Source organism: Nocardia sp. NPDC005746 (genome assembly GCF_040630785.1).
Lineage (GTDB): Bacteria > Actinomycetota > Actinomycetes > Mycobacteriales > Mycobacteriaceae > Nocardia.
In genome coordinates, this window is sequence record NZ_JBEXYE010000009.1 from 111,902 (window position 1) to 167,370 (window position 55,469).

Annotated in this window: 57 protein-coding genes (2 of these 57 running past the window's edge); 25 read left to right on the plus strand and 32 right to left on the minus strand. The window is 68.7% G+C overall.

Annotated elements, in window-relative coordinates; all coding sequences use genetic code 11:
- Nucleotides 1-985 carry the 5' portion of a hypothetical protein gene (locus tag ABZ412_RS18805; RefSeq protein WP_357282177.1) on the minus strand. 257 nt of this gene lie to the left of the window's left edge, so only the first 985 of its 1,242 coding nucleotides appear in the window; the start codon lies at nt 983-985; its stop codon lies off the left edge, out of view.
- Nucleotides 986-1,179: 194 nt separating this feature from the next.
- Entirely contained in the window at nt 1,180-2,583 is a 1,404-nt protein-coding gene (locus ABZ412_RS18810; RefSeq protein WP_357282178.1) for an NAD(P)H-quinone dehydrogenase, read from the minus strand.
- Nucleotides 2,584-2,886: 303 nt separating this feature from the next.
- Here ABZ412_RS18810 and ABZ412_RS18815 point away from each other — a divergent pair, with 303 nt between their 5' ends.
- The gene (locus ABZ412_RS18815) at nt 2,887-3,366 is read left to right on the plus strand and encodes a gamma-glutamylcyclotransferase (RefSeq protein ID WP_357282179.1); all 480 of its coding nucleotides are present in this window, start codon (nt 2,887-2,889) and stop codon (nt 3,364-3,366) included.
- 98 nt (nt 3,367-3,464) lie between these two features.
- Nucleotides 3,465-3,878, plus strand: a complete 414-nt coding sequence (locus ABZ412_RS18820; RefSeq protein ID WP_357282180.1) for a PPOX class F420-dependent oxidoreductase — start codon at nt 3,465-3,467, stop codon at nt 3,876-3,878.
- 94 nt (nt 3,879-3,972) lie between these two features.
- Here the strand turns inward: ABZ412_RS18820 and ABZ412_RS18825 are convergent, their stop codons facing one another.
- From ABZ412_RS18825 to ABZ412_RS18835, 3 genes are all read right to left on the minus strand, one after another.
- Nucleotides 3,973-5,091, minus strand: coding sequence for a M20 family metallopeptidase (locus ABZ412_RS18825; protein WP_357282383.1), 1,119 nt, complete (start codon nt 5,089-5,091; stop codon nt 3,973-3,975).
- Between the two features lie 206 nt (nt 5,092-5,297).
- On the minus strand, nt 5,298-6,506 hold the full coding sequence (locus tag ABZ412_RS18830) for a M20 family metallopeptidase (RefSeq protein WP_357282181.1): 1,209 nt from the start codon (nt 6,504-6,506) through the stop codon (nt 5,298-5,300).
- Nucleotides 6,507-6,669: 163 nt separating this feature from the next.
- Nucleotides 6,670-7,374 carry an enoyl-CoA hydratase/isomerase family protein gene (locus ABZ412_RS18835; RefSeq protein ID WP_357282183.1) on the minus strand — a complete coding sequence of 235 codons (705 nt, stop codon included), beginning with the start codon at nt 7,372-7,374 and terminating at the stop codon, nt 6,670-6,672.
- Between the two features lie 148 nt (nt 7,375-7,522).
- Between ABZ412_RS18835 and ABZ412_RS18840 the strand changes: the two genes are divergently transcribed.
- Together ABZ412_RS18840 and ABZ412_RS18845 are read left to right on the plus strand one after the other, a co-directional pair.
- Nucleotides 7,523-8,326 carry a purine-nucleoside phosphorylase gene (locus ABZ412_RS18840; protein WP_357282185.1) on the plus strand — a complete coding sequence of 268 codons (804 nt, stop codon included), beginning with the start codon at nt 7,523-7,525 and terminating at the stop codon, nt 8,324-8,326.
- Nucleotides 8,327-8,336: 10 nt separating this feature from the next.
- Entirely contained in the window at nt 8,337-9,950 is a 1,614-nt protein-coding gene (locus ABZ412_RS18845) for a phospho-sugar mutase (RefSeq protein ID WP_357282186.1), read from the plus strand.
- A 58-nt stretch (nt 9,951-10,008) separates the two neighbouring features.
- Here the strand turns inward: ABZ412_RS18845 and upp are convergent, their stop codons facing one another.
- Nucleotides 10,009-10,632 (minus strand): uracil phosphoribosyltransferase, encoded by a 624-nt coding sequence (gene upp / locus ABZ412_RS18850; RefSeq protein WP_357282187.1) that lies wholly within the window; start codon nt 10,630-10,632, stop codon nt 10,009-10,011.
- A 137-nt stretch (nt 10,633-10,769) separates the two neighbouring features.
- Between upp and ABZ412_RS18855 the strand changes: the two genes are divergently transcribed.
- From ABZ412_RS18855 to ABZ412_RS18875, 5 genes are all read left to right on the plus strand, one after another.
- Entirely contained in the window at nt 10,770-11,087 is a 318-nt protein-coding gene (locus ABZ412_RS18855) for a type VII secretion target (RefSeq protein ID WP_357282188.1), read from the plus strand.
- 394 nt (nt 11,088-11,481) lie between these two features.
- Nucleotides 11,482-12,765 carry an NlpC/P60 family protein gene (locus ABZ412_RS18860; RefSeq protein ID WP_357282189.1) on the plus strand — a complete coding sequence of 428 codons (1,284 nt, stop codon included), beginning with the start codon at nt 11,482-11,484 and terminating at the stop codon, nt 12,763-12,765.
- Nucleotides 12,762-13,115 carry a hypothetical protein gene (locus ABZ412_RS18865; RefSeq protein WP_357282190.1) on the plus strand — a complete coding sequence of 118 codons (354 nt, stop codon included), beginning with the start codon at nt 12,762-12,764 and terminating at the stop codon, nt 13,113-13,115. Before ABZ412_RS18860 ends, ABZ412_RS18865 begins: the two co-directional genes overlap by 4 nt.
- Nucleotides 13,112-13,441, plus strand: a complete 330-nt coding sequence (locus tag ABZ412_RS18870; protein WP_357282191.1) for a YbaB/EbfC family DNA-binding protein — start codon at nt 13,112-13,114, stop codon at nt 13,439-13,441. Before ABZ412_RS18865 ends, ABZ412_RS18870 begins: the two co-directional genes overlap by 4 nt.
- 26 nt (nt 13,442-13,467) lie before the next feature.
- On the plus strand, nt 13,468-14,706 hold the full coding sequence (locus tag ABZ412_RS18875; protein ID WP_357282192.1) for a primosomal protein: 1,239 nt from the start codon (nt 13,468-13,470) through the stop codon (nt 14,704-14,706).
- A gap of 71 nt (nt 14,707-14,777) precedes the next feature.
- Here ABZ412_RS18875 and ABZ412_RS18880 read toward each other — a convergent pair whose 3' ends face one another.
- The 3 genes from ABZ412_RS18880 to ABZ412_RS18890 form a co-directional block, all read right to left on the minus strand.
- Nucleotides 14,778-15,869 (minus strand): adenosine deaminase, encoded by a 1,092-nt coding sequence (locus ABZ412_RS18880; RefSeq protein ID WP_357282193.1) that lies wholly within the window; start codon nt 15,867-15,869, stop codon nt 14,778-14,780.
- Nucleotides 15,870-15,979: 110 nt separating this feature from the next.
- The gene (locus ABZ412_RS18885; RefSeq protein ID WP_357282385.1) at nt 15,980-17,266 is read right to left on the minus strand and encodes a thymidine phosphorylase; all 1,287 of its coding nucleotides are present in this window, start codon (nt 17,264-17,266) and stop codon (nt 15,980-15,982) included.
- 87 nt (nt 17,267-17,353) lie between these two features.
- The gene (locus ABZ412_RS18890; protein ID WP_357282194.1) at nt 17,354-17,755 is read right to left on the minus strand and encodes a cytidine deaminase; all 402 of its coding nucleotides are present in this window, start codon (nt 17,753-17,755) and stop codon (nt 17,354-17,356) included.
- A 302-nt stretch (nt 17,756-18,057) separates the two neighbouring features.
- Between ABZ412_RS18890 and sdhC the strand changes: the two genes are divergently transcribed.
- From sdhC to ABZ412_RS18910, 4 genes are read left to right on the plus strand one after another with little or no spacing between them, the layout of a single operon-like run.
- Entirely contained in the window at nt 18,058-18,450 is a 393-nt protein-coding gene (sdhC, locus tag ABZ412_RS18895; protein ID WP_213557854.1) for a succinate dehydrogenase, cytochrome b556 subunit, read from the plus strand.
- A gap of 8 nt (nt 18,451-18,458) precedes the next feature.
- Entirely contained in the window at nt 18,459-18,890 is a 432-nt protein-coding gene (locus ABZ412_RS18900; RefSeq protein WP_357098390.1) for a succinate dehydrogenase hydrophobic membrane anchor subunit, read from the plus strand.
- Nucleotides 18,891-18,905: 15 nt separating this feature from the next.
- Nucleotides 18,906-20,675, plus strand: a complete 1,770-nt coding sequence (gene sdhA, locus ABZ412_RS18905; RefSeq protein ID WP_357282195.1) for a succinate dehydrogenase flavoprotein subunit — start codon at nt 18,906-18,908, stop codon at nt 20,673-20,675.
- Entirely contained in the window at nt 20,675-21,442 is a 768-nt protein-coding gene (locus ABZ412_RS18910; protein WP_357282196.1) for a succinate dehydrogenase iron-sulfur subunit, read from the plus strand. Before sdhA ends, ABZ412_RS18910 begins: the two co-directional genes overlap by 1 nt.
- A gap of 61 nt (nt 21,443-21,503) precedes the next feature.
- Here the strand turns inward: ABZ412_RS18910 and ABZ412_RS18915 are convergent, their stop codons facing one another.
- Complete coding sequence (locus ABZ412_RS18915; RefSeq protein WP_357282197.1) at nt 21,504-22,127, minus strand: PadR family transcriptional regulator; 624 nt, start codon at nt 22,125-22,127, stop codon at nt 21,504-21,506.
- A 127-nt stretch (nt 22,128-22,254) separates the two neighbouring features.
- On the opposite strand from ABZ412_RS18915, the gene ABZ412_RS18920 reads away from it, so the two are divergent.
- Complete coding sequence (locus ABZ412_RS18920; RefSeq protein ID WP_357282198.1) at nt 22,255-22,716, plus strand: hypothetical protein; 462 nt, start codon at nt 22,255-22,257, stop codon at nt 22,714-22,716.
- A gap of 162 nt (nt 22,717-22,878) precedes the next feature.
- Nucleotides 22,879-23,769: a phenylalanine 4-monooxygenase gene (locus ABZ412_RS18925; protein ID WP_357282199.1), complete on the plus strand. Its 891-nt coding sequence runs from the start codon at nt 22,879-22,881 to the stop codon at nt 23,767-23,769.
- Here ABZ412_RS18925 and ABZ412_RS18930 read toward each other — a convergent pair.
- Nucleotides 23,766-24,386, minus strand: a complete 621-nt coding sequence (locus ABZ412_RS18930) for a TetR family transcriptional regulator (RefSeq protein WP_357282200.1) — start codon at nt 24,384-24,386, stop codon at nt 23,766-23,768. The two genes, ABZ412_RS18925 and ABZ412_RS18930, sit on opposite strands and share 4 nt — an antisense overlap.
- A complete protein-coding gene (locus tag ABZ412_RS18935) occupies nt 24,376-25,890 on the minus strand; it encodes an MFS transporter (protein ID WP_357282201.1) in 1,515 nt (504 codons plus the stop codon). The genes ABZ412_RS18930 and ABZ412_RS18935 overlap by 11 nt, the downstream gene beginning before the upstream one ends.
- Before the next feature lie 240 nt (nt 25,891-26,130).
- On the opposite strand from ABZ412_RS18935, the gene ABZ412_RS18940 reads away from it, so the two are divergent.
- The 3 genes from ABZ412_RS18940 (at nt 26,131) to ABZ412_RS18950 (ending at nt 28,682) form a co-directional block, all read left to right on the plus strand.
- Nucleotides 26,131-26,802 (plus strand): ester cyclase, encoded by a 672-nt coding sequence (locus tag ABZ412_RS18940; RefSeq protein WP_357282202.1) that lies wholly within the window; start codon nt 26,131-26,133, stop codon nt 26,800-26,802.
- A gap of 18 nt (nt 26,803-26,820) precedes the next feature.
- Nucleotides 26,821-28,128 (plus strand): D-alanyl-D-alanine carboxypeptidase family protein, encoded by a 1,308-nt coding sequence (locus tag ABZ412_RS18945; protein ID WP_357282203.1) that lies wholly within the window; start codon nt 26,821-26,823, stop codon nt 28,126-28,128.
- Between the two features lie 98 nt (nt 28,129-28,226).
- A complete protein-coding gene (locus ABZ412_RS18950) occupies nt 28,227-28,682 on the plus strand; it encodes a DUF6294 family protein (protein ID WP_357282204.1) in 456 nt (151 codons plus the stop codon).
- On the opposite strand, the gene yhjD is transcribed toward ABZ412_RS18950, so the two are convergent.
- From yhjD to ABZ412_RS18965, 3 genes are all read right to left on the minus strand, one after another.
- Nucleotides 28,683-29,714 carry an inner membrane protein YhjD gene (gene yhjD, locus ABZ412_RS18955; protein WP_357282205.1) on the minus strand — a complete coding sequence of 344 codons (1,032 nt, stop codon included), beginning with the start codon at nt 29,712-29,714 and terminating at the stop codon, nt 28,683-28,685. It abuts the gene before it with no gap.
- Between the two features lie 30 nt (nt 29,715-29,744).
- Complete coding sequence (trpS, locus tag ABZ412_RS18960; protein WP_357282206.1) at nt 29,745-30,770, minus strand: tryptophan--tRNA ligase; 1,026 nt, start codon at nt 30,768-30,770, stop codon at nt 29,745-29,747.
- A 179-nt stretch (nt 30,771-30,949) separates the two neighbouring features.
- Nucleotides 30,950-31,885 (minus strand): oxygenase MpaB family protein, encoded by a 936-nt coding sequence (locus tag ABZ412_RS18965; protein WP_357282207.1) that lies wholly within the window; start codon nt 31,883-31,885, stop codon nt 30,950-30,952.
- Nucleotides 31,886-31,999: 114 nt separating this feature from the next.
- Between ABZ412_RS18965 and ABZ412_RS18970 the strand changes: the two genes are divergently transcribed.
- Nucleotides 32,000-32,638, plus strand: coding sequence for a TetR/AcrR family transcriptional regulator (locus tag ABZ412_RS18970; protein ID WP_357282208.1), 639 nt, complete (start codon nt 32,000-32,002; stop codon nt 32,636-32,638).
- Here the strand turns inward: ABZ412_RS18970 and ABZ412_RS18975 are convergent, their stop codons facing one another.
- The 4 genes from ABZ412_RS18975 to ABZ412_RS18990 all read right to left on the minus strand — a co-directional run bounded on the left by ABZ412_RS18975 (nt 32,639) and on the right by ABZ412_RS18990 (nt 35,699).
- A complete protein-coding gene (locus ABZ412_RS18975) occupies nt 32,639-33,763 on the minus strand; it encodes a PQQ-binding-like beta-propeller repeat protein (protein WP_357282209.1) in 1,125 nt (374 codons plus the stop codon).
- A 111-nt stretch (nt 33,764-33,874) separates the two neighbouring features.
- Entirely contained in the window at nt 33,875-34,396 is a 522-nt protein-coding gene (locus tag ABZ412_RS18980) for a barstar family protein (protein WP_357282210.1), read from the minus strand.
- Nucleotides 34,396-34,896: a ribonuclease domain-containing protein gene (locus ABZ412_RS18985; RefSeq protein WP_357282211.1), complete on the minus strand. Its 501-nt coding sequence runs from the start codon at nt 34,894-34,896 to the stop codon at nt 34,396-34,398. Before ABZ412_RS18985 ends, ABZ412_RS18980 begins: the two co-directional genes overlap by 1 nt.
- Nucleotides 34,893-35,699 carry an exodeoxyribonuclease III gene (locus ABZ412_RS18990; protein WP_357282212.1) on the minus strand — a complete coding sequence of 269 codons (807 nt, stop codon included), beginning with the start codon at nt 35,697-35,699 and terminating at the stop codon, nt 34,893-34,895. The genes ABZ412_RS18985 and ABZ412_RS18990 overlap by 4 nt, the downstream gene beginning before the upstream one ends.
- A gap of 69 nt (nt 35,700-35,768) precedes the next feature.
- Here ABZ412_RS18990 and ABZ412_RS18995 point away from each other — a divergent pair, with 69 nt between their 5' ends.
- The 3 genes from ABZ412_RS18995 (at nt 35,769) to ABZ412_RS19005 (ending at nt 39,093) form a co-directional block, all read left to right on the plus strand.
- On the plus strand, nt 35,769-36,623 hold the full coding sequence (locus tag ABZ412_RS18995; RefSeq protein ID WP_357282213.1) for an alpha/beta hydrolase: 855 nt from the start codon (nt 35,769-35,771) through the stop codon (nt 36,621-36,623).
- 82 nt (nt 36,624-36,705) lie between these two features.
- Nucleotides 36,706-37,530, plus strand: coding sequence for an SAM-dependent methyltransferase (locus ABZ412_RS19000; RefSeq protein ID WP_357282214.1), 825 nt, complete (start codon nt 36,706-36,708; stop codon nt 37,528-37,530).
- Between the two features lie 183 nt (nt 37,531-37,713).
- Nucleotides 37,714-39,093, plus strand: a complete 1,380-nt coding sequence (locus ABZ412_RS19005) for a family 1 glycosylhydrolase (RefSeq protein ID WP_357282215.1) — start codon at nt 37,714-37,716, stop codon at nt 39,091-39,093.
- A gap of 65 nt (nt 39,094-39,158) precedes the next feature.
- On the opposite strand, the gene ABZ412_RS19010 is transcribed toward ABZ412_RS19005, so the two are convergent.
- The 6 genes from ABZ412_RS19010 to ABZ412_RS19035 all read right to left on the minus strand — a co-directional run bounded on the left by ABZ412_RS19010 (nt 39,159) and on the right by ABZ412_RS19035 (nt 44,687).
- The gene (locus ABZ412_RS19010) at nt 39,159-40,421 is read right to left on the minus strand and encodes an acyl-CoA dehydrogenase family protein (protein ID WP_357282216.1); all 1,263 of its coding nucleotides are present in this window, start codon (nt 40,419-40,421) and stop codon (nt 39,159-39,161) included.
- 18 nt (nt 40,422-40,439) lie between these two features.
- The gene (locus tag ABZ412_RS19015) at nt 40,440-41,318 is read right to left on the minus strand and encodes an SDR family oxidoreductase (RefSeq protein ID WP_357282217.1); all 879 of its coding nucleotides are present in this window, start codon (nt 41,316-41,318) and stop codon (nt 40,440-40,442) included.
- A gap of 21 nt (nt 41,319-41,339) precedes the next feature.
- On the minus strand, nt 41,340-42,203 hold the full coding sequence (locus ABZ412_RS19020) for a MaoC/PaaZ C-terminal domain-containing protein (RefSeq protein WP_357282218.1): 864 nt from the start codon (nt 42,201-42,203) through the stop codon (nt 41,340-41,342).
- Nucleotides 42,204-42,217: 14 nt separating this feature from the next.
- The gene (locus ABZ412_RS19025; RefSeq protein WP_357282219.1) at nt 42,218-42,661 is read right to left on the minus strand and encodes an SRPBCC family protein; all 444 of its coding nucleotides are present in this window, start codon (nt 42,659-42,661) and stop codon (nt 42,218-42,220) included.
- 28 nt (nt 42,662-42,689) lie between these two features.
- A complete protein-coding gene (locus tag ABZ412_RS19030; RefSeq protein ID WP_357282220.1) occupies nt 42,690-43,895 on the minus strand; it encodes a lipid-transfer protein in 1,206 nt (401 codons plus the stop codon).
- A gap of 147 nt (nt 43,896-44,042) precedes the next feature.
- Nucleotides 44,043-44,687: a TetR/AcrR family transcriptional regulator gene (locus tag ABZ412_RS19035; protein WP_357282221.1), complete on the minus strand. Its 645-nt coding sequence runs from the start codon at nt 44,685-44,687 to the stop codon at nt 44,043-44,045.
- A gap of 243 nt (nt 44,688-44,930) precedes the next feature.
- On the opposite strand from ABZ412_RS19035, the gene ABZ412_RS19040 reads away from it, so the two are divergent.
- Nucleotides 44,931-45,428, plus strand: coding sequence for a CrcB family protein (locus ABZ412_RS19040; protein WP_357282222.1), 498 nt, complete (start codon nt 44,931-44,933; stop codon nt 45,426-45,428).
- Complete coding sequence (gene crcB, locus ABZ412_RS19045; RefSeq protein ID WP_357282223.1) at nt 45,425-45,784, plus strand: fluoride efflux transporter CrcB; 360 nt, start codon at nt 45,425-45,427, stop codon at nt 45,782-45,784. Before ABZ412_RS19040 ends, crcB begins: the two co-directional genes overlap by 4 nt.
- A gap of 53 nt (nt 45,785-45,837) precedes the next feature.
- On the opposite strand, the gene ABZ412_RS19050 is transcribed toward crcB, so the two are convergent.
- The 4 genes from ABZ412_RS19050 to ABZ412_RS19065 form a co-directional block, all read right to left on the minus strand.
- The gene (locus ABZ412_RS19050; RefSeq protein ID WP_357282224.1) at nt 45,838-46,074 is read right to left on the minus strand and encodes a hypothetical protein; all 237 of its coding nucleotides are present in this window, start codon (nt 46,072-46,074) and stop codon (nt 45,838-45,840) included.
- 200 nt (nt 46,075-46,274) lie between these two features.
- Nucleotides 46,275-46,766: an ester cyclase gene (locus ABZ412_RS19055; protein ID WP_357282225.1), complete on the minus strand. Its 492-nt coding sequence runs from the start codon at nt 46,764-46,766 to the stop codon at nt 46,275-46,277.
- Nucleotides 46,767-46,822: 56 nt separating this feature from the next.
- On the minus strand, nt 46,823-47,965 hold the full coding sequence (locus ABZ412_RS19060) for an MFS transporter (protein ID WP_357282386.1): 1,143 nt from the start codon (nt 47,963-47,965) through the stop codon (nt 46,823-46,825).
- Between the two features lie 386 nt (nt 47,966-48,351).
- A complete protein-coding gene (locus ABZ412_RS19065; RefSeq protein ID WP_357282226.1) occupies nt 48,352-49,569 on the minus strand; it encodes an NADP-dependent isocitrate dehydrogenase in 1,218 nt (405 codons plus the stop codon).
- 269 nt (nt 49,570-49,838) lie between these two features.
- Here ABZ412_RS19065 and ABZ412_RS19070 point away from each other — a divergent pair, with 269 nt between their 5' ends.
- Complete coding sequence (locus ABZ412_RS19070) at nt 49,839-50,474, plus strand: hemerythrin domain-containing protein (protein WP_357282227.1); 636 nt, start codon at nt 49,839-49,841, stop codon at nt 50,472-50,474.
- A gap of 127 nt (nt 50,475-50,601) precedes the next feature.
- On the opposite strand, the gene ABZ412_RS19075 is transcribed toward ABZ412_RS19070, so the two are convergent.
- The 3 genes from ABZ412_RS19075 to ABZ412_RS19085 all read right to left on the minus strand — a co-directional run.
- Nucleotides 50,602-54,234 carry a BTAD domain-containing putative transcriptional regulator gene (locus ABZ412_RS19075; RefSeq protein WP_357282228.1) on the minus strand — a complete coding sequence of 1,211 codons (3,633 nt, stop codon included), beginning with the start codon at nt 54,232-54,234 and terminating at the stop codon, nt 50,602-50,604.
- A gap of 143 nt (nt 54,235-54,377) precedes the next feature.
- Entirely contained in the window at nt 54,378-55,010 is a 633-nt protein-coding gene (locus tag ABZ412_RS19080) for a hypothetical protein (RefSeq protein ID WP_357282229.1), read from the minus strand.
- A 116-nt stretch (nt 55,011-55,126) separates the two neighbouring features.
- Nucleotides 55,127-55,469, minus strand: the end of a protein-coding gene (locus ABZ412_RS19085; RefSeq protein ID WP_357282230.1) for an MFS transporter. 1,154 nt of this gene lie beyond the right edge of the window; the window shows 343 of its 1,497 coding nt (coding positions 1,155-1,497); its start codon lies beyond the right edge, outside the window — the gene reads right to left on this strand; its stop codon occupies nt 55,127-55,129.

A 55,469-nucleotide genomic window follows, 5' to 3' on the forward strand; every position in this document is an offset into this window, starting at 1 on the left:
TGGTGAAGTCCAACGACATGCCGGCCTCGCCCAGCCCGCCCGGCGTGGTGTAGCCGATGGTGCCGACGTAGCCGTCCAGGTTGCTGAAGTGGTGGGTATTGGCGGCCCAGCCCGGCAGCACCGCGCCGCCGTCGAGGTTGACGCCGAGCTCGGAGTGCGGGCCGGCCATGGCGACCACCGGGGCGGCCGGAGCCGCGTCCACCGCGGGCGACTGCCACTGCGGCTTCGCCTGCGGGGTGACCGTCTGCGGGCCGGTCATGGTGTCGGCGTCCGGGTTCTGCGCCGGGGTGGTGACCGCCGGGTCCGCGCTGCGGTCGTTCGGCTTGACCGGCTGGGTGCCCGGCTGCGCCGGCACGGTGGTGCCCGGCTGGGTCGACGGCGGGGTGGCCGCGTCCTGCTGCGGGGTGACGACCGCGGGCTGGGCCGGGGTCGACTGGCCCGGCACCGGCAGCGGCGCCACGCGCGGCACGGTCACGCCCGGCTGCGACGGGCGCACCGACTTCGGCTGACCCGGGTTGGTGCCCGCGGGCTGCGCGCTCGGATCGTTCTTGGGAGCGTTGGCATCCGGCTTCGGGGCGTTCGCATCCGGCTTGGGCGCGTTGGCGTCCGGCTTCGGGGTGTTGGTGCCGTCGGGCTGGGTCGCGCCCTGCGGCTGACCCGAATCCGGCTTGTCCGCACCGTTGTCCGGCGCGGAGTTGTTCGGCGTGGTGGGTGTGGTGACGCCCGGCTGGCTCTGCTGCGGCTTGGTGGTGCCCGGCTGCGTCTTCTCCGGCTTGGGCGCGGGAACCGACTGTGCCTTCGGGTCCGGGGTGGGAGTGTCGGTGGGCGGCTGGGCGCCGTCGGGCTGCTGCTGGTCGGCAGGTACGGCGCCCGGGTCGGCAGGGGCGGCACTGGCGGGCGCGGACAGCAGCGACACCACCGCGGCCGCACCGGCCAGTGTCAGGGAGGTGCTCGCCTTGATCCGACTCGGCTTGCGGTGCTTCACGTTTCGCTCAATTCCTTCGTCCCTCGGCGGCACGATCAGCCTGGGCATCGAAGAGCACCGAACGGAGGGAAACGATCACCCCCGATACGTAACACTCGCGACCGCCCTGCCGATCGCTTCCGCCGCGAACTTAATCACAAGGGAGACAAGGCAGCAAGACGGGCCGCTGCAAAGGGGTGCGAAACACTGTGCGGCTAGTCCAGATCGTCGTGCCGCATGAGCTGCCGCGCGGCCTCGGTGACCGATCCGGTGAGGGAGGGATACACCGAGAAGGTCTGCGCCAGATCGTTCACCGTGAGGTTGTTCTGCACCGCCAGCGCGATCGGCAGGATCAACTCCGACGCGATCGGCGCGACCACCACGCCGCCGATCACCACACCGGTGGCGGGACGGCAGAAGATCTTCACGAAACCCCGTCGCAGGCCCGACATCTTGGCTCGCGGATTGGTGTTCAGCGGCAGCATGACCGTGCGCGCGGGGACCTCGCCCTCGTCGATGGCGGTCTGCGCGACGCCGACCGTCGCGATCTCCGGGCGCGTGAACACCGCGGAGGCAACGGTCTTCAGGCGAATGGGCTGCACGCCCTCGCCCAGCGCGTGATACATGGCGATGCGGCCCTGCATGGCGGCCACCGAGGCCAGCGGCAGCAGGCCCGTGCAGTCGCCGGCGGCGTACACGCCCGGCGCGGTGGTCCGCGACACCCGGTCCACGCGCAGGAAACCACCCTTGTCGAGTTCGATGCCGAGCCGATCCAGGCCCAGCCCGTTGGTGTTCGGGACCGAACCGACCGTCATGAGCGCGTGGGTGCCGGTGACCGTACGACCGTCGGACAGCTTCACCACGATGCCCTCGGCGGTGCGCTCCACCGCGTCCGCGCGGGCATGCTTGACCAGCTCCACACCGCGCTCGGCGAGCGCCTCCTCCAGCACCAGCGCGGCGTCGGCGTCCTCACCGGGCAGCACGCGGTCGCGGCTGGAGACCACCTTCACCTGTACGCCCATCTCGGTATAGGCGGAGACGAATTCGGCGCCGGTGACACCGGAACCCACGACCACCAGGGTCTCGGGCAGATCCTTGAGGTCGTAGAGCTGACGCCAGTTCAGGATTCGCTCACCGTCGGGCTCCGCGCCGGGCAGCACGCGCGGGCTGGCGCCGGTCGCGATCAGCACCACCTCGGCCTCGATGACCCGCTGCTGACCATCCTCGAGGGTGGCCTTCACCAGGTGGGTGGCCAGCCCGGGGGCCTGATCGATGAGTTCGCCGTAGCCGGACAGCACGGTCACGCCCGCGGTCATCAGCTTGGCGCGGATATCGGAGGACTGCGCCTGCGCGAGCGCCTTCACCCGGGAGTTCACCTCGGCGAGACGCACCTGCGCCTGCGAGGGATGCACGGTGATGCCCAGGTCCCGGGCGCGGCGCAGATCGGTGCGCACGCCGGTGGAGGCGATGAAGGTCTTGGACGGCACGCAATCCCACAGCACGCACGCGCCGCCGATGCCGTCACTGTCGATCAGCGTGACCGGCGCGCCGTGTTGTGCCGCTACCAGTGCCGCCTCATAACCGGCGGGACCGCCACCGATGATCGCAATGCGGGTCATTGTTCCTCCGCTCGAGCTCCGGCCCCGGGATCTCCGATGCCGGTCCTTAACGTTATCCGCCCAGCTCCGTGCCGCTATCACCGCATCTCCAGATGATTTTGTCACTGTGGCGCATCCCATTCGTGAACGTCGGCCGTCATGGCCGGAGAGTCGCGCGAACCCGATGCGGCAGCCCGGTGAATCACGTCCGAACGGCAGTTTTACGCAATCCGGCGATCGCGCGGCAATCGGTCATTCGGGGACGAACCGCCTTGTGATCGGGATCAGGGGAGCCTTAGGGCGAATGTTCGATAGGCTCTTATGGTGCCGATTTACGCCGCCTACGGGTCCAACATGGATCCCGAGCAGATGCTCAAGCGCTGTCCGCACTCCCCTGTGTACGGAACCGGCTGGCTGGAAGGGTGGCGACTCACCTTCGCCGGGGACGACATCGGCTGGGAGGGACCGCTGGCGACGGTGGTCGAAGAGCCCGGGCAACGCGTCTTCGTAGTCCTCTACGACGTGCCCGACGACGACGAGCTCAGCCTCGACCGCTGGGAGGGTTCGGACTTCGGTATCCACAAGAAGATCCGCCTGCGCGTCACCACGAATCAGGGCCCCACGCCCACACCGGTCCTGGCCTGGCTCTACGTCCTGGACGCCTACGAGGGCGGCCTGCCGTCCGCGCGCTACATCGGCGTCATCTCCGACGCCGCGGAGAAGGCGGGCGCGCCAGGCGATTACGTGCACGCGCTACGCACCCGCAACAGCAAGAACGTGGGCCCCGGCACCTTCGGGATGTGAGTGTCCGATCGGGCGCCGCGCGCCGTGCCGGAAGATTCGGCGCGGCAGCGGTGTTGCGGGAACCGGAACGATCTTCGAACCGTCGAAAGAGGAAGCCGATGCCCGCCACGCCCGTCCCCGCCCCGATCGCCGAATTCCTGGCCCGCCCCAACCCGGCCGTCTTCGCCTCCAACCGCCCGGACGGGCAGCCGGTGTCGGTCGCCACCTGGTACCTGTACGAGAACGGCCGAATCCTGGTGAACCTGGCCGACTTCCGCAAGCGCCTGGACTACCTGCGCGAGGACCCGCGGATCACGCTGACCGTGCTGGAAGGCGACAACTGGTACAGCCACGTCAGCATCCAGGGCCGCATCGTCTCCATCGAGAACGACCCGGACTCCTCGGTCATCGACCGCATCGCCGAGCACTACACCGGCGGCCAGTACCCGGTCCGCGATCAGAAGCGCGTCTCGGTCTGGGTCGAGATCGACCGCTGGCACGCCTGGGGCGACATCGCCGCCAAGGCCGCGTAAACCCGGCCGTGCCCGGTCACGGCAGTCTCCGAACATGAAGCCGGGCCGCACTTTTCAGTGCGGCCCGGCTTCAGCGTTTCGGCAACGCCCGAGGTCAGCGGGCGTTCAGCACGATGTTGGTGAACACCCGGACACCCGCCGCGAGCGCGCGCTCGTCGATGTCGAAGGTCGGCTGGTGCAGGTCGAGCTGCTCCCCCGAACCGGACCAGACGCCGAGCCGGGCCATCGCGCCGGGCACCTCCTCCAGGTACCAGGAGAAGTCCTCGCCGCCGCCGGACTGCTGGGTGTCGGCCAGCCCGTCCGGGCCCAGGCCGCGGATCGCGTCCTCGAACATGCGCACGGCCTGCTCGTCGTTCACCACCGGCGGCACGCCGCGCTTGTAGTTGAGCTGGTAGCGCACGCCGGTCGGGGCGAGCAGCCCCTCCACGATCTCGCGGACCATGGGCTCGAGCAGGGACCAGGTGGCGTGATCGCCGGTGCGGACGGTGCCGGTCAGCATGCCGGTCTGCGGAATCGCGTTGGGCGCCTTGCCCGCCGACACCGCGCCCCACACCATGACGGTGCTGGTGCGCGGGTCGATGCGACGCGAGAGCAGGCCGGGCAGGCCGGTGATGACGGTGCCCATGGCGTAGACCAGGTCGCTGGTCAGGTGCGGGCGGGAGGTGTGGCCGCCGGGGGAATCGAGCACCAGCTCGACGGTGTCGGCGGCCGAGGTGATGGCGCCGGTCCGGATGCCGACCCGGCCCACCTCCAGTCGCGGGTCGCAGTGCAGCGCGAACATGCGCGAGACGTCTTCCATGGCGCCCGCGGCGACCATGTCGACGGCGCCGCCGGGCATGACCTCCTCGGCGTGCTGGAACACCAGCCGCACGCCGACCGGTAGGTCCTCGATCTCGGCCAGCGCGAGCGCGGTGCCGAGCAGGATCGTGGTGTGCGCGTCGTGCCCGCAGGCGTGCGAGACGCCCGGCACGGTGGAGGCGAACGGCAGGCCCGTGTACTCCTGCAGCGGCAGCGCGTCCATGTCGGCGCGCAGGCCGATGCGCGGGCCGTCCGGGCCGATGTCACAGATCAGGCCGGTGCCGCTGGGTAGTTTGCGGGGTTCGAGACCGGCCTTGACCAGCCAGGATTCCACGAATTCGGTGGTGGCGAACTCGGTTCGGGACAGTTCCGGGTTGGCGTGGATGTGGCGGCGCCACGCAATCAGGTCGTCCATGTGCTCGGCGAGCCAGGACTCCACCGCCTCGTGCCCGGAAACCGGTTCGCCCGCGCCGCCCGCCGGCGGCTGCGTGGTCACGCACGACGCCGCGAGTGGCCCGTTGACTCGCGCGGCGTACATCGGGGCGCTCGCGGGGCCCTGAGTGGTCGCGCGAGCTGCCGCCTCCGGGCCTGACGCTCCCGCCCGGGACCGGCCGGTTGTGCTCACCGAATGTCCTCCTGTCGCTGAAACTGCCGTTGACCGACTCTCTCCGACAACCTGTCCCTGTGCATTTTGTCGCCTGCGATATGTATCGCCGTGCGGGCCAACGCCGTTGCCCCGTCCAGCACCGCACGGTCGGCCGAGGCGTTGACCGCGGCCGCCGCGAAGGCGGGCTGATGGGTCACCGCGCCTCCGGCATCGATGCCGATGACCGGGTGAATACCGGCGATGACGTTGGTGACGTTGCCCATATCGGTACTGCCCAGCGGCCGTGCCGCCTCGAATTCCGGGGCGATGGGCTCGCGGCCGAGCGCGGTTATCTGCTCGCGATAGGCACACAGTAGTGCGCTATCGGGAGTGAGCTCGGTATATGTCGGCGCGAGCTTCCGGATTTCGTGGGTGCATCCGGTCGCCAGGGCACCTGCCTCGAAACAAGCCGATGCTCGTTGCATCAGATCGTCGAGGGTCGCGGAGTCGACCGCACGTAGGTAATACAGCAGTTCCGCGTGACCGGGCACGATATTGGGGGCGACGCCGCCCGACCCGACTATACCGTGCAGCTGTTGCCCGGGGAGGAGATGCTGGCGCAGCAAACCCAAAGCAACTTGCGCGACGGTGACGGCGTCGAGCGCGTTCCGCCCGTATTGGGGCGCCGCGCTGGCATGCGATTCGCGGCCGCTGTAGACCACCGAGAGGTCGGCGAGGGCCAGCGAATGCGCGCCGGCGATGTCCTCCGGGCCGGGGTGCACCATCATGGCCATGGCCAGGTCGTCGAACACGCCGCGGTCCAGCATGAGCACCTTGCCGCCGCCCGACTCCTCGGCCGGGGTGCCCAGCACCTTCACGGTGATGTCGCAGGCGTCGGCGACGGCGGCCAGCCCGAGCGCCGCGCCCACCGCGGACGCGGCGATGATGTTGTGCCCGCAGGCGTGACCGATTTCGGGCAAAGCGTCATATTCGGCGCAAATACCCACAACGAGTTCGCCGCTGCCGAATTCCGCGGTGAATGCGGTCGGCAGATCCGCCACCCCCGATTCGATGCGGAATCCGCGTTCGCGCAGCGGCTCGATCGTCTTGGCGACACTCCGGAATTCCTCGAACGCCAATTCGGGCTCGGAGTGGATGTCGTGCGAGAGCGCGATCAGCTGATCGCGGTAGCCGGCGATCGCGGCATCGGCCGCGGCCAGCAACGCCGGATCGGCCGATGCCACAGCCGGACGATGCGACGGCGATACGGACGTCTCGGGACGTCCGATCGGTGCGCAGGATCTCCGGTCATCGCCGTTGCGCGATGGTGACATCCCAACAGTCTCGCACTGCCGCGCAACTCTGTCGCAGCAGGTAAGCCGGAAAATCTCCGGTGTAGGCGGTCGGCTACGGGTTGAACGCCAGGTTCTCGGGGGTGGTCTCCACCGCCAGCCCGGCCAGCGCCACCTGATGCAGGGCCTTCTTGATGACCGGCAGGTTCGGCTTGCGGTTGCCCTTGAGCTGGTCCGCGCGGGCGATGGCGGTGGCCAGCAACGACTCAGCGTCCGCCTTGGCGTCCACGATTCCGGCCGCGAGGGCGTCATCCGCGCCATAGCGGCGGCCCGTGGTCATGGCCTCCACCGCGACCTGGTTGATCAGGCGGTTGGTGAGCAGCGCGTTCATCGCGACCGTGAACGGCATGCCCAGATTCACCTCGGGCAGGCACCAGAAACCGCGGTCGGCGCGCATGACGCGGAAGTCGCAGGAGGTGGCGAGCATGGCGCCCGCGCCGAAGGCGTGCCCGTTCACCGCGGCCACGGTCGGCATGCCGAAGGTCAGCAGCCGGGAGTACAGCGAGTGCACGCGGTCCAGATACCAGCAGTTCTTGTCGAAGTTGCCGAACAGCCAGTCGGTGTCGAGGCCGTTGGAGAAGAACTTGCCGTTGGCGGTGACCACCAGCGCGGCCGGGCCCTCGGACGCCTCGACCTCGTCGAGCAGCGCGTGGACCTCGGTGATCCAGTCCGGGTGGAAACGGTTCTCGCTGTCGATGGTCTGACCCTCGGTACCGAGGAACAGCACGAACACATCCCCGTCACGCTTCAAATACGCCATGCGTGCAGCGTAGCGGGGGCTCACGGCGATACCTACCCATGGGTAGCAATAACCGGCGGGACACAAAAAAGCCGGATAAATGGAATGAAAACGGCAGGTCGGCAGCGCGTACGCGCGCGAGAGATCGCCTGGGACTAGGGTGGGCGACATGCTAGCCGAGAAGGCCATGGGCGGGGTTTCCGAACTAGCCGCCGCAGCCATTGCCGAACGAACGGGAGTGCAGCAGCATCGCGTCGCCGTGGTGCTGGGATCGGGCTGGCAGGAGGCTGCCGCCGAGATCGGCGAACCATCCACATCCATCCCCATGGCCGAGGTGCCGGGGTTCGGATCGCCCACAGCGCAGGGACATCAGGGCACCATCCATTCGGTCACCGTCGGCGACTCGCCCGTGCTACTGCTCATGGGCCGCCAGCACCTCTACGAGGGATACGAGCCGAGCAAGGTCGTTCACAATGTGCGCACCGCGCTGGCCGCCGGTGCGCAGACCGTGCTGCTCACCAATGCGGCGGGCGGCATTCGCGACGGGCTGTCGGTCGGCGAACCGGTGCTGATCAGCGACCACATCAATCTCACCGGCCGCACCCCCATCGAGGGCGCGAACTTCGTCGACCTGGTCGACGCCTGGGATCCCGAATTGCGCGCGCTGGCAAAGGAAATCGACCCCAGCCTCACCGAGGGCGTGTACGCGGGGCTGACCGGGCCGCAGTACGAGACCCCCGCCGAGATCCGCATGCTGCGCACCATCGGCGCGGACCTGGTCGGCATGTCCACCGTGCTCGAGGCCATCGCCTGCCGCGAGGGCGGGGCCAAGGTGCTCGGCATCTCGCTGGTCACCAACCTGGCGGCGGGCGTCACCGGACAGCACCTCTCGCACGCCGAAGTCCTGGCCGGAGGCCACGCCGCCGCACCGAGATTGGGCAAGCTGCTGCGCGGCGTGCTGGAACGCCTCTAGGCGCGCGGGCATGCTGCGTTTCGGAACCGCCGGGCTGCGCGGTCCCCTCCAGGACGGCCCGGACGGCATGAACATCGACACCGTCACCCGGGCGTCGGCGGGCATCGTCGCGTGGCTGCGCGACCGCTGTCTCGGCGGCGGGATCGTCATCGTCGGCCGCGACGCCCGGCACGGCTCGGACGAATTCGCCACCGCGGCGGCGGAAGTCTTCGCCGCGGCCGGATTCTCCGTGCTCGCGCTCCCCCACCCGGCGCCGACCCCGGTGGTCGCGTTCGCGGTGCGGGAGCTGAAAGCCGTTGCGGGCGTGCAGATCACCGCCTCGCACAATCCGGCCACCGATAACGGCTACAAGGTCTACCTCGACGGCGGCTCACAAATCGTCCCGCCCGCCGACACCGAGATCGAACGCTGCATCGACGCGATCCACGGCCACATCCCCCGCACCGACCCCGACCCGACCGCCCCGGCCCCCGACCGGCTCGCACTGCCCGAGGGCACCCCGCCGGACGCGATGGGCGCGGAGATTGTCCGCCGGTACCTGGCCCGGGTCACCCGATTGCCCCGCCTCATCGGCGGCGACGCACCACTCAGCATCGAGGACATCGAGGCGACCGCCGACGATCCCGCCGCGGCCGCGCGAGATATCCGGCGGCGCGGCGATATCCGGATCGTGTTGACCCCCATGCACGGCGTGGGCGGGGAGCTGGGCGTCGCCGCGCTGCGGGGCGCCGGGTTCGACGAAGTATTGGTGGTCGCGGAACAGTTCGCGCCGGACCCGGACTTCCCGACCGTGACGTTCCCGAATCCCGAGGAGCCGGGGGCGGCGGATCTGCTGCTCGATCTGGGCGAAAGGCTCGACGCGGACCTCGCCATCGCACTGGACCCGGACGCGGATCGGTGTGCGCTCGGCGTGCGCGGGCCGGATGGCTGGCGGATGCTGCGCGGCGACGAAACCGGGGTGCTGCTGGGCGATTTCGTGCTGCGGACCGCCGCCCCGGACGCCCTGGTCGCCACCACCATCGTGTCCTCACGGCTGCTGAGCAAGATCGCCGCCGCTCGTGGAGCGCGGTACGCCGAGACGCTGACCGGGTTCAAGTGGCTGGCCCGCGCGGGCGAGGGGCTCGTCTACGCCTACGAGGAGGCGATCGGGCACTGCGTCGATCCGTCCGCCGTGCGCGACAAGGACGGCATCTCGGCCGCGGTGCTCGCCGCCGATCTGGTCGCCCAGCTGAAGGCGCAGGGCCGCACCGTGCTCGACGTCCTCGACGAGTACGCGGTCGAGTTCGGTGTCCACGCCGGCGACCAGGTGTCGCTGCGCCTGGCCGATGCGGCGGCCGCCGCGGACGTCGTGGCGCGATTGCGGGAGACACCCCCGAGCGAGATCGCCGGGGAACCCGTGACCTGCACCGACATGGCACAGCTCCGGGGCCGGATGCGTACCGACGCACTGGTTTTCGAGGCGGACTCGTTCCGGGTGGTGGTGCGCCCGTCCGGCACCGAGCCCAAGCTCAAGTGCTACCTGGAAGCGTTCGAACCGGTGGCGGGGCCGGATGCGCTCGACGACGCGAAAGCCGTGGCCGCGCAGCGGCTCGCCGAACTCCGCAAGTACTTCCAGCAGCTCTGAGCCGCGACCACTTCCGGAGCCGCACCCCGGGAGTGGTTCGGCGCGGCCCGGGAGTGGTTCAACGCGGCCCGAACTGGCGGTCCCCCGCATCGCCGAGACCGGGCACGATGTAGGCGTCGGAGTTGAGGCCACGGTCCACCGAGGCGGTGACCAGCAGCACGGCGTGACCCGACTTCTCCAGCGCCTCAATGCCTTCGGGCGCGGCCACCACACACACCACGGTGATGTCGCGAGCCTTGCGGGTGGCCAGCAGATCCAGTGTGTACACCATGGATCCGCCGGTCGCCAGCATCGGATCCAGCACCATCACCGGCGTGGTCGACAGGTCCTCCGGCAGCGACTCCATGTACGGCGTCGGCTGATGCGTCTCCTCGTCCCGGGCCAGCCCCACGAACCCGATCCGCGCGTCCGGAATCAGATTCTCCGCCGTCTCCACCATCCCCAGCCCGGCCCGCAGCACCGGCACCAGCAGCGGCGGCGCGTTCAATCGTGTCCCCTCCGCCGCGGCCACCGGCGTGGCGATGGGAAACCGCTCGACCGGCGCGTCCCGCATCGCCTCGTAGACCAGAATCCCCGTCAAATCCCGTAGCGCCGCCCGGAAGGTCGGATTGGTCGTCCGAGCTTCTCGCATGGTGGTCAGCAACGCGGCCGCCAGCGGATGGTCCACAACGAGTGTGCGCATAGGAAAACCATAGGTCAGCATTCGCCCTGAAGATCCCTCCACCGCGATTCTCCCGACCCGGAACCGTTCGGCCCCCACCCGCGTCCAACCCGATACACCACGTTTCCGCCCGCCGACCGGGCGAGAAGGGGGCTCCCATGCACATCTCGATCCACCCCGAGGGCCTGACCGCCTACGCGACCACCTCCACCGCCCTCGCCACCCGCCTCACCATCGCCGCCACCCACGCCGCCACCGCCGCCCCCACCGCCCTCGCCGACGCCCTGGGCCTCATCGGCGCCGACCTGCTGACCGCCTACGCCGCCGCCCACGCCACCCACACGACCACCCTGACCCACCTCACCACCCTCTTCACCGCCACCAGCGCCGCCACCGACACCGCCGCGACGATCTACACCGACCACGACCACACCCGGGCCGCCGCCCTGCGCGCCACCGCCGAGCTGGACGCATGATCGCGTCACCCCAAAGACGCTGCGCGGCAATCATGCTGATTCACCGTGACCCCGCCGTGCGTGCCGACCACGCGCCTCGCGAAGAGCCGCGATTCGTTCACGGCCGGATGCCGTGCCACCGAGCCGCGCGCCGCTGCGGAGCCGGGCGCAGGTCCACGCCACCTGGGCAGCAGACCCGGCCACGGACCATCACCGTTCTTCGGCGCCCCTGCCGATGCTGCTCGACCCCCGTGGATTTCACCGTCCCCCAAGCACTTTCCCACGGTCGGTGGCCGGATCCTGCGGGCGGCTCGGGGTCCGGCTCGGAAGTCGGCGGACCTCCCCGGTGGAGGCGAGGTCGCGGCACCGACCGAAAGGGGCGACCGGTCGGGGCAATTCGGCCGGGGGTTCGTCGATGAGCGATGACGTGTCGGCGTCGGAGCTGGAGAGACCGATCGTCGAGCTGCTGCGGAGTTTCGGGTCCGGGCGCGGCACCGCCGCGGATGTGCTGCGGGAGACCGCGCGGATCGTCGATGAGGCGCACGCCGAGACCCGGGGCAGCGTCGATCGGATGTACGACGCGTGGCGGGGGCGAGCCGGGGATGCGGCGCTGGACAACGCATTGCGGACGCGGACCACGGCGGCGACGGCGTCCGACCGCGGGCAGGCGATGGCGGAGATCCTGGAGCGCGCGGATACGGAGGTCGCGAACGGGCGGCGGGAGTTGGAGGAGATTCTGCGGGCGTTCCGGGCCGAGTTGGCTGCGCTCGGAGCGAGTGCGGATACGCCGGGCGGGACGACGGCCGCTGTCGAGTCCGCGATCGACCACATCGGCCGAGCCGTGCGGGTGGTCGAACGGGTGCGGGCGGAGTTGGCGAGTGAGACGGCTGCCATGGCGGAATTGAGCGGTCCGATTCCGGCACCGGCGATCGTGACTCCCGGGGGCGATGCGCCGGGCGATGTCGCGGGTGTTCCGGTCGATGAGGACACCGGTCCCGCCGGCGCGAGTCCGCTGCCGGACGGGGCGGGCACTGCTCCGGCGGTGAGCCCGTCACCGGATGCGGTGGAGACCGTCCCGGCATCGGCGGGCACGCACCCCGGCGACCGGTGGCCTCACGTCAGCCCAGTCACCTCGACCGGCGATCCGGTCACGAGTGGCGGTGACACGATCAAGGCTGTCGGGCGCACGTTACTCGGGACCGGGCACTCGCCGGGCGGTGTGCGGACCACCACGGCGTCCGCGTTCACGCCGAAGTCGTCCGGGGTCGGCCATGATTCGCCGGGCGGCGGGACGCACGCGGGCGGGGTGTGGGTGACGTTGCCGGACGGGAGTCGGGTGGAGGCGCCGAACGAGCAGGCGGCGGAGGCGGTTCGGCAGGCGTTGAGTGCGGTGGGGACGCCGTATGTGTGGGGTGGGGTGACGCCCGGGGTGGGGGTGGATTGCAGTGGTCTGACGCAGTGGGCCTATGGCCAGGCGGGGGTTTCGCTGCCGCGGTTGGCGCAAGAGCAGGGCCTCGGACATCCGAGCGTCGGTCCAGGGGGCTTGATGCCCGGTGATCTTGCGGTGTGGGACGGGCACGTGGCGATGGTGATCGGGAACGGGCAGTTGGTGGAGGCGGGCGATCCCGTCCAGATCGGACCGATACGAACGGAGAATTCGGGCATGCGGTTCCTCGGTTTCTACCGGCCGACGGCATGAGCGGGCCGGGGGAATCGGCGCAGGTGCCGCCGGTGACGGTCGCGGCGTCGGGAAATCGGGCGGGCACGGTGACGGTGTCGGCCACCGATCAGGGGATGCCCGTCGAGATCCGGTTCGAGCGCGGTGAATACCGGTACGGCGCACAGGCTCTCGCCGACGAGATCCTCCGATTGACGCGACGGTCCGCGCTGGTGGCGCGGTCGCGGCGGCGCGAACAGCTGGCCGCGGCGGGCGTGCCGGAGACGGTCCTGGACCGGCTCGGCCTGCCCACCCGCCAGGCCGCGGTGGACGAGCTGGATCGGCTCGACGACGCCGACACCGGCCGCACCGGTTGGTTGCGGAACCGATGAGCGCCGAGATGGACGCCCTGGTCCGAGGCGTCAACGACAAGCTGGAAGCCCTCGAAGCGACCCTGCACGACCTGGGCGGAGTGCGCGGCCGCTGCGCCGCCGAGGACGGTTCGGTCACCGCTGAGGTGGACGCCGACGGCGCGCTGACCGGCCTGTGGCTGGCCGAGTCGGTGGCCACCCGGCCCCCGGCCGAGGTCTCCCGGCTGATCCTGTGGGCCGCGCGGCGGGCCGCCGCTGAGGCGACCGCGCAGCGGGCCCGGATCATCGCCGGCCTGAACGACGCGCTGATTTCAAAAAATGTTGGGGGCGACCCGGATAGTGCCTGACGCGACGACTGGATAGGCTTCCGGTCATGGCTTCTGGAGACATCGTCCCGATCGCGCTGGGCCTGACCAAAGGCGATCTTGTCACCCTCTGGGCACCCCGCTGGCGAGACGGTGACGATGAGTGGCAGGCATTCCTCGGTCACGAGGAAGACCTCTACGGTTTCGACTCCGTCGCGGAGCTGGCCGCGTTCATCCGCACCAACTCCGACAACGATCTGGTGGATCATCCGGCCTGGAAGATCATCGCCGGTCTGTCGGCGGCCGAACTGGAGCCGGAGGAGCAGTTCGTCTTCGATCTGGTCGGCGTGCCCGAGCTGGCCGCCGACGACCCGGACCCGGAGGTGGTCTCCGAGCTCGAGGAGACCCTCGAGATGGTCCGCAATATCGGCGACGTGTGCGAACTCGATCCCGTCACCAAGTTCTTCGGCTCGCACCCGGTGCTGGGCGCGCTGGCCGGCGGGGTGAGCGCCTTCCTCGGGCGTGAGGGCGAGGAGCTGTGGGACCAGATCGGCGCGGCCATCGCCAAGGACTGGGAAGCCGTCATCGACGCCATCGACTCGGTGGTGACGGTGCCCGACGTGGACGCCGACGCGGTCTCGGTGGCCGAGGCGGAACTGCTTGCGGCGCAGGAGAACATCGTCGACGCCGAAGACGCGGCCGAGGGTGACGACGAGATCGAGGACGTCGACCTCGACGAGGACGACGAGGAGGGCGAGCCGTCCTTCTGGCACGAGGTCGGCATCGACCCGGTGAAGATCATCTCCTCGGACGGCACCTTCTTCACGCTGCGCTGCTACGTCGACGACGAGCCCATCTTCCTGGGCAAGGACGGCTCGATCACGGTCTTCGGTTCCGAGCGCGCCCTGGCCCGCTACCTGGCCGACGACCACGATCACGACCTGGCCCGGGTGAGCACCTACGGCGAGGTGCAGACCGCCGCCGTGGACGGCTCACTCGAGGTGGAGGTCGACGAGGAGAACGTCTACGTGCTGCCCGGTCTGTCCGAGGACCTGGCCTCCGGCCCGAAGTCCGTGGACACCGATCAGCTCGACCTGGCGGTCGAATTGTTCACCGACGCCGCCGACTACGCCGATGACGACGCGGTCGAGTCGGCGCTGGCGGTCTCCACTCCGCTGGGCTGGTACGTCTCCTACCTGCTGAACCCGGACCCGACCCGGATGGCGCCGAACCCGCCGTTCCAGGCCGAGTCGGAGGCATGGAAGGCGCTGGAGACGGTCTTCGAGGCCCGCCTCCAGAAGGGCTGACCCGGTCTGTCCCCCGACACGATTCGAGCCGCACCCCCACGGGTGCGGCTCGAATTGCTTTCCGGCGGGCGCTATCCCAGCAGCACCGCGTAGCCGGGCTTGATCACCTCGTCGATCAGCCGCAGTCGTTCCGGGAACGGAATGAACGCGGACTTCATGGCATTGATGGTGAACCGTTCCAGATCGCTCCAGCCGTACCCGAAGGTCTCCGACAGCTTGAGCATCTCCTTGCTCATGGTGGTGTCGCTCATGAGCCGGTTGTCGGTGTTCACGGTGACCCGGAACCGCAGCCGCGCGAGCAGGTCGAACGGGTGCTTGTCGAGCGAGGGCACCGCCCCGGTCTGCACGTTCGAGGAGGGGCACAGCTCCAGCGGAATCCGCATGTCCCGCACATAGTTCGCGACCACGCCGAGAACCGGCCCGTCCGGGCCGTCGGTGATGTCGTCGGTGATGCGCACGCCGTGCCCGAGTCGTTCGCAGCCGCAGAACGCGACGGCCTCGTGGATCGACGGCAGTCCGAATGCCTCGCCCGCGTGAATCGTGAAGTGTGCGAGGTTGGCCCGCATGTAGTCGAAGGCGTCGAGGTGGCGGCTGGGCGGGTAGCCGGCCTCCGCGCCCGCGATGTCGAAGCCGCCGACGCCGCGGTCGCGCCAGCGCACGGTGAGTTCGGCGATCTCGCGGGAGCGGGCGGCGTGCCGCATGGCGGTGAGCAGGCAGACCACGGTGATGGGGGTGCCCGCCGCGGCGGCGGCCGCCTCGCCTTCCCGGAATCCGGCGATGGTGTGCTCGACGACCTCGTCGAGGGTGAGTCCGGCCTCGATGTGCTGTTCGGGCGCGAACCGCACCTCGGCGTAGACGACGCCGTCGGCGGCGAGGTCCTCGGCGCATTCACGGGCGACCCGGCGCAGACCTTCGGGGGTCTGCATGACGGCGACGGTGTGGGCGAAGGTCTCCAGGTAGCGCTCGAGCGAGCCACTGTCGGCCGCGTCACGGAACCAGGCGCCGAGGGATTCGGCGTCGCTTGCCGGTAGCTGGTCGTATCCGGCGGCGCGGGCGAGTTCCAGCACCGTCGCGGGTCGCAGCCCGCCGTCGAGGTGATCGTGCAGGACCGCCTTGGGAGCCTGGCGGATCGAGGCGAGAGTGAGGGGCGTCGGTCCAGTCATGTAGCAACGTTAGCCGCATTCCCGTTCCGCGGCAGGACTGTTGGCCCGACTCACCGACAGTTCGACATGTCGTTGCCCTCACGTTGCTGACCGGCGCGAATCCTTCATCTTCAGGCGGTGATGCGGTCCAGGATCAAGGGTTGCAGCGGCAACTGGACGGTGCCATCGATGGTGAACGCGCCGCGCAGCAGCTCCAGCGCCGCCGGGAAGGCCTCGGGGGTGTCGGTGTGCAGGGTGAGCAGCGGCTGCCCCTCGGTGATGGAATCGCCTGGCTTGGCGTGCATTTCGACGCCCGCCCCGGCCTGCACCGGGTCGCCCTGCCGGGCCCGGCCCGCGCCGAGCCGCCAGGCGGCGAGTCCGACGTCGAGGGCGTCGAGGCGGATCAGGGTGCCCGCGGCGGGTGCGCGCAGGGTTTCGGTGTGGCGGGCCTGCGGCAGCGGGGCGTCCGGATCGCCGCCCTGGGCGCGCACCATGGCCCGCCAATGGTCCATGGCGCGGCCGTCGGCGAGCGCGTCGGCCGGGTCGACATCGGTGATCCCGGCCTGCGCCAGCATCTCCCGGGCCAGGGCGAGGGTGAGGTCGACGACGTCGGCGGGGCCGCCGCCGGCCAGCACGTCGAGGGATTCGCAGACTTCCAGGGCGTTTCCGGCGGTGTGGCCGAGCGGGGTGTCCATGGCGGTGAGCAGGGCCACGGTCCGCACCCCGGCGTCGGTGCCGAGTTCGACCATGGCGGTGGCCAGTTCGCGCGCCTGCGCCTCCTCGCGCAGGAACGCCCCTCGGCCGACCTTCACGTCCAGGACCAGCGCCCCGGTGCCCTCGGCGATCTTCTTGCTCATGATGGAGCTGGCGATCAGGGGGATGGATTCCACGGTCCCGGTGACGTCACGCAGCGCGTAGAGCCGTTTGTCGGCGGGGGCCAGATCGGCTCCGGCGGCGCAGACGACGGCGCCGACGGCGGGATCGGACAGGAGATCCCGCATGCGCGCGACCGGAAGGTCGGCCTGCCAGCCGGGGATCGCCTCGAGCTTGTCGAGTGTGCCTCCGGTGTGCCCCAATCCGCGTCCGGAGAGCTGGGGCACGGCGGCCCCGCAGGCCGCGACCAGGGGCGACAGCGGCAGGGTGATCTTGTCGCCGACCCCGCCGGTGGAGTGTTTGTCGACGGTGGGGCGGCCCAGATCGGTGAAGTCCAAACGCTTCCCGGAGTCGATCATGGCGTGGGTCCAGCGGGCGGTCTCGCGGCGGGTCATGCCGCGCCAGACGATGGCCATGGCCAGCGCCGACATCTGTTCGTCGGCGACCTCGCCGCGGGTGAACGCGTCCACCACCCAATCGATCTGCGCGTCGCTGAGCTGTCCGCCGTCGCGCTTGGCCCGAATCACGTCCACCGCCGAGTGCACCGTCACGCCCTCCACCCTGGCACGGGCTCGGCCGCCTTTCCACGGATTCCCCCGCGCGCCACGATGATCAGCTGTTATAGCGGAGTTCTACCGCTGGCCGGCGGCGAGGTCGTCGGGCCCGAAGGAGTCCGGCAGCAGCGCGTTCAGGGTGACGGGCCCGTCGCGGTGATCGACGAGCAAATCGCCGCCGCCGTGCTCGAGCAGAATCTGGCGGCAGCGTCCACAGGGCATGAGCACCGCGCCCCGCGAATCGCAGATCGAGACCGCCCGGAGTCGCCCGCCGCCGCCCGAAATCAAGTTACCGACCAGTACACATTCGGCGCAGAGGCCCAAACCGTATGAGACATTTTCCACATTGCAGCCGCTCACCACGCGGTCGTCGGCGGTGAGAGCCGCGGCCCCGACGGGGAATCCGGAATAGGGGGCATACGCCTCTTGCATAACTTCAAAAGCCTTGTAACGCAGGGATTTCCAGTCAATTTCGGACATTTCGGACCATCCTCCTATGGACGTGACAGCACGCCCGTGTTACGCGTTCTGCCTGGTCGCGAAAATCAGGAAAGGCAAACCTAACTCACAACAATTTGAGCCAACGAGCGGCACGCCGAATTAGTTCCCCTCCAAAGCTGGGTTTAGAGTTCAGGACAGATCGGTTCAGGTTCCCGACAACGGGCCTGCAGCACTGCCACCGGATGTTGATTCCGCTCGTGAGCAGGTGGTTTCGACAGTCCGAAGGCTCCGCGGCCGGATTCTGACCGGGTCCATCAACGACGTTGGAGGCACCGCACTCTATGACCACGCTAGAAGCTCCGGCCAAGCCGAAGCGAACCTTGTACCGAGGCGACCCCGGCATGTGGTCCTGGGCACTGCACCGCATCACCGGCGTGACGATCTTCTTCTTCCTGTTCGTCCACGTCCTCGATACCGCGTTGGTGCGAGTCAGCCCGGACACCTACGACCGCGCGATCGAGACCTACAAGAACCCCGTCGTCGCCCTCATGGAGATGGGTCTCGTCGTCTGCGTGCTGTTCCACGCGTTCAACGGCATCCGCATCATCCTCGTCGACTTCTGGTCGCAGGGCCCGCGCTACCAGCGCCAGATGCTCTGGATCGTGCTCGCGATCTGGATCGTCGTCGCCGGTGCCGGTGTCGGCCGCCAGTTCTTCTACCTGCTGACGAATTGAGAGCCGACATGACCGCACCTGTTCTCGGTAAGTCCTACGACCGCCCCGCCTCGCTCGACGCCCCGCGCGCCCCCCGCCGCGCCGGCGGCAACAACTTCGAGAAGTACGCCTGGCTCTTCATGCGTGCCTCGGGCCTGCTGCTGGTCATCCTGGTCATCGGCCACATGACGATCATGCTGATGCTCGACGGCGGCGTGCACCGCCTGAACTTCGCGTTCGTCGCCGGCCGCTGGGCCTCCCCGTTCTGGCAGCTCTGGGACCTCACCATGCTGTGGCTGGCCCAGCTGCACGGCGGCAACGGCCTGCGCACCGTGATCGACGATTACGCGCGCAAGGACTCCACCCGCTTCTGGCTGAAGGCCGCGCTGGTCGTGTCCATGATCCTGGTCATGGTCACCGGCACCTACGTGATCTTCACCTTCGACCCCAACATCAGTTAGGAACAGGCCACCTCGATGAGTGAATCCCGACCGATTCAGGAGCACCGCTACGACGTCGTCATCGTCGGTGCCGGTGGCGCTGGAATGCGTGCGGCGATCGAGGCCGGTCCTCGGGTGCGCACCGCCGTCCTGACCAAGCTCTACCCGACTCGTTCTCACACCGGTGCGGCGCAGGGCGGCATGTGCGCCGCGCTGGCGAACGTGGAAGAGGACAACTGGGAGTGGCACACCTTCGACACCGTCAAGGGTGGTGACTACCTGGTCGACCAGGACGCCGCGGAGATCATGGCCAAGGAAGCCATCGACGCCGTGCTCGACCTGGAGAAGATGGGCCTGCCGTTCAACCGCACGCCCGAAGGCAAGATCGACCAGCGTCGCTTCGGTGGCCACACCCGTGACCACGGCAAGGCGCCCGTGCGTCGCGCGTGCTACGCCGCCGACCGCACCGGCCACATGATCCTGCAGACGCTGTACCAGAACTGCGTCAAGCACGACGTGGAGTTCTACAACGAGTTCTACGTGCTCGACCTGATCCTGTCCGACGGCCCCAACGGCCCGATCGCGACCGGCGTCGTCGCCTACGAGCTGGCCACCGGCGAGCTGCACGTGTTCCACGCGAAGTCGATCATCTTCGCCACCGGTGGTTCGGGTCGTATGTACAAGACCACCTCCAACGCCCACACCCTCACCGGTGACGGCATGGCGATCGTGTTCCGCAAGGGACTTCCGCTGGAGGACATGGAGTTCCACCAGTTCCACCCGACAGGCCTCGCGGGCCTGGGCATCCTCATCTCCGAGGCGGTGCGTGGTGAGGGCGGCATCCTGCGCAACGCCTCCGGTGAGCGCTTCATGGAGCGCTACGCGCCGACCATCAAGGACCTGGCGCCGCGTGACATCGTCGCGCGCTCCATGGTGCTCGAGGTCCGTGAGGGCCGCGGCGCGGGCCCGAACAAGGACTACGTGCTCATCGACGTGACCCACCTCGGTGAGGACGTGCTCGAGGAGAAGCTCCCCGACATCACCGAGTTCGCCCGCACCTACCTGGGCGTCGACCCGGTCAAGGAGCCGGTGCCGGTCATGCCGACCTGTCACTACGTGATGGGTGGCATCCCGACCCGCATCCGCGGCGAGGTGCTGCGCAACAACACCGACATCGTGCCCGGCCTGTACGCCGCCGGTGAGTGCGCCTGTGTCTCCGTGCACGGCGCCAACCGTCTGGGCACCAACTCGCTGCTGGACATCAACGTGTTCGGCCGGCGCGCGGGCATCGCGGCCGCCGAGTACGCGCAGCGCGCCGAGTTCGTCGACATGCCGGAGAACCCGGCGCAGATGGTGCAGGACTGGCTGGCCAACCTGCTGGGCGAGCACGGCAACGAGCGCGTTGCCGACATCCGCACCGAGCTGCAGAACTCCATGGACGACAAGGCCGGTGTGTACCGCACCGAGGAGTCGCTGAAGTCCATGCTCGAGGAGATCCAGGTCTTCAAGGAGCGCTACTCGCGGATCACCGTGCAGGACAAGGGCCGTCGCTACAACAGCGACCTGCTCGAGGCCGTCGAGCTGGGCTTCCTGCTGGAGCTGGCCGAGGTGACCGTGGCGGGTGCGGTGAACCGCAAGGAATCCCGTGGCGGCCACGCGCGCGAGGACTACCCGGACCGCGACGACGTCAACTTCATGCGGCACACCATGGCCTACAAGCAGAGCCCGGAGCTCATCTCCGACATCCGCCTGGACTACAAGCCGGTTGTGCAGACCCGCTACGAGCCGATGGAGCGTAAGTACTGATGACTGCTGTCGCTGAAACGCCGCAGAAGCCGGCTCCGGTGCCGGACGGGTCGACCCTGATCACCGTCAAGGTCGCCCGCTTCAACCCGGAGGACGGGCAGGGCCAGCACTGGGACGAGTTCAAGGTCCCCGTACTGCCGACCGACCGGTTCCTGAACGTGCTGATCTACATCAAGTCCTACCTGGACGGCACGCTCACCTTCCGTCGCTCCTGCGCGCACGGCGTGTGTGGCTCGGATGCCATGCGCATCAACGGCGTCAACCGCCTGGCGTGCAAGATCCTCATGAAGGACATGCTGCCCAAGGGCGGCAAGGATCTGACGATCACCGTCGAGCCGATCCGCGGCCTGCCCGTGGAGAAGGACCTCGTGGTGAACATGGAGCCGTTCTTCGACGCGTTCAAGGCGGTCAAGCCCTACCTGATCACCAAGGGCAACGAGCCGACCTACGAGCGCATCCAGTCCCAGCACGACCGCGCCCGCTTCGATGACACCACCAAGTGCATCCTGTGCGCCTGCTGCACCACCTCCTGCCCCGTGTACTGGAGCGACGGCAGCTACTTCGGCCCGGCCGCGATCGTGAACGCGCACCGCTTCATCTTCGACAGCCGTGACGAGGGCGCCCGCGAGCGTCTGGACATCCTCAACGATGTCGAGGGTGTGTGGCGCTGCCGCACCACCTTCAACTGCACCGACGCGTGCCCCCGTGGCATCGAGGTGACGAAGGCGATCCAGGAAGTCAAGCGCGCGCTGCTGTTCGCCCGCTAGTTCCGACGTAGCCGAAATACCAAGGCCGCCCGCATCTTCGGATGCGGGCGGCTTTCGTTGGTCAGGCCGGGGACCGATCCTGGAATGGGGCCAGCATTTCCCAGGACCAGGTGAGGCTGCCGTCGGCGAGATCCGCGAGAACCCCGTGCAGCCAGTTCAATTCGGCTGCCGTGACGGCGCGCTGATACTCGTCCTCGAGCAACACGACACGCGGGAGGCCGAATTCGGCGGCCCCCGCCAGGCCCGCGTCGATCTCCTCGAGCGCGACACGCACGGCGTCGGCCCGCCGTCCGAGTTCGATCCGGGCCGCGTCGGGCGGCAGCAGCATCAGAAACGACAGTGCCGCAGGGAATTCCGGGAATTCGTCGCGCGGCGTCGCGACCATGTCGTTGATCCACGCGAGGCAGGCGGTGCGGCCGTCGTCGGTGATCTCGTAGACCGTGCGCTCGGGGTACTGCTGGTCGCGGCCGGTCTCGCGGACCGCCACCAGTCCCGCCTCCTGCAATCGCGCGATCGTCTTGTACAGCTGGGCCCGCTGCCCGACATTGATGACCTTGTCCTTGCCCCACTCCTTGATCCGGCGCTGGATGGCGTAGGGGTGCATCGGTTCCAGGTGCAGGATGCCGAGCACCGCCATGGCCAAGGGCGAGCGCTTGAACCGCGTGGCCGGAGTCGAAGCTGTCATGTCAACCACCTTACTAGGTGCCCGAAAACTAGTTTCTCAGAACTAGTTGCTTTGCAACTAGTCTCCATGTCACTATCGAGGAGCAGGCGAACCCGACCAGCACCGACTCCCCGAAGGGACCAAGGCCATGAAGACCACCGACACCGTGAAGATCCACACCGATCACGACACCATCAAGCACCTCGGCGACTGGACCGACGCCGCTGCCTTCCAGGTGAAGGTCCGCTACGGCAGCGCCGTCCTCGACCTGCGCTCGCCGCGGATCACCGGTGACGGGGAGATCGTGATCCACGCCGACCTCGATCACGCCATGGTGAAACTGCTGGTCCCCGAGGACGCGGTCATCGACGCCTCCGAACTGGCGTGGACCGGGCGGGGCCGGGTCAAGGACATGACCCGCCCGCTGCGCGCCGAGGGCCGCGTCATCCGGCTGACCGGTTCCGCCGCCAAGAGCGAGTTCCGGATTCACCGCGGCGGCATCGCGATCCTGTCGGCGCTGTTCAGCCGGGACTTCCTGGCGGAGGTCACGGGCCCGGACCGGGAGACCCGGGTGCCGGCGCTGCTCGACCCCGAGCACGCGGCCCGCTGACCTGAGCGCGGTGTTCGGCCCGGCTGCAAACGGGACCGAATGCCTAGCTGACGGTGGATCACCATTGGGAATTCACGGATAAAACGGCGGCCCGGCTGGTCAAACTGACCAGCTGGGCCGTCGTTCGTTGTTTAGATCACCGGGCGGTGCTTGCATCGAAGTATGTTCACCGAGGCGCAGCTGTACTCGCCGGTCACCAAGGGGGCCGACGGCGATGTGACTGTGCACTTGAGCGACGAGCATCCGGGCGTGCACGATCCGGCGTACCGGACCCGCCGCAATGCCATCGCGGCCATGGCCCTGGAGTACCGGCCGGGCGATCCGGTGCCGCACGTCGAGTACACCGCCGAGGAGCAGGAAGTGTGGCGGATCGTGTCCGCCGAGCTGGCCCGCAAGCGGGCGAAGTACGCGTGTGCGGAGGTCATCGACGCGGCCGAGCGGCTGGGGCTGCCGGCGGATCACATTCCACAACTGGACGAGGTGTCCGCGAAACTGGTGCCGCTCACCGGATTCCGGTACGCGCCCGCCGCCGGGCTGGTGCCGCTGCGGCAGTTCTTCGGCTCCTTCGCGGACCGCACCTTCCACTCCACCCAGTACATTCGCCACCACTCGGCGCCGCTGTACACGCCCGAGCCGGACGCCATCCACGAAATCATCGGCCACGCCAACCAATTGGCCAGCCCGCGCTTCGCGGCCCTCTACGAGACGGTCGGCGCGGCGGTGGCCCGGCTGGAGACCGAGCGGGCGCTGAAGTTCCTGGCCGATGTGTTCTGGTTCTCGCTCGAGTTCGGGGTGCTGCGCGAACACGGCGACGTGCGTTGCTACGGTGCGGGTTTGCTCTCCTCGTACGGGGAGATCGAGGAGTTCCGCGACGCCGACCTGCGGCCGCTGGACATCCACGCCATGGGCACCATCGTCTACGACATCACGCACTATCAGCCGGTGCTGTACTGCGCCGAGTCGGTCACCGAGATCGAGGACGTGGTGGGCGGGTTCTTCGAGACCATGACCGACGACACGGTGGCGCGACTGGTGGGCGTCGAACCCGTCTAGAGCGAGGTGAGTCCCCCGTCGAGGAAGTCGATGACCCGCACGATCTGATCCGGCGAGAACGGATACTGGTCGATGAACGCCATCATGGCCCCGGTGAGCGCGCCGGCGAAGGCCATCACCTCGAAGTCGTCGGCGGCGCGGCCGGTCCAGCGGGCCGCGATCTCGGTGACCATCACCAGGTTGCGCTGGATCTCCTGGGTGACCGCGCCGCGCAGCTCCGGCACCGAGTAGAGCAGTTCGATGCGCTCCTTCTCGAACGCGTACTCCTCGGGGGTGAGCGCGGCGAAGGCGTCCAGGGTGGCCTGTTTGAAGGCGGCCAGCAGGGTGATGTCGCGGGGCTGGGACTCGATGGCCGCGATCATCAGCGGGTCCAGGTCGTCGGCGAGCGCGACCTGCTCCTTGGACGGGAAGTAGCGGAAGAAAGTGCTCGGCGAGATGTCGGCGGCTGCCGCGATCTGCTCGACCGTGGTCTCGGTGTAGCCCTGCTCCCGGAAGAGCCGGAACGCCTCGGTGCGAATGGTCCGGCGGGTGCGTTCCTTCTTCCGTTCACGCAGGCCGCCCCCGGCCGCGGCTTTCGCCGGGGCCGGGGGCGTCGCGGAGGCAGTCTCAGCCGACATGGACCGATTGTCCCGCATCGATATCGGCGAGCACGACCGGATCCTTGCGGCGGATCACCACGGCGGCCAGCACCGCGGCGGCCGCGCAGATGGCGGTGCACACCCACAGCATCGCGCTCATGCCGTCGACGAACGCGCTCTGCACCTGGGCCAGCAGCGCCGGGTCGCCGAGCTTGCGGGCCACGCCGACCCCGGCGTTCACCCCGTCCGAGATCGGCTCCCGATCGAATTCGCCCAGCCCCGAACGGTATTGGGTGGACAGCACCGTGCCGAGGATGGCGACGCCGATGGTGCCGCCCGCCTGCCGGAGGGCTTGCAACAGCGCCGAGCCGGACCCGGCGCGCTCGGGGGTCAGGTCGTCGGTCGCCGCGCCCATGGCGGCGGGCATCACGAAGCCCATGCCCACGCCCAGCAACACCAGCCCGATGGCCGCGAACCCGTACCCGCTGTCCACGGTGATCAGCGCCGCCAGCCCGAGACCGGCTGCGAGCAGCCCGAATCCGGCGACCAGCACCGCCCGCACGCCCACCTTGGGCAGCAGCCGGTCCACCAGCCGGGACCCGACGGCCAGGCCGCCGATGAGCGGTAGCAGGCGCAGGCCGCTGCCGAAGGTGTCCGCGCCCAGTACCGCCTGGAAGTACTGCGGCATGGTGAAGAAGAGCCCGAACATGGCGAAGTTGACCAGGATCATGAACACGGTGCCCCACCGGAATCCGGGCTCGGCGAACAGGCCCAGGTCGACCAGCGGGTGCGCGGTACGGCGCTGCCACAGCACGAACGCCCCGCCCAGCGCGGCGCCCGCGGCGATGGCGGTCCAGGCCACGGCATCGCCCCAGCCCTCCTGACCGCAGCGGATGAAACCGTATGTGACACCGAGCATTCCGGCCGCCGACAGCAGTGCGCCGGGCAGGTCGATGCGGAATCGGCTGCCGCTGCTGGATTCCGGCACCAGCAGGGCGACGGCGAGCGCGCCGACGATCACCAGCGGCACATTGAGCAGGAACGCCGAACCCCACCAGTAGTGCTGCAGCAGCCAGCCGCCGACGATCGGGCCCAGCGGCAGGCCGACGGCGGTGGAGGTGATCCAGATGGTGAGAGCCCGCTGTCGCTCCCCCGGTTCCGGGAACAGCGTGGGCAACACAGCCATGGACAGCGGCATCGTGACCGCTGCCGCCAGCCCGAGCACCACACGCCCGGCGATGAGCTGGCCGGAGGTGGCGGCGAAGGCGCAGGCGACGGAGGCCACTCCGAACAACACCAGCGCGCCGAGCAGGAACTTCTTGCGGCCGAACCGGTCGCCGAGGGCGCCCGCCGGGAGCATGAAGGCGGCCAGGGCCAGGGTGTACGCGCTGCTGAACCACTGCAGCGCGGAGGTGTCGGCGTGCAGGTCGGTCGCCAGGGTGGGCAGGGCGACGGTGAGGACGGTGACATCGAGCCCGATGGTCAGCATGGAGATGGCCAGGGCTCCCAGCGCCAGCCAGCGGCGCATTCCCTCAGCTTTCATGACAGTTCCAATCATTTGATTGCTTCTCGTTAATGAGAGAGTCTCTCATTTTGGAGAGACTGTCAATTCTTGTCATGTCATGGGTTCAGAGGGGCTGCAATGGGGTGTGTCACCATTCCGCCCTTTGGTACAGATGTCTCAAATGCTCGTCGCGACACGGCATCTTCCTGCTGTTACCGTCATGCGGTCCGTTTTCGAGATCGACGACCCCACAAAGGGTCTGGACACGTGAGGCACGAAATGACCGACCAAGCAACAGAATCCGTCGAGACCCCCCTGCACCTGCAGGGCCGCGACGCCGTGATCGCCGCGGCCGCGCCGGAGGACTGGCGTGAGGGCGCGCCCGACTACCACCTCAGCAAGGAAGTCATTCCGGTCGAGCGGAGCACCCAGCACGCGCCGGATTCGTTGGAGCACATCGTCGAAGAGCTCGTGAAGGTCTTCGAGATGGAGGTCTCGCACAAGAAGGACCCCGCCAAGTGGGTCTCCCTGGTGGCCGAGCACTACCGTGGCCGCGTCAACGGCGGCCAGTGGCAGGACGCCGAGGAATTCGCGCGCATCGGGTCCTACAACATCCTGATCGGCGAGAACCCCTTCTACGACGTCGCCGGTGAGGACTTCGAGTCCTCGCACAAGATCTTCCACACCGCGTTCCCCGGCGGCTTCTTCTGGGAGGTCCTCGAGGTGCTGTCCGGCCCGCCGACCGTCACCTTCAAGTGGCGCCACTGGGGTCGCTACGAGGGCGAGTACAAGGGCCACCAGCCCACCGGCGAGCTCATCGAGATGACCGGCGTGACCATCGCCAAGGTCTCCGAGGACCTGCGCATCGTCGAGCTCGAGCATTTCTACGACAACAACAAGCTGCTCGGCCCGCTCGCCCACGGCTGCCCTGTCAACCACTCCGCCAACTAGGCGATAAAGTCGGGCGCGATGAGTAACCGCAGGTATTCGCGCCTTCTCGCCGCCGCGACGCTCGCGACGGGCCTCACCGCGTTCTCGGGCACCGCCTTCGGGCCGGTGCTACCGGGAACCGCGGGGGCCGAGCCGTCGACCACCGCGCCGTCCACCACGACGCCGTTCACCACCCCCAACACCGATACCTGCCCGAACAAGACCACACCGCCGTCCCCCATCGACTCCTCCGAGGTGCCCGAACCCGGGCAGCAGGCTCCGGCGGCCCTGCCGATCCCGGACCCGCCCATCGGGGGCAAGCGGCTGGGCGGGTGCGGGGTGATCCTGCCGGCGGGGGCCGCGCCGCTGCCGGAAGGGATTTCGGCGACGGCGTGGGAGGTGGCGGACCTGGACTCCGGCGCGGTCCTCGCGGCCAAGGATCCACACGGCCGGTATCGCCCCGCCTCCACCATCAAGGTGCTGCTGGCGGCGGTGGCGATCCCGGCCCTGGACCTGGACACCGTGGTGACCGGCACCCAGGACGACGCGAACGCCGACGGCACCCGGGTCGGCATCGGCCCGGGCGGCAAGTACACCAACAAGCAGCTGTTCCAGGCGCTCATCATGGCGTCGGGAAACGATGCGGCGCATGCCATCTCGACCCAGCTGGGTGGCGACGACGCCACCGTCGCGAAGATGAACGCGATGGCGAAACGGTTGCAGGCGTTCGACACTCGCGCCGCCAGCCCGTCCGGGCTGGACGGGCCGGGCATGAGCACCTCGGCCTACGACCTGGCCATGCTGTTCCGGCATTCCATGACGCTGCCGCTGTTCGCGGAGCTGATCCACACCGAGCAGGTGGACTTCCCCGGCTTCCCCGCCGACCCGAAGATCCCCGGCGACAAGGATCATCCCGGCTTCCCCATCGCCAACGACAACCATCTGCTCTTCGAGTACGACGGCGCGATCGGCGGCAAGACCGGCTACACCGACGACGCCCGGCAGACCTTCGTGGCGGCCGCCGAACGCAATGGCCGCCGCTATGTGGTGAGCCTGCTCAAAGCGGACGTGCGGCCGTTCCGGCCGTGGGAGCAGGCGGCCAAACTGCTCGACTGGGCCTACGCGCTCCCGGCCGGGTCGAGTATCGGCACCATGCCCGACGGGTCCGCCGCGGCGAATCCCTCGGTGGCACTGGCCAGTCCGCCCGCGCCGCAGTCGGAGGCCGCCCCGGAGTCGGACACCGGCTCGGGTGACCACCAGGATCTGCGCACCGTGCTCATCGTCGGCGGCGTCTTCCTGGTCGTGGCGCTGCTGCTGGCGGCGCGGAGGCTGAGCCGCCGCCGCTGATCGGCGGTCGTTGGTCCGTCATTGGTTCCCCATTGGTGCGTCCTCGCACGGTGGTCACACGCCGGAATCCCGGTCACGACTCTGGAGGGGACCCCACCATGACAACCACCCGCAGCTCCCGCCTGCGCCGCCTGGCCCCGCTGGCCGCCGCGGTGCTCGCCCTCGGCGTCTTCGGCGCCACCACCTCCGCCGGACCCGCGTCCGCGGCCGCCCAGAAGTGGTACTCCTGGGACCACGACCTGCACAGCGGCGACTGCACCCTGTTCGGCGGCGCCAAGTGGACCATCGACTCCGACGGGCACGCCTGGTTCGACGGCACCGTCACCTCGTCGAGCAACGACGACGCCTGGCTGATGTGGGCGGAGCTGCGCGACAGCAATGGCGCGGTGCTCACCACGCTGCACAATGTGCACTACTACGACTACAACGACCAGGCGAAGTTCTCCCAGAACCTGCCCGACAAGCACAAGAAGTACCGCTGGTTCGCCGACGGCTCGTTCAACAAGAACCTCTACCCGCTGGTCGCGAAGATGAACCTGCGCAGCCACTGCTAGTCAGCGGCGGCGCAGCATCGAAAGCAGCACTCCCGCAAACGCTCCCGCTCCGAACACCGCCGCACCCGCTCCCGCCGGGAAGCCCGCCGCCGTCATCCGCGGCCGGATGACCGCCGGAGCGGGCGCCGGAATGTCCTCGGCCACTTCGTTGTCCGAGGCGGTGGCCGCCCAGGCGGTGGCGAACAGGATGATCCGCGCGGTGAAGTAACTGAACACCATGAGCCCGATGATCGGACCGAACACCACGCCCGCCGGGCCGTTCACCACCGATCGCAGGATGATCGTGGCCAGCTGTTTGAACGCCTCGAACACCACCGCGGCCATCAGGGCCGCGCGGGCCGCGCTGCGGAAGGTGACCGGGTGCAGCGGCAGCCGCGCGATCATCCACGCGAAGACCGCCCAGTTGGCGAACACCGCGAGCAGTAGCGACACCAGCGTGAGCAGCGCGGTCATCCAAGCCGTCTGATGGATGTGCAGGCGATCCAGCAGGCTCCTGATCAGCCCGCTCGACGCCAGCACGGACAGGCCCAGCGAGACGAGGATGGCCAGGAACAGCCCGATCAGCGCCAGCAGGTCGGACGCCTTGGATACGAACCAGTTCCGCTTCTTACTGGGCTGATCCCACTGCTCGGTGAGCGCGGCCCGCAGGTTGGCGATCCAGCCGAGCCCGGCGTACGCGCCGGCCAGCAGACCGATGGTGCCCACGCCGGCCCGCGAATTCACGGCCTGGTGGATCAGATCGTTGATGGAGCTGCCCGCGGCGCCCGGAATGTTCTCGACGATCTTGTCCTGGATGTCGGTGAGCCACTGCGGATTCCGTGACAGCACGAAGCCCGCCACCGCGAATCCCACCATGAGTAGCGGGAACAGCGACAGCACCGTGAAATAGGTGATGCCGGCGGCGTAGTAGTCGCCGCGCTGCCGCTGATACCGGCCGCCGGCCCGGACCATATGGTCGAGCCAGGGCCGTCGCCGGATCTGCGTCCTTATCCACGTCTCGACGTTCTCGACGAGATTCCCGAACACCGCCACCTCCGCACACCTGGACGCGCGGCGGCCGGGTCAGCGGGCGAGGAACCCCACCCGGTCGTACACCTGCGCGAGAGTCCGCCCGGCGACCTCCCGTGCCCGCTCGGCTCCGGCGGCGAGGACACGATCGAGTTCACCCTGGTCAGACATGTATTCTTGCACCTTCGCGCGCAGCGGTGTCACGAACTCGATGAGCGCGTCGGCGGTATCCGATTTCAGGTCACCGTAACCCTTGCCGGCGTAGTCCTGTTCGAGCGTGACGATCGGAGTGTCGGTCAGCGAGCTCAGGATGACCAGCAGATTGCTCACGCCCGCTTTGGTCTCCGGGTCGTAGCGGATCTCGCGTTCGGTGTCGGTGACTGCGGAGCGGATCTTCTTGGCCGAGACCTTCGGGTCGTCGAGCAGGCTCAGCAGACCCGAGTCCGAGGCCGCCGACTTGCTCATCTTCGAGGTCGGGTCCTGCAGGTCGTAGATCTTGGCGGTGCCGGTCACGATGTGCGCCTCGGGCACCACGAAGGTCTTCTTGTAGCGAGTGTTGAAGCGCTGCGCCAGGTTTCGGGTCAGCTCCAGGTGCTGGCGCTGATCCTCACCGACAGGAACCAACTGGGGCCGGTAGAGCAGGATGTCGGCGGCCATCAGCACCGGGTAGGTGAACAGGCCGACCGTGGCGTTGTCCGCGCCCTGCTTGACCGACTTGTCCTTGAACTGGGTCATCCGGCTCGCCTCGCCGAAGCCGGTGATGCAGTTCAGCACCCAGGTCAGCTCGGCGTGCTCGGGCACCTGCGACTGCACGAACAGCGTCGACTTCTTGGGGTCGACGCCCAGAGCCAGCAGCTGCGCCGCCGACACCTTGGTCCGCTTGCGCAGCTCCTTGGGATCCTGCGGCACGGTGATGGCGTGCAGGTCGGGGATGAAATAGAAGGCGTCGAAATCGTCCTGCAGCCGCACCCAATACTGCAGCGCGCCAAGGTAGTTGCCGAGGTGGAAGGAATCGCTGGTGGGCTGGATTCCGGACAGTACCCGCTGCTTACGCTCAGCGGTCGGCTCAGGACTCGACATACGCCGAGCTTAATTTGCCCCTCCGCTGCGCTCCGGGGCGGGTTCGCGGCCACTGGTCCCGATTCTTCCCTCCTCCGCTCCTCCGCTTCGCTCCCGCTTCCGCTCCAAGCGCGGGGAGGCCGGAGCGCCGTCAAGAATCGGGACGCCGCGAACCACTGCTGTTCGGCAGAATCAGCTGGTCAAGCGCCGATTCGGTCCGAATACGAGCGCGGATCCACCCCCGGCATACTGGCCCGGCCGGAGCCGATCAGGCGCTGTTCACGGCGGGTGACCAGCTTGTACAGCGGGTAGCTGGGGCCGGTCATGGGGGCGTTGAGCGGGTTGCCGACCAGGGGCGGGGAGATGTGGGCGGTGCGGACCGCGCGGGCCAGGCCACGGAAGGCGACCTCCTCGCGCAGACCCCAGGACAGGTCGTACATGTCGCGGATGCGCTTGGGGAGGCTGCCCTGGACCAGGAGGGAGAAGCCGGAGAGGGCCTGCTGGGCGGGCATCGGGAGGGGGTGGGGGACGCGCTGGCCCATCAGGTAGGAGCCGACCAGTTTGGCCTCGCCGGTGAGGTGGGGTTCGTCGGAGGCCAGGTAGCCGTCGAAGTAGTCGCGGAATTCGCGGTAGGTGTAGGGCGCGGCGGTGCGCGGCATGCCGAACAGTTCGCCCCAGCGCACGTAGTCCTGGTAGAGGCCCTCGCGCTCGGTCGGGGTGAGGCGGCGGACCAGCAGATCGTGCATGACCTCGGCGGAGTCGAAGGTGAAGGCCATGGTCATGAACATCAGGTGCGGGTCGTGGGCGGAATAGCGGGTGCCCGCCGGGTTGGCCGTGCCCGCGGACTCGGGCAGCGCGCCCTCGACGGGGGCGTGGCGCTTGCGGGTGAATTCCCGTGCGCGGTCGGCTTCTTCGCGGGTGCCCAGGGAGACGGCCTCGAACAGGCGGCCGGTGAGGGCCAGGCGGGTGTACGGGGTGGTCCGGTGCTGGGTGTTCTCGGCGGTCCCGACGTAGAGCAGTGGATGTACCGCGCCGATGACCAGCGCCCGCTGGCCGTAGGTGACTCCGACCGCGCGTTTGCGCATGACCCGCCGGATCATCGAGTCGTCGGAGAAGTAGCCACTCTGTGCAGGCATCGTTGCCTCCCGGTCCGGTGTGATGGCCGCCACCACATCTGGAAACAGAGTCCCCCAGATCACGGATTCTGGCAAGACCTTCTACCAGAATCGCTCCCGTGCCAGAATCGGTTCGTGACCGGGCAACGGACCTACGGCGGCGTCTCCGCCGACGAACGGCGCACCCAGCGCCGCGCTGCCCTGATCGGCGCGGCTCTCGACATCCTCGGCACCCAGGGCCTCGACAAACTCACCGTCTCCGCGCTGTGCACCGGCGCGGGCCTCAACGAGCGCTACTACTACGAGAACTTCGACGGCCGCGACGCCGTGCTGTCGGCCCTGTTCGACACCATCGCCGAGGAACTGGCCGCCGCCCTGATCGCGGGCCTGCACGCCGCCCCCGACGACACCCGCGCCAAGGCGCACGCCGCCATCAGCGCCGGCATCGGCGTCCTCACCGACGACCCCCGCAAGGCCCGGGTGGCCTTGGTCGTCAGCACCGCCACCCCCGAATTGCGCACCCGCACAACCCACACCATCAAGGCGTTCGCGAATCTGGTGGCCGCCGAGGGCATCGACTTCTACGGCATCGCCGAGGCCGAACCCGACGCCCTGATCGGCTTCCGCGCGAACTACCTGGTCGGCGGCCTGGTCCACACCCTCTCCGCCTGGCTCCAGGGCGATCTCCCCATGACCCGCGAAGACCTCGTCGACGCCACCACCGACATCTTCGTCCTGCTCGGCGAGGACCTGGCCCGCGGACTGCGCCGCTGATCAGCGCGCGATGGCGGTGACCGTCGCGGGATCGGCGGTGGATTCCACGTAGCAGTGGGTGTCGCCGACGGCGAAGTGGACCTCCTGGCCCGACTTGTCCGGAATCGTCTGCATCCAGCGGATTTTGCTGGTGCGGGCGTCGATCGCGCGCAGGGTGCGGGCGGCCAGCAGGTAGAACGACCCCGCGGAGCCGTAACCGGCCGCGTCCACGGCGTCGCCCTTGTCGGAGACGGTGAGGCTCCAGAGCGGGGAGATGTCGCCGCCGGGGCTCATGGCGTGCAGTTTCGAACCGTCGCACAGGAAGTAGGCGTCGCCGGAGCCGAAGACCGTGCCGGCCGCGTAGGGCAGGGTGGGTGTGGTCCACAACGCCGCACCGGTTTTCGGGTCGAGGCCGGACACGGTGTGCGCGCCGTCGCTGGCCAGCACCGCGCCCTTGACCAGGCCGGAAGCGATGGTGCTCGCCGAGACAGCGCTGTCGCCCGCCCGCGACCAGGCCGTCTCACCGGTCTCCCGGTCGAGCGCGACGATATCGCCGCCGCTGCCCGGTTTCTGGTTGTACAGCAGCGAACCGCTCTCGGGCACGGTCAGTCCGTCACTCTCGCAGGGCACCCGCCAGCGGACCGTCTTGCTCGCCATGTCCACGGCCCACGCTTCCCGCCCCTGACCACCGTGGTCGGCCGCGATGAGGTATAGCACCTGGTCCCGAACCCCGTACACGCCGGCGACCGTCACGCCGTCGGGCGCGTCGAAGACCCATTTCCGTTGCCCGGACGCCAGATCCACGGCCACCACCCGGTCACCGGCTGCGTCGGGTTCGGCGCCGGGCGCGACCAGCGCGCCGTTCCACAGGCAGGATCGCTGCCCGATGCCGGGCGTCGTGATCGGCAGCCGCCACAATTCCCGCCCGGCCTTGGCATCGATCCCCGTCAGCGTCGAGTCGGATTCGGCCACGACCGTCCCGGCCCCGTACCGCACCCCCTTGACCGCGCTGTCAGCCTTGTATTCCCAGGCCACGCTGCCCGACGCCGCGGTCGCGCGCTCCCGCCGCGGCGTCCCGCACGCGGCCAGCACCCCCGCGGTCGCCAGAATCACCCCGCCCCGCAACACATTCCGACGCTCGATCACACCGATTCCCTACTCGCTCGACACACTGTCAGCGACTATAGGTCCAACCGGCCCCGCCCGAATACGAAACCGCCCGGCCTCTTCGAAGTGACGGGGCTGGGCGGGCGGGAGTCAGGAAGCGGAGGTTTCCGGATCCAGGGACAGGGGGATCACCGGGAGCCCGGGCGGGGTGGCGTCCTGGAGGACGACGCGGAACGGGATGCCGCGGGCGGCCCAGATGGCGGCGCAGTCGGTCATGGCCTCGGCGAACCAGTCGCGTTCGCCGGGCTGCCGGTCGAGCATGAGGGCCGCGTTGCGGATGACCACCACGTATCCCGGTGCGGCGCCGACGAAGTCGTCGATGTCGCGCAGGCATTCGTCGAAGGCGTCCTTGTTCTCCCCGAAGTAGTACGGGAACTGGAAGGCCGCGGCGAACTCGTCGAAGACCTCGGTGACCGTGCGCATCTTGCGGCCGCGCAGTTCCCGGCACAGGTAGCCGTCCGGCATCCGGTAGCGGACGCCGGAGAACTCGGCCGCGCCGACGGGCAGCACGCCCAGGACGGGAACGGGGGCGGCCGTGCGCGCGGCGGTATCGGAGATCTCGGCGGCGGCGGGGGCGGAGAGGAACTGCGATAACGGCGTGGGCTCGGTCATCAGCGCATCCTCGTGAATGTCTTGTAGTGGTCCCCCGTGTAATAGGCCGAACCGTCGCTGCCGGTGATGATGCGTTCGGCATCGCGGGTCTGGCCGCGCTGCTTGGGATTCACATCCCATTCCTGATAGGTGATGGCCTTCCCGGCGGCGTCCCTGCGGGCCAGGCTGCCGTCGCGGTTCTGCCAGGTGTCACCGCCTTTGGTGCCGGGCGAATCGGCCGAATCCGGCCAGCGTCCGGCGTCGATCTCCACCAGGGTCGCGTAGGCGCGGTCGGGCACGCCCGCGACCTTGGACGGCGGCGCGGCCTGGTCGGCCGGAGCCGGGGTCGCGCCGCCCGGCTTGGCGGTGGTCCGAACCGTCGAGGTGGCGACGGGCTTGGCGCTGCCCGTGTCCCGCGGATGATCGTTGTTGGCGCGATTGGCGATGAAGGCCACGAGCAACAGCAGGATCGCGACGCCCAGTGTCAGCCAGGCGCTCGACTTCTTCGACAGCTTCTTCATCGGTACTGCACCGTCACCGGCGCGTGGTCGGACCAGCGCTCGGCATAGGTGGCGGCGCGTTCCACGACGGCCTGCTTGGCGCGCGCGGCGATCTCACCGCGGGCCAGCTGGTAGTCGATGCGCCACCCGGCGTCGTTGTCGAACGCGCGGCCGCGGTAGGAGTGCCAGCTGTACGGTCCCGGCACGCCCGGGTGCAGGTCTCGCACCACGTCGGCGTATCCGGCGGACAGCATGGACGACACCCACGCGCGTTCCTGCGGCAGGAAGCCCGCGTTCTTGACGTTGCCCTTCCAATTCTTGATATCGAGTTCGGTGTGCGCCACGTTCCAGTCGCCCATGATCACGAATTCGCCGGGGTGGGCCAGCATGCGCGCGCCGATGGCGTCGAGGAAGCGGTACTTCTCGTCCTGCATCGGGGTGCTGGCCTCGCCGGTGTGGACGTAGACGCTGGCGATGGTGAGGTCCTCGAAATCGGCCTCGATATAGCGGCCCAGGGTGGCGAATTCCTCGACGGGTGACCAGGTTCCGTCGGCGAGCAGGCCGACCCCGATCCGCACCGCGTCCGGCTGGTGCCGGGACAGGATGGCCACGCCCGCGCGGCCCTTCAGACCGGGTTCGGCATGGCTGAGGAACCATCCGGCGTCCAGCGCGGGCGCTAGTGCGCCACGCGTTTGCTCATCGGTTGCCCGCGTCTCCTGCAGGCAGACGATATCGGCCTCGGTAGCGGCCAGCCACTCGAGCAGTCCCTTGCCCGAGGCGGCACGCACTCCGTTCACGTTGCACGTACTGATGATTTTCGCCACTTCACGACCGTACAATGCGCATTACCGACTCTCTTCACGGACATCGAGGTCCAGGAAGGGGTGACGACGATGACGTCAGGCACCGCCAAGCCCTCCACCCCGCGCGCGCCCGTTCGGGCCATTCACACCGGCTCCGGTGAACCACTGCTCCTCCTGCACGGATTCATGATGTCCCCACATTGCTGGGAGCAGGTAGCGCAACGCATGGCCGGCCATTGCGAAGTGTTCGCTCCCGCATTCACCGGACACTGGGGCGGGCCCGAGCTCGATGGCTGGTTCATCGATATCAGTGCCCTTGCCGACAAGGTCGAGGACCAGCTCGACGAGATGGGCTGGCGCACCTGCCATATCGCGGGCAATTCGCTCGGCGGCTGGGTCGGCTTCGAACTCGCCCGCCGCGGCCGGGCCCGCACCCTCACGGCGATCGCGCCCGCTGGCGGCTGGCAATCCCCCTCGCTGCTGCAACTGCGGGCGGGATTGAAGTTCGCGGCGCTGGTGCCGCTGGTCGAGATCGGCAAGCATCTGCCCGACGCGATCACCTACAGCGGGCTCACCCGGCAGGCGGTGGCCATGCTGCTCACCAAGAACACCGAGGCGGCCTCACGATCCGGGCTGGAGGCGGCCATCACCTCGGCCCTGCACTGCCAGGCCCTGCTGCCGATGCTGGTGAGCGGCTTGCGTTTCCCCGCCCTCGAGCACCTGTCCACGCTGAGCACGCCGGTGCGGCTGCTGCTGTGCGAGAACGACCGGATCATCCCGAATCGGGTGTACGCGAAGCGTTTTCTCGAGGAACTCCCCGAATCCACGGACCGCATCCTGGTCCACGATGTCGGACACGTCCCGATGTTGGAGGCCCCGGACCGCATCGCGACCCTCATCGCCGAACACGTCTACGCCAGCCGCACCCGCCTGCGGGCCGTCTGAATCGGACGTTGCCGCGAACCCACGCTGGAAGGCGTTCTCTTCCATAGGATTACTCCGACCGAGGCGTCCCTCCGATTGGGGTATGAGGAAGATGGAACAACCGCAGATCGATCAGTCCAAGCCCAGCATCGCCCGGGTGTACGACTACCTATTGGGCGGCAAGGACAATTACGCCGCCGATCGGGAGATCGGGGACTTCTTCATCAAGGATCTGCCGGGGTCGGTGGATATCGCCTACGCCAATCGCAATTGCCTGGTGCGCGCGATCGGCGAGATCTCCCGCGCGGGCATCACCCAGTTCATCGATATCGGCAGTGGGCTGCCCACCGCCGACAATGTGCACCAGGTGGCGCAGCGGCACCAGACCGATCCGCACGTGGTCTACGTCGACAACGACCCGATCGTGCTGGCGCACGGCCGCGCCCTGCTGGAGACCGACGAGTACACCACCGTGCTGCACGCGGACCTGCGCGACTCCGAGGAGATCCGCCACCACTCGGAAGTGGAGCGGCTCATCGACTTCGACCGTCCGGTGGCGGTGATCTTCAGCGCGATCCTGCACCACCTCAACAATGACGAGAAGCCCGACCAGATCGTCCGCTACTGGGCCGACCAGATCCCGTCCGGCAGCATGCTCTACATCTCCCACTTCCGTTCCGGCTTCAACGAGGAGACCCGCCTCGCCGAGCAGAAGTTGCAGGCCAGTTTCGGCCGCGGCCGCTGGCGCTCCGACGAGGAGATCCTCGCCCTCTTCGGCAATCTCGAGATCCTCGAACCCGGTCTGGTCCCCTGCCCCCTGTGGCGCCCCGAACCCACCGCCGAAGGTGTGTCCCGCATCGGCGGCGACCACCACGACCTGAGCGTCTGGGAGCAGCTGATCTCCGCCGCCCTGGCTCGCAAGCCCTGACCCCGCCCGATTCCTTCGGGAAACCCGATCTGAAATGAGTTCCAGTCGAAAGGGTCCCATTCTGGACGATTGACCAGTAGAGTCTGGGCGGCCACCCCAGCGGCGTCACGCCGCGCCCGCACCAGTTCTGGAGATTCCGCCGCGATGAGACCTACGCGCGTCCTGTGTTCGATTCTGTCGGCCGTGGCCATTGTGGCGGGCGGGTCCGCCGTGGCGGCCTCCGCACCCGCGGACGTCGCCGGAACCGGTAGCGCCGGCTCGGGCAGCGCGGGCTCGGGTAGCTCCAGCGGTTCGGGATCGGGTAGCGCCAGCGGGTCGGGCACCGGCAGTTCGGGCGCGCCGACCACGGTGAACCCCTTCGGCTCCGACTTCATGTGGGGCGTCGCCATGTCCGGGTTCCAGTCCGAAGGCCGTGCGCCCGACAGCAATTGGAGCCGGTACGCCACCTCCGGGAAGGCGCACGACCCCTACCTGAACTCGGTCGACTTCTACGACCGGTACGCCGAGGACATCGACCTCGCCGCCGGTATGGGTCTGAAGGTCTTCCGGCTCAGCATCGAATGGGCGCGCGTGCAGCCGAAGGCGGGCGTGTGGGACGAGCGCGACTTCCAGTTCTACGACACGGTTCTGCAGAAGATCCGCGCGGCGGGCATGCGCCCCATGCTGACCCTCGACCACTGGGTCATCCCCGGCTGGGAAGCCGATCGCGGCGGCTGGAAGAAACAGGACATCGTGTCGGACTGGCTCGCCAATATGCGCCGGGTCGTCGACCGGTACGCGAGCTACGACCCGATGTGGGTCACCATCAACGAACCGATGGGCTACGTCGCGCAGTCGATCAAGATCGGTGACATCGGGGTGCTCGACGCGCTGCCCATGTTCGACCGCATGGTCCAGGCGCACAACTCGATCTACGACTACATCCACGCGCGCCAGCCCGGCGCGAAGGTCACCAGCAATATCGCGCAGTACCCGATCGTGCAGGACCTGACCGACATGATGTTCGCCGATCGCATCAAGGGCAAGATGGACTACATCGGCGTCGACTTCTATTACGGCGCGTCCCTGACGAACCTGCCCAGCCCCGCACTGCTCGGCGACGAACTGTGGAAGAACGCCATCGAACCCGAGGGCATCTACTACAACCTGCGCAACTACACCGAGAAGTTCCCGGGCCTGCCGATCTACGTGGTGGAGAACGGCCTGCCCACCGAGAACGCCGCCCCGCGCTTCGACGGCTACGACCGCGCCGACCACCTGCGCGACACCGTCTACTGGCTGCAGCGCGCCAAGGCCGACGGCATGAACGTCATCGGCTACAACTACTGGAGCCTCACCGACAACTACGAATGGGGCAGCTTCTCACCGCGATTCGGCCTCTACACCGTCGACGCCAAGACCGACCCGTCCCTGACCCGACGCCCCACCGACGCCGTGGCGGCATTCAAGGACATCACGGCACGAGGCGGCGTCGTCTCCGATTACCGCCCCACCCGTAAACCCGCCTTCTGCTCGGTCGCCATCCCGTTCGGCGACTGCCTGCGGCCCGTCTCCGTACCGTAAACCCTTGCCACACAGAGCGGTCCGCCCGGCACGCGCCGGGCGGACCGCTCTCGTCCGCACCCGGATCAGCGGCCGAGCAGGCCCTTGGCGACGTGGGTCACCTGGATCTCGTTGGAGCCGGCGTAGATCATCAGGGACTTGGCGTCCCGGGCCAGTTGTTCGACGTGGTATTCGGCCATGTAGCCGTTGCCGCCGAACAGTTGGACCGCGTCCATGGCCACGTCGGTGGCGACCTCCGCGCAGTACAGCTTCATGGCCGAGGCCTCGGCCAGGCTCGGGGGTTTGCCGGCGCGGTTGCGTTCCAGGGCCATGAAGACCATGTTCTGCACATTGATCCGCGCCACCTCCATCTTGGCCAGCTTGAGCTGGACCAGCTGGAAACGGCCGATCTCCTGACCCCACAGCTTGCGGGTCTTCGCGTAATCCACACAGAGCCGGTGGCATTCGTTGACGATGCCCAGCGCCATGAACGCCACGCCGATCCGCTCGGCGGTGAAACTGGAGCGCGCGCTCTCGCGGCCGTCGCCGCCCTCGTGCTCCTCGGTCTCGCCGAGCAGCCGGTCCCGGCCCAACCGGACATTGTCGAAGAACAATTCGCCGGTGGGTGAGGCGTGCAGGCCCATCTTCTTGAACGGCTTGCCCTGAGTGAAGCCCTCCATGCCCTTGTCCAGCACGAAAGTCAGCACCTTCCGATCCCGTTTGTCGGCGCCGTCGCCCTCGTCGAGCTTGGCGTAGACGACCACGGTGTCGGCGTAGGGGCCGTTGGTGATGAAGGTCTTCTGGCCGTTGAGGATGTAGTCCTCACCGTCGCGTTTCACGTAGGTCTTCATGCCGCCGAACGCGTCCGAGCCCGAGTCGGGTTCGGTGATCGCCCACGCCGCGATCTTCTTCATGGTCACCAGATCGGGCAGCCAGCGTTCCTTCTGCGCGAGGGTGCCGCGCGTGAGGATGGTGGTCGCGCCCAGGCCGATGCTCACGCCCATGGCGCTCACCAGACCCATGCACACCCCGGACAGCTCGCTGACCAGCACCGCCATCATCGACTCCTGCCCGGAGAAGGGGCTGCCGTCGCCGGAGCGCTCCTTCTTCTCCGGCAGCGGCTCCCCCGCCGCGCGGGCTTCCTCCCGCTTGCGCTGCCGCGCCAGCAGTCTGGTGATCGCCTCCTCGCCGAGGGCGTCGATCCCGAACTCGCCGAACAGCTTCCGGATGATCGGGTACGGCAGCATCTCGCCGCTGTCGAGGGCGTCGAGGTGCGGCCGCACCTCCTTGGTGATGAAGCCGCGCACCGCGTCGCGGATCAGCTCATCGGTCTCGGACCATTCGAACATCGTTGTCCGCCTTCCTGATTACGGCAGTCGCCCGGCGATATCGTCGATGGCCCACGGGCCCTCGGTCTCGATGGTCTTCACGTCGTGCCAGCCCGCCAGCTCCGAGATGGCGCCGCCCTGCACCGCGAACACCTTGCCGGTGATCGGGCACTTCTCGGTGGCCAGATACGCCACCAGCGGGGAGATATTGGCCGGGCTGAAGGCGTCGAACTCGCCCTCCTCCAGGCCCGCCTGCTGCGCCGCCATCATCTCGCCCATGCCGGGGGTGGCCAGGGTGAGCCGGGTCCGGGCGATCGGCGCGATGGCGTTCACGCGCACGCCGTAGCGGGCCAGCTCGTCGGCCGCCACCAGGGTGAGCGCGGCGATCCCCGCCTTGGCCGCCCCGTAGTTCGCCTGTCCCGCATTGGGAATCGTGGTCCCCGACGCCGACGCGGTATTGATGACCGCGGCCGCGGGCTGATTACCCGCCTTGGACTGTTCCTTCCAGTACCCGGCCGCGTGCCGCAGCACCGCCGCGTGCCCCTTGAGGTGCACGGCCAGCACCGAATCCCACTGCGACTCCTCCATCCCCGCGACGAAGGCGTCACGCAGGATGCCCGCGTTGTTCACCACGACATCGAGCCGCCCGAACTCCGACACCGCCTGATCCACCAGGTTCTTCGCGCCCTGCCAGTCGGCCACGCTGTCGGTGTTGGCGATCGCGCGCCCCCCTGCGGCGATGATCTCCTCGGCCACCTGCTGCGCCGGACCGGCGTCGGACCCCTCACCGGCATTGCTGCCGCCGAGGTCGTTCACCACGACCGCCGCGCCCTCCCGGGCGAACAACAGCGCGTGCTCACGGCCGATACCGCGCCCGGCGCCGGTGATGATGGCAACCCGTCCCTCGAGTGCACCCATGAATGTCTCCTCAGTTCTCGATCAGTCGGCGATCTCGGCGAGTCCGTCGCTCAGAACGGTGTCGTCGCCGCGCACGGTGCGAAAGGCGTAAGTGGTGATGCCGTCGGCGGAACCGACCTTCCAGATCTGCGTCTCCAGGTCGTCGTTCGGGAAGACCATCTTGGAGAACCGCACCGCGTACCGGCGCAGCCTCGCCACATCCGAACCCGCCACCCGCGACAGCACGCCCCACGACGACATCGCCATCGTGCACAGGCCGTGCGCGATGATGCCGGGCAGACCGGCGTCCTTGGCCACCTGGTCATCCAGGTGCAACGGCACCGGATCACCCGAAGCCGGTGCGTAGCGGTAGGTCTGGTCCGCGTCCACGTGCGCCGCGACCGTCGCCAGCGGCGGCCGCTCCGCCAGCGCGGCATCGAAACGGTGCGCCGGAGCGGCCGCGCCGACCTGCCGGCCCGCGTCGACATTCCGGAAGAACGCGGTCAGATACTGCTCGTTGACCAGTTCTCCGTCGCCGGAACGGGTTTCGATGTGAATGGTGATGGTGGACCCGTTGTCCTTGCCCTCGAAACCGATGGCGCGGGCCCGGGCGACCAGGTGATCACCGGGCCGGATCGGGCGGTGGAAGTGGAAGTCCTGCTCCCCGTGCACCACCCGCCCGAAGATGTTCATCGGCGCCACGTCGATGACCGGCGCCATCATGGCGTCGAACACCGGGACGATGGCGAAGACCGGCGGGGCCACATCGCCTTTCAGGTGCGCGGCGATGGGATCGTTGGTGGCGGCCGCGTAATCGGCGATCCGCTCCCGGGTGACCTCGAAGGACTCCTCGTCCGACCAGGTGTTCAGGCCGGACTCGTCGAATTCGACTGTCGTCGAAGTCATTTCGCCTCGCCCTCTCACCGGCTTGCCGCTGTGGCCAACGCGTCGAGTGCGGTGAGGGTCTTGTCCAACTGGGTCAGGCCGTCCTTCTCGACCGCCTTGCCCAGCGCGCCCTTGATCAGCGCGCCCTCGAAATCGCCGGCGACCGAGAACTTGCTGCCGCTGCCCTCGGGGGCGATGTCGAAGGAGAACTGCACCTTCACGCCCGCCATGCCGGTGCCGCTGAGCACCAGCTTGTTCGGGGTCTCGACGCTCTCCACCACCCACTCGATCTTGTTGGCCATGCCGAGCATGAGGATCTTGGCGGTCAGCTTCGCACCCGGGGCCAGTACGGCCGGGGGCTCCTCCATCCAGCGCTCGTGGATGGAGAACCACCTGTCCCAGGTCTGCGGGTCCGAGACCACCGCCCACAGGGCATCGGGGGTCGCGTTGAGGTTCTTGCCGGCTTCGATGTGTCCCATGGCTTTTCGCTCCTCGTCGAGTCGAAGGTCAGCGCTCGGCGCGCTGGTAGGCGGTGACGACGGCCGCGCCGCCGAGTCCGATGTTGTGCTGCAGGGCGGCGGTCACGTTGTCGACCTGCCGCTTGTCGGCGGTGCCGCGCAGCTGCCAGGTGAGCTCGCTGCACTGCGCCAGACCGGTCGCGCCCAGCGGGTGCCCCTTGGAGATCAGGCCGCCGGACGGGTTCACCACCCACTTGCCGCCGTAGGTGGTCGCGCCGGAGTCGATGAGATGACCGGCCTCGCCCTCCTTGGCCAGCCCCAGCGCCTCGTAGAGCAGCAGCTCGTTGGCGGAGAAGCAGTCGTGCAGTTCGATGACCTGGAAGTCCTCGGGGCCGAGACCGGCTTGCGCGTAGACCTTCTCGGCCGCCCGAACATTCATGTCGTAGCCGATGAGGTTCTTGGCGCTGCCGTCGAAGGTGGAGCCGAAGTCGGTGGTCATGGCCTGGCCGACGATCTCCACCGCCTGCCGCGACAGGTCGTGGCGGTCCACGAAGTCCTCGCTCGCGAGGATGACCGCACCCGAGCCGTCGGAGGTCGGTGAGCACTGGAGTTTGGTGAGCGGGTCGTAGATCATCCGCGAGCCCAGAATGTCGTCGAGCGAATACTCGTCCTGGAACTGCGAATACGGGTTGTTCACCGAGTGCTTGTGGTTCTTGTAGCCGATCTTGGCGAAGTGCTCGGCGGTGGTGCCGTACTTGGCCATGTGCTCGCGTCCGGCCGCGCCGAACATCCACGGGGCCACCGGGAACAGCACCTCGGAGATCTCCGCCAGCGCCATGATGTGGCGCGCCATGGGCTGTTCGCGGTCGTCCCACACCGAACCCAGCGAGCCGGGCTGCATCTTCTCGAAGCCCAGGGCCAGGGTGCAGTCGGCCAGGCCGCCCCGAATCGCCTGCGCCGCGAGGTAGAGCGCGGTCGAGCCGGTGGAGCAGTTGTTGTTGACATTGACGACCGGGATTCCGGTCATGCCCAGCTCGTAGACGGCGCGCTGGCCGGAGGTGGACTCCCCGAAGACGTAACCGACGTAGGCCTGCTCGACCTCCCGGTAATCGATCCCCGCGTCCGCGAGCGCCTTGGTGCCGGACTCCCGGGCCATGTCCGGGTAGTCCCAGGCGCTGTCGTCCTCGTTCTTGCGCCGCCCCGGCTTTTCGAACTTCGTCATGCCGACGCCGACGACGTAGACCTTTTTCGTCATCGAACTCCTCACATAGGGGAACGAAAACAAACATACAAAGCTGTATGTAAAGCCGCAAGAGGGTGCGGCGAATCCACAGCGGGACGGCAAGATCAGAAGGTCAGATCGATACGGCCGCACATACAGCGGCGTCGGTAAGGGTGGCGGTTATCGGTCGCCGAGATGGAAGTCCGGCATGAGCGCCGCGGCCGCCAGCCGCAGCTGCGCCGAGGCCCGCAGCCAGCGCCGGTGCGCCCGCTCCGGATCGGGAGAGATGAAGTTGGTGACCAGGATTCCACGCAGCGTGTCCATGGCGGTGTAGGCGAAGTCGCGAACGTTCTTGCGGTCCAGCTCGTTCGGCACCAGCTGGGCCACCGCCATCAGCACCGCGTTGTTGACGAACGGCTCGACCTTCTCCATCTCCACCGCGAGCACCCGATCGGTGCGGCTGGCCACCCACAATTCGATGGCCGCGATGAACAGCGGGCCCTGATGCAGCTCCCACATGGCCTCGAGGGTCGCGGCGATCGGATCGTCGGTGCTGCGGACCCGCCCGATCTCCTTCATGGCCGCCTCGGTGCGCCGCTGGGCGAGATGACTGATCGCCGCCACCACCAGCTCGCTCTTGGAACCGAAGTGATGCACCTGCGCGCCACGGGTCACGCCCGCGCGCTCGGCCACCCGTGGGGTGGTGGTTCCGGCGTATCCGTACTCGACCAGGCACTCGATGGTGGCGTCCAGCAATCGGGTCCGGGTCTCGGTGCTGCGTTGTTCCTGGGTGCGGCGCGGCTTCGAGACGGCGGAGCTGGTCATGCCGGAAATCTTACACTTACATACACTCGTGTATGTTCGCGCTCGGTTCGTCGGCCGCCGGACGGCGCGGACGCCGTGATGTCATTCACTTCGGTTCCGTGCGACGGCCCGATCTGGTTACCCTGAGCGATGCGGCGGTGGGGCTCGCCGCTCCGGACACCGGAACAACCGCGGCGACACCGCCGCCAACAGTCCCTACCCACGAAGACACGCTGAACGTGTGCGCTGGAGTAGGAGACCCGTGTGACCCGAGAGCTGGACCCGACCACCCAGGCGGCCGAACCCATCGACCCCGACATCGATCTGCGTCAACCCGAACAGCGACAGGAACTGCTGCGTTCACAGGGCGCGATCCTGACTGTCATCTCGGCCGGCGGCGCCATCGGCGCGCTCGCCCGCTACGGCCTCGCCCAGATCTGGCCGACTCCCGCGCACGGATTCCCGTGGGCCACCTTCGCCACGAATGTGCTGGGCTGCTTCCTGATCGGCGTGCTCATGGTGATCGTCACCGAGCTGCGCACGCCCCACCCGCTGGCGCGGCCGTTCCTCGGCGTCGGCATCCTCGGCGGGTTCACCACGTTCTCCACCTACGCCAACGAGACCCGCGCACTGCTCGAACCCGGCACTGTCGCAACGGCATTCATCTATCTGGCCGCCACGCTGAGCTGTGCGCTCCTGGCCACCCTGCTCGCGGTGCGGCTGACCCGCGCGGCGGGCGGCTATCGGAAGGCGGCGGCATGACCGGACTGCTCGTGGTCCTCGGCGCGATGGTCGGCGCACCCGTGCGCTACCTCACCGACCGCGCCATCCAGACCCGCCACGACAGCGTGTTCCCGTGGGGCACTCTCACCGTCAATCTGGCGGGCTGCCTGATCCTGGGCGCGCTCACCGGCGCGGCCGCCTCCTCCCCCACCTTCGCGCTGCTCGGCACCGGCTTCTGTGGCGCGCTCACCACTTACAGCACCTTCGGCTACGAGACCATCCGTCTCACCGAGGAACGCTCGTACCTCTACGCCGCCCTCAATGTGACGGTCAGCCTCGTCGCCGGTCTGGGCGCGGCGCTGCTGGGCTTCACCACGGCACACGCCCTGGTCTGACCCGGCCGCTGCCGGGTCGGCCAGAGCCGCCGCCGATCAGGTCTGTGAGCCGATCAGGTCTGTGAGTTGTACATGCAGGCGGCACAGGTCCAGCCCGCTTCGGTCATGATGCAGTCGGTGAGGCGGACATAGGAATTGCCGACCCGCTCCCGGCACGCGGTGGCGCAGCCGTTGAGGTCCTGGCCGCAACTGATGGCGTCGGCGGAGGCGATGGTGGGCACGGCGAGAGCGGGCACGATCAGCCCGGCTAGCAAACTCGCGGCGAGGACGGTGGTTCTGACTGCGCGCATGACGAGAAGTCCCTTCGTAGAAGAACGATGTCAGCTCGGCGAAACGCGTGCTACCGCTCCCTACTGGACACTCGAGCGGATTGCCAGCACTGTTTCAGCAAACATCACTCGCGCCGGTCACCGCAAGACCGGCGCGCACCTGATCGGGGCGGTGCGGTCCGGCCCGCAGGCCTCACCACACCGCCCGGACAGCGGACGAATCAGGCCGACGTCGACTGCGCCGCCGGAATGACACCGAGCTGCTGCAGCATCCCCAGCGTGTCCCAGTTCGCCCAGCTCTCGCCGATCTTGCCGTCGGTCTGGTGGCGGGTGACGGTCATGCCCGCGATGACGACCGGCTTTCCGGTGGCGGGCATCCCCATCAGCGGGCCCTGGTTGGTGCCCGACGCCGTCCACCGGGTGAGGACGAAATCGCCTTCCGCGAACTGCTCGTTGACCAGCATCCTCGTATCGGGGAACGCGGCGAGGTACATCTCCGCCTGCCGCCTGAGCGCCGCGGGACCGTGCACCTCCGCGTGCGGATTCTGTGGATCATGATCGATGGCGTCCGCCGCGATCACTTCATCGAAGACATCGAAATCCCTGGCGTTCCAGGCATCGAATATGCGCTTGGCCGTGGCCTTGTTCTGCTCTGACATATCGTTCCCGTCCTTTCGTGCAGGAAACGTCTTCCACTGGTAATTCGGCGCCATATTCATGATCCACCCGCGACCCCAGAAGGCGAAGGGGCCGAATCGGAAATACCCGGCTACCGGCGCTCCGGCCGGCGCGCGAGAGACACGGTCGCCACGAAGAGCAGCACACCCAGCACCGCCAGCCCGGCGCCGACCACCGCCGGGGCGGTGTAGCCCATGCCCACGGCGATCACCAGGCCACCCAGCCACGCACCCGCGGCATTGGCGATATTGAGAGCCGCGTGATTCAGTGCGGCAGCGAGGGTTTGCGCGTCATGGGCGACATCCATCAGACGGGTCTGCAGGGCCGGGGCCAGTGCCGCGCCCGACGCGCCGACCAGGAACGCCCCCGCCGCCGCCGTGTACGGATTGTGGGCCGCCGCAACATATCCCGCCAGAATCACCACCATCGCCAGCAGCGAGACGAACACCGCGCGATCCACGCCGCGATCTGCCAGCACACCGCCCGCGATATTGCCCGCCACCATGCCCAGCCCGAACAATGCCAGCACCAGCGGAACCAGGCCGATCCGCACGCCGGCCACATCGGTGAGGGTGGTGGTGATGTAGGTGTAGACCGCGAACATGCCGCCGAAGCCGATCGCGCCGACCAGCAGGGTCAGCAACACCTGCGGACGCCGCAATGCGGTCAGTTCGGTACGGGGATCGGTCATTCGAATGCCGTGCAGCTCGGGCACGAGACGGGAGAGCGCGGCCACCGTCGCCAGACCGATCACGGCGACCACCGCGAAAGCTGCCCGCCAGCCGAGGTTCTGGCCCAGCCAGGTCGCTGCGGGAACGCCGACGACATTGGCGGCGCTCAATCCCAGCATAACCGCGGCCACCGCCTTCGCCCGCTGCCCGACCGGGGCCAATGACGCCGCCGCCAGCGACGCCACCCCGAAATACGCGCCGTGCGGCAGACCCGACACGAACCGCGCGAACGTCAGCGTCGCGAACGTCGGCGCGATCACACTGGCCGCGTTGCCCGCCGTGAACGCCAGCATCAACACCATCAACAGCCGCTTGCGCGGAACCCGCGCGCACAACGCCGCGATCACCGGAGCCCCGACCACCACGCCGAGCGCGTAGGCGGAAACGATGTGTCCCGCAGTCGGTTCGGACACCGCCATCGACTTCGCGATATCGGGCAGCAACCCCATGGTCACGAACTCGGTTGTGCCGATACCGAATCCGCCCGCGGCGAGGGCCAGCATGGCAGGGATGGGCCAATGCCCGCGCGGGGCGACGGAGTCGCTCGTGCCGTCGCGGGTCACGTCTTCGGCGGTCGATACGGCGGGGGCGGCGGATACAGATTCGGGCACAACCAAGCGCAACACAGTGGCGAACGATCCCGATACCGTCCGGTCCAGTGATTTCACTCACTGACCGACCGACCCGTCAGCCTGCCTTCGGAAATGAGATTCCCGGAAACAGTTCGGGCACCCGCCCACCCACCGGTTCCGGTGGGGGCAGGTGCCCGTTGGGCGCGGTGGATGTTCTGGCCGGGACTGTGGTCCCGGCCGCCATCGTCACCGCTTCGCGCTGTTCACGTTCGCGCGGCTCTCCTCGGACGTCGGAACGTCCACCCGGAGTGGGGGTTTCAGCGAATCTCGCGAGCCAGGTTGGCGTCCAGCACGCCGAGGAACTCCTCGGTGGTCAGGTAGCCCTGGTCGCCGCCGACCAGCAGCGCGAGGTCCTTGGTCATCTGACCGGACTCGACCGTCTTGATGACGACGTCCTCGAGGGTCTGCGCGAAGCCGATCACCTCGGGGGTGTTGTCCAGCTTGCCGCGGTGGGCCAGGCCACGCGTCCACGCGAAGATCGAGGCGATCGGGTTGGTGGAGGTGGGCTTGCCCTGCTGGTGCTGACGGTAGTGACGGGTCACGGTGCCGTGCGCCGCCTCCGCCTCACAGGTGCGGCCGTCCGGGGTCAGCAGCACGGAGGTCATCAGACCCAGCGAGCCGAAGCCCTGCGCCACGGTGTCGGACTGCACATCGCCGTCGTAGTTCTTGCAGGCCCAGACGTAGCCGCCCTCCCACTTGAGCGCGGAGGCGACCATGTCGTCGATCAGGCGGTGCTCGTAGGTCAGACCGGCCGCGTCGAACTCGTCCTTGAACTCGGTCTGGTACACCTCCTCGAAGGTGTCCTTGAACATGCCGTCGTAGGCCTTGAGGATGGTGTTCTTGGTCGACATGTACACCGGGTAGTTCTGCTGCAGGCCGTAGTTCAGCGAGGCCCGCGCGAAGTCCCGGATGGACTCCTGGAAGTTGTACATGCCCATGACCACGCCGCCGTCTTCCGGCATGCGCACGACCTCGTGCTGGATCGGCTCGGAGCCGTCCTCGGGCGTGAAGGTCAGGGTGACGGTGCCCGCCTGGTGCACCTTGAAATCGGTGGCGCGGTACTGGTCACCGAAGGCGTGACGGCCGATGATGATCGGCTTGGTCCAGCCCGGAACCAGACGCGGAACGTTCGAGATGATGATCGGGGCGCGGAAGATCGTGCCGCCCAGGATGTTGCGGATGGTGCCGTTCGGCGACCGCCACATCTTCTTGAGGCCGAATTCCTCGACTCGCGCCTCATCGGGGGTGATCGTCGCGCACTTGACGCCGACGCCATGCTTCTTGATGGCGTTCGCGGCGTCGATCGTGATCTGATCATCGGTCTTGTCGCGGGCTTCGATGCCGAGGTCGTAGTACTCGAGGTTCACGTCGAGATACGGATTGACCAGCTTGTCCTTGATGAACTGCCAGATGATCCGGGTCATCTCGTCGCCATCGAGTTCGACGACGGTCCCTTCAACCTTGATCTTGGACATGGATCTTCGTGTCCTCCTAGGAAGGTGGTGCTCCCATTGCACGGCCGGTGAGCACCGCTTGTAGCGGACCCCAGCTGTTCAACAGACAACGTATACGCATGACTCCCGGCACCGGACCTGTGGTACCAGGTCCATGTCCGATGTGGCGTCAAGCAAGACAAGCGTACTGCTGCTATGGACCTCACCGCGCGGGCAGCCCCCGCTGTGCGGGAACCCGCCCTCAGTTACTCGCAAGTAGGGTGCAAGTGATCGGGCCCACAGTCTCCAGTATGCCGACCACCACCGAGCCCGACCTGCTGGGCATGCGCCTCGCGCACCGCGCCATGATCGCCGACACCGCGCGCTTCACCGACCTCACCCGCGACATCGCCGCCGGACGCGCGGACTGCCCGCCACGACGAGCCGCGGCCATCGCCGAATACCTGCTGCTGCTCTGCGACAGCATCCACCATCACCACACCATCGAGGACGAGGTGCTGTGGCCGCTGCTGCGCGACACCGGCGCGGTGGACGTACGCGAACTCGAGGACGACCACGCCCAGCTCGACCCGATCCTGGACAGCGTGCGCGCCGGCGCGCGCGAACTCGCCCGCGACGGATCCGCGGCGGCGCTCACCGACCACCTCGCCCGCCTGAACGCCTTGCTCACCGAACACATCGCCGACGAGGAGGACACCGTCTTCCCGGTGATCACCGCGCACCTCGACGCCAAGCAGTGGAGCGCCGTCGAAGCCGCCGCCCGCAAGGGCGCGACCATGAGCTTCGAACTGCCGCGCATGTTCGGCATGTGCACGCCCGAGGAATGGGAGCGCGCCAACGCCGAGGGCGGGCTCGTGCTCGGCCTCATGCTGCGCTGGTTCGGACGGGGGCATCGGCGACGGGAAGCCCTCATCGCCGGGAGCTGACCGGGCGGGCACGGCCGAGTGCCCTCCCGATCAGTTCGCGCCGCCAACGGGAGGGGGCGAGTCGGTTCGCACCCGCCGTCAAGAGAGTCGCGAGTCGGTTCGCACCCGCCCTCGGGAGAGCCGCGAGTTACTTCGCGCCCGTCGGCGGGAGGGTGGCGAGCTGGGCGGTGAGATGGGCGGCGACCTCGGTCGCGCGGGTTCGGTGCGCGGCGGCGGCCTCCGGGTCGCCCAGCGCGTCGGCCAGCTCCGCCAGCACCGTGTCGATCGGACCGTAGACGACCGAACCGGTGTCGAGGCCCGCGACCGTACCCGAGCGCGGGAGCATGTCGCGGTAGCAGTCGGCGGCGGCGACGAGATCGCCGAGCCGCAGGGCGACCCGGGCGCGGAAGACCGCCATGACCGACCAGTAGTGATCCCGCCGGATCGGCGCGGCGGCAGCGAAAACCGCACGCGCCGTATCGATGTCGCCGCTGTCGAGCAAGGCCAGGGCGTACGCGAGCGCCAGCGCGTCGGGCGAGACCGCGTGGACCTGCGCCATCGGCTCCACCAGGGCCGACAGGTCGCCGCGCGCCCAGCCCAGCATCATGGCCCCGGCGATCAGCAGCTCCGCGCCATTGGCCGCGCCGACGGCGACCAGGCGCGCGCTGGCATCGGCGTACGCGCGCTCGGCGGCGTCCAGATCACCGCGCAACACCATGAGCACGGCATCGAACAGCGTGAGCACGATCAGCATCTGGTGCAGCTGACCGCCCGTCGCGCACTCCAGACCGCGCTCGGCCGCGCGCCGCGCCCGCACCAGATCATTGTCCGCGCCGGCGATCAGGCACCCGAGGAAATGCGCCACCGCCTGGTACTCGACCAAACCGGCCGCCGTGGACACCGCCAGCAGCTCGTCGGCCAGCCCCGCCCGCTCGTCCCACAGATCCGGGCCGAGCGCCACATAGGCCCGGACATTCAAGGCCGCACACAGCAATTCGGGATCACCCAGATCCCGCGCCGTCGCCACCGCCTCCGCCGACGCGGCGAACGCCAGCGGATCATCATCGCCTTCGACCTCCACGACCAGCGCCACCAGCAACCGCACCCGCACCCCGTCGGGCAGCGGCCGCGCCAGCGCCGCCCGCAGCGCACCGATCACCCGCTCGTCCGGCAGCCGCTTGTCCCGCGTGCCCCAGATCAACGGCGCCCGCCACGAACCCAGCGCCATCGCGACGGGATCGACTGCCGGACCAGCAGACTCGTCGGCCAACCCCCACCCAGCCGATGATCCGCCCCGCGCCCGCCCCGAACCCGGCACGACAGGATCCATCGCGGCGCCGGAGCTCCGGTCGGCCATTTCACCGGACGCCGCCGCAGCCGATCCGCGTGCGGCCGATAGGTGCGGCCCCGACGCGAGCAGTGCGGACGATTCATGTCCGGCCGATGCTGCCGACCCGTGATCGGTCGACGCCGGACCGGTCCGGGTGATCGCGGCGAGGTGCTCGGCCAGGTCGAGGGCGGCGGCGCGCTCGGCACGGGCGGCGGCGTCGTTGCCGCGGTAGGCGAGGGCGTTGACCAGGGCGCAGCGGACTTCCAGAATGGCCGCGCCCACAACGGGATCAGGGCCGTCCTCGCGATGGCCCGCCAGCGTGTGCAGATCCAGCGCGGCCCGCCACAGCGGTTCCGCCTCGGCGAACGCGCGGCGCGCACCGTCCTGCCGGGCGGCGGCCAGGACGTACCCCAGCGCCTCCCCGGCGGTTCCCGCGTGCGCGCCGGTCAGGGCGTGGTGGGCGAGCAGCGCCGGATCCACCGGATTCACCTGCTCGGCCACCCGCAGCGCCGACCAGTGCATGCGGCCCCGGCGCAGCGCGGGGATACCCGCGTAGACCGCGTCCCGGGTCAGCGCGTGCCCGAAGCGGATCCGGCCCCCGGACTCCAGGCGCAGCAGTCCGGCCACCACCACGGTGTCCACCAGATCGACCAGGGCCCCTTCGGTTTCGCCCGTCAGCTCCAGCAGCGCGTCGAAATCCGACTCGCCGCCCCACACCGCGAGCAGCCGCAGCATGCGCGCCGCTTCGGCGGGCAGCCGCGCGATCCGGCGATGCAGCACATCGCTGACTCCCGCCGGCACCGCCAGCAGATCCCCTTCGGCGGCAGCGAGTTTCGCCAACTCGGCCACGAACAGCGGATTGCCGCCGGTGCGATCACGCACCAATTCGGCCGTGGCATTGTCGATTCCGCGCAGGCCGGCCGCCCCCGCGACCGTCCGCACGGCCTCGAGGTCGAGCCCGGTCAGCTCCAGCCGTCCCGAGGTCACCGCCGCCAGTGCCGCCGACGTGGCCCGAACCTCGTCCCCCACTTCCGATCCGCGCATGGTCACCACGAACAGCACCGGAGCCTGCGCCGACCACGCCACCACCTGCCGCAGGATCTGCAGGGTCGCGCCGTCCGCCCGGTGCGCGTCCTCCAGCACCACCAGCACCGGCCCGGCCGCACTCGCCGTATCGACCGAGCTCGGTGTATCCGGGACGACCGAGCCGGTGCTCATCCGCCCACCCGGGGTATCGATGGGATGTCCGGTCCATTCGGCGAAGCGGTCGACCACGGCCAGCGACAGGTGGAACGGTGTCGCGTCCGCGCCGAGATCCGCCGCCTTGCTGCCGGATTCACCGGTCAGCTCCATCCAGGCCCAGGCCGCCGGAGCGCCGTCGACCTCGGGGCAGCGGCCGACCGCGGTCCGCCAGCCGGCAGCGGCCAGCTCGTCGGCGACCGACCGCACCAGTGTCGTCTTGCCGGCTCCGGCCTCACCTTCCAGCCACACCAATCGGCCGCGGCCGCCGGCGGCTTCACGGGCGGCGGACAGCAAGGCCCCACGTTGACCCGCATAGCCGACCGGGGCGGATACCGGTGACACGGGTTCCGGCCGATCGGGCACCACCGATGCGATCGTCGCCGCGACGTCATCGGTGGAATGTGAACGTGCCGAACCTGATTCCGCGGCGAACGGCTCGGCGGGCGCGGGCGGAGCGAGGGCCGGATCGTGGGCGAGGATGGCGGCTTCCAGCTCGCGCACCGGCGGGCTGGGGTCGATGCCGAATTCGGTGTTGAGGGTGGCGCGGAGGTCGCGCAGCGTGGCCAAGGCCTCGAGCTGACGTCCCTGGCGGTAGTGCGCGAGGGCCAGCAGCCGGACGGCGGCTTCGCGTTCGGGGTGTTCGTCGACCAGGCGGCGCAGGGCCGCGACGGCCTCCTCCGGGCGGCCCAGGGCGAGGGCGGCGTCGGCCCGCTGTTCCACGGCGGTCCAGCGCATATCGGTGAGGCGGGCGATATCGGCGGCGCTCCAGGCCGCGTCGGCGTAGGCGGCATAGGCGGGGCCCCGCCACAGCGCCAGCGCGGAATCGAGGAGGCGGTGCCGGGCGGCCGGATCGGATTCGGTGGCGGCGGTGGACACCAGGTGGTCGAAATGCCAGACGTCGACGGCCGAGACCGGCAGGCGCAGCGCGTATCCGGGGGTCTGCGACACGAGCACTCCGGCGGGCGCGCGCGGCGGCCGATCCGGCTCCAATGCCCGCCGCAGATACGAGATGTGCGCCTGCAACGCCCCCGACGCCTTCGGCGGAGGCTCCCCCTGCCACAGATCCTCGATGAGCCGATCCGCCGAAACCACCTCGCCCCCGGCCGAAACCAGGCGCGCCAGCACCGCCCCCTGCCTCGGCCCGCGCAAAGGGGCGGGCCGACCGTCCACCGTCACCCGTAGTGCGCCCAGCACTTCCACGAACACCACGGGCGATACATCGGCTGCGACAGCCCATTCGCTAACACGGCGAACGACTGAAGCCGACCTGGACCGCCGATACCGCGCAACGCACCGGTCGCCCACGCGTGCCCGAGACAGGCACGCGGGCGACCGCTATTGCCAGGCGGCAGTCATGGCCCGGTGGGCAGTCGGAGCACTCGGATGCCGCCGAGGGCGAGAACGAGTCCGACGGCGATCGTGCCGGGGATGATCCACCAGCCCTCCGCGCCCGGCAGCCCTTCGGCCCCGGCCATCGCGACCACTGCGAGGATCAGCGCGACCGCGGCCCCACGGCCGAGGAACGGACGCGGGGCCGCCAGCGCGCACACCGCCAGCAGGATGAATCCCAGCAGGAAGGCGGCAGCGAGCGGTCCGTTCACCGGGAGGGCGGCCTCCTCGATGGCCGATTGCTCATGGTGCGACAGGCGCGGAGCGACATAGATCTCGTGGTACGCACCGACCGGGATCGCCACGGTGAGCCCGACGAACAGCAGAACGCGGGCAACCGCGGAAACCTTGGCGGGCCAGCCATCTCCGTCTCGCCAGGCGGCGAACACCACCGGCAGGCCCACCGCCATCAGGATCGCGCCGGCGCTGAAAGTCAGGTGGGCGGCGGCCCAGGTGGCGGACTGTTCGGCCGCCTCGGAATGTTCCAGCGGGTGCAGGGCATTGCCCACGGCGAACAGCACGCCCCCGGCGATCAGCGCGCTGGCGCGCAGCCGGAGGTCTGGATCGGCCGCGGTGGGCGCTTTCGTCATCGTCATGGTCGTACTGTCGGCCAGGGCGATGCGCCGCGACTTGCCGCCGACTTGCGGCCGACAACGACGCGTGCCCGCCGCGAGAGTCGCGGCGGGCACGGCGCGGAATCACCGGCGGTGGTTCACACGCCCACGTGCACGGCGTGCTCGTCACCCTCGAGCAGGTTCTGCGGCTTGTCGCGAACCATGAACGCCGCGATCGGAACACACAGCGCGAAGAAGACCGCGCCGATCAGGAAGGCCACGTTGTAGGAGTGGATCGAGGCCCGCTCCATCACGTGGTCGACGGTCATGTTGTTGCGCACGTACCGCTCGGCCACCTGCACCGAGATGGTGGTCAGCAGCGCGGTGCCGATGGAACCACCCACCTGCTGGGCGGCGTTCAGCAGCGCGCTGGCCACGCCCGAATCCTCGGCATCGACCTGGTGCAGCGCGGTGGTCTGCATGGACACGAACAGCGCACCC

Excerpts from the sequence above, each read along its gene's own strand:
- ABZ412_RS18810 (WP_357282178.1), bottom strand. The coding sequence starts at position 2,583 with ATGACCCGCATTGCGATCATCGGTGGCGGTCCCGCCGGTTATGAGGCG.
- ABZ412_RS18820 (WP_357282180.1), top strand. The coding sequence starts at position 3,465 with ATGCCCGCCACGCCCGTCCCCGCCCCGATCGCCGAATTCCTGGCCCGC.
- ABZ412_RS18825 (WP_357282383.1), bottom strand. The coding sequence starts at position 5,091 with ATGGACGACCTGATTGCGTGGCGCCGCCACATCCACGCCAACCCGGAA.
- ABZ412_RS18835 (WP_357282183.1), bottom strand. The coding sequence starts at position 7,374 with ATGGCGTATTTGAAGCGTGACGGGGATGTGTTCGTGCTGTTCCTCGGT.
- ABZ412_RS18840 (WP_357282185.1), top strand. The coding sequence starts at position 7,523 with ATGCTAGCCGAGAAGGCCATGGGCGGGGTTTCCGAACTAGCCGCCGCA.
- ABZ412_RS18845 (WP_357282186.1), top strand. The coding sequence starts at position 8,337 with ATGCTGCGTTTCGGAACCGCCGGGCTGCGCGGTCCCCTCCAGGACGGC.
- upp (WP_357282187.1), bottom strand. The coding sequence starts at position 10,632 with ATGCGCACACTCGTTGTGGACCATCCGCTGGCGGCCGCGTTGCTGACC.
- ABZ412_RS18855 (WP_357282188.1), top strand. The coding sequence starts at position 10,770 with ATGCACATCTCGATCCACCCCGAGGGCCTGACCGCCTACGCGACCACC.
- ABZ412_RS18860 (WP_357282189.1), top strand. The coding sequence starts at position 11,482 with ATGAGCGATGACGTGTCGGCGTCGGAGCTGGAGAGACCGATCGTCGAG.
- ABZ412_RS18865 (WP_357282190.1), top strand. The coding sequence starts at position 12,762 with ATGAGCGGGCCGGGGGAATCGGCGCAGGTGCCGCCGGTGACGGTCGCG.
- ABZ412_RS18870 (WP_357282191.1), top strand. The coding sequence starts at position 13,112 with ATGAGCGCCGAGATGGACGCCCTGGTCCGAGGCGTCAACGACAAGCTG.
- ABZ412_RS18875 (WP_357282192.1), top strand. The coding sequence starts at position 13,468 with ATGGCTTCTGGAGACATCGTCCCGATCGCGCTGGGCCTGACCAAAGGC.
- ABZ412_RS18880 (WP_357282193.1), bottom strand. The coding sequence starts at position 15,869 with ATGACTGGACCGACGCCCCTCACTCTCGCCTCGATCCGCCAGGCTCCC.
- ABZ412_RS18890 (WP_357282194.1), bottom strand. The coding sequence starts at position 17,755 with ATGTCCGAAATTGACTGGAAATCCCTGCGTTACAAGGCTTTTGAAGTT.
- sdhC (WP_213557854.1), top strand. The coding sequence starts at position 18,058 with ATGACCACGCTAGAAGCTCCGGCCAAGCCGAAGCGAACCTTGTACCGA.
- ABZ412_RS18900 (WP_357098390.1), top strand. The coding sequence starts at position 18,459 with ATGACCGCACCTGTTCTCGGTAAGTCCTACGACCGCCCCGCCTCGCTC.
- sdhA (WP_357282195.1), top strand. The coding sequence starts at position 18,906 with ATGAGTGAATCCCGACCGATTCAGGAGCACCGCTACGACGTCGTCATC.
- ABZ412_RS18910 (WP_357282196.1), top strand. The coding sequence starts at position 20,675 with ATGACTGCTGTCGCTGAAACGCCGCAGAAGCCGGCTCCGGTGCCGGAC.
- ABZ412_RS18915 (WP_357282197.1), bottom strand. The coding sequence starts at position 22,127 with ATGACAGCTTCGACTCCGGCCACGCGGTTCAAGCGCTCGCCCTTGGCC.
- ABZ412_RS18920 (WP_357282198.1), top strand. The coding sequence starts at position 22,255 with ATGAAGACCACCGACACCGTGAAGATCCACACCGATCACGACACCATC.
- ABZ412_RS18925 (WP_357282199.1), top strand. The coding sequence starts at position 22,879 with ATGTTCACCGAGGCGCAGCTGTACTCGCCGGTCACCAAGGGGGCCGAC.
- ABZ412_RS18930 (WP_357282200.1), bottom strand. The coding sequence starts at position 24,386 with ATGTCGGCTGAGACTGCCTCCGCGACGCCCCCGGCCCCGGCGAAAGCC.
- ABZ412_RS18935 (WP_357282201.1), bottom strand. The coding sequence starts at position 25,890 with ATGAAAGCTGAGGGAATGCGCCGCTGGCTGGCGCTGGGAGCCCTGGCC.
- ABZ412_RS18940 (WP_357282202.1), top strand. The coding sequence starts at position 26,131 with ATGACCGACCAAGCAACAGAATCCGTCGAGACCCCCCTGCACCTGCAG.
- ABZ412_RS18945 (WP_357282203.1), top strand. The coding sequence starts at position 26,821 with ATGAGTAACCGCAGGTATTCGCGCCTTCTCGCCGCCGCGACGCTCGCG.
- ABZ412_RS18950 (WP_357282204.1), top strand. The coding sequence starts at position 28,227 with ATGACAACCACCCGCAGCTCCCGCCTGCGCCGCCTGGCCCCGCTGGCC.
- trpS (WP_357282206.1), bottom strand. The coding sequence starts at position 30,770 with ATGTCGAGTCCTGAGCCGACCGCTGAGCGTAAGCAGCGGGTACTGTCC.
- ABZ412_RS18965 (WP_357282207.1), bottom strand. The coding sequence starts at position 31,885 with ATGCCTGCACAGAGTGGCTACTTCTCCGACGACTCGATGATCCGGCGG.
- ABZ412_RS18980 (WP_357282210.1), bottom strand. The coding sequence starts at position 34,396 with ATGACCGAGCCCACGCCGTTATCGCAGTTCCTCTCCGCCCCCGCCGCC.
- ABZ412_RS18985 (WP_357282211.1), bottom strand. The coding sequence starts at position 34,896 with ATGAAGAAGCTGTCGAAGAAGTCGAGCGCCTGGCTGACACTGGGCGTC.
- ABZ412_RS18995 (WP_357282213.1), top strand. The coding sequence starts at position 35,769 with ATGACGTCAGGCACCGCCAAGCCCTCCACCCCGCGCGCGCCCGTTCGG.
- ABZ412_RS19000 (WP_357282214.1), top strand. The coding sequence starts at position 36,706 with ATGAGGAAGATGGAACAACCGCAGATCGATCAGTCCAAGCCCAGCATC.
- ABZ412_RS19010 (WP_357282216.1), bottom strand. The coding sequence starts at position 40,421 with ATGTTCGAATGGTCCGAGACCGATGAGCTGATCCGCGACGCGGTGCGC.
- ABZ412_RS19015 (WP_357282217.1), bottom strand. The coding sequence starts at position 41,318 with ATGGGTGCACTCGAGGGACGGGTTGCCATCATCACCGGCGCCGGGCGC.
- ABZ412_RS19020 (WP_357282218.1), bottom strand. The coding sequence starts at position 42,203 with ATGACTTCGACGACAGTCGAATTCGACGAGTCCGGCCTGAACACCTGG.
- ABZ412_RS19025 (WP_357282219.1), bottom strand. The coding sequence starts at position 42,661 with ATGGGACACATCGAAGCCGGCAAGAACCTCAACGCGACCCCCGATGCC.
- ABZ412_RS19030 (WP_357282220.1), bottom strand. The coding sequence starts at position 43,895 with ATGACGAAAAAGGTCTACGTCGTCGGCGTCGGCATGACGAAGTTCGAA.
- ABZ412_RS19035 (WP_357282221.1), bottom strand. The coding sequence starts at position 44,687 with ATGACCAGCTCCGCCGTCTCGAAGCCGCGCCGCACCCAGGAACAACGC.
- crcB (WP_357282223.1), top strand. The coding sequence starts at position 45,425 with ATGACCGGACTGCTCGTGGTCCTCGGCGCGATGGTCGGCGCACCCGTG.
- ABZ412_RS19050 (WP_357282224.1), bottom strand. The coding sequence starts at position 46,074 with ATGCGCGCAGTCAGAACCACCGTCCTCGCCGCGAGTTTGCTAGCCGGG.
- ABZ412_RS19055 (WP_357282225.1), bottom strand. The coding sequence starts at position 46,766 with ATGGCGCCGAATTACCAGTGGAAGACGTTTCCTGCACGAAAGGACGGG.
- ABZ412_RS19060 (WP_357282386.1), bottom strand. The coding sequence starts at position 47,965 with ATGCTGGCCCTCGCCGCGGGCGGATTCGGTATCGGCACAACCGAGTTC.
- ABZ412_RS19065 (WP_357282226.1), bottom strand. The coding sequence starts at position 49,569 with ATGTCCAAGATCAAGGTTGAAGGGACCGTCGTCGAACTCGATGGCGAC.
- ABZ412_RS19070 (WP_357282227.1), top strand. The coding sequence starts at position 49,839 with ATGCCGACCACCACCGAGCCCGACCTGCTGGGCATGCGCCTCGCGCAC.
- ABZ412_RS19080 (WP_357282229.1), bottom strand. The coding sequence starts at position 55,010 with ATGACGATGACGAAAGCGCCCACCGCGGCCGATCCAGACCTCCGGCTG.